The sequence below is a fragment of the Pseudonocardia sp. NPDC046786 genome (genome assembly GCF_040645415.1).
In the GTDB taxonomy this organism is placed as follows: domain Bacteria; phylum Actinomycetota; class Actinomycetes; order Mycobacteriales; family Pseudonocardiaceae; genus Pseudonocardia; species Pseudonocardia kongjuensis.
Map to the genome: position 1 here is coordinate 115,344 of NZ_JBEYYF010000002.1, position 57,671 is coordinate 173,014.

The 57,671-nt window shown below is 75.1% G+C and carries 35 protein-coding genes, 1 tRNA gene and 1 pseudogene (2 of these 37 cut by a window edge); 31 read left to right on the forward strand and 6 right to left on the reverse strand.

The window, feature by feature from the left end; all coding sequences use genetic code 11:
• The 3 genes in view from ABZ881_RS02590 to ABZ881_RS02600 are tightly spaced (each overlapping or abutting the next) and all read left to right on the forward strand, a layout consistent with a single transcriptional unit that may run on beyond the window.
• Nucleotides 1–1,345, forward strand: partial view of an amino acid adenylation domain-containing protein gene (locus tag ABZ881_RS02590; RefSeq protein WP_358481235.1) — the end only. It extends 19,289 nt beyond the left edge of the window; only the last 1,345 of its 20,634 coding nucleotides appear in the window; its start codon lies off the left edge, out of view; the stop codon is at nucleotides 1,343–1,345.
• The gene (locus tag ABZ881_RS02595; protein WP_358481237.1) at nucleotides 1,345–10,473 is read left to right on the forward strand and encodes an amino acid adenylation domain-containing protein; all 9,129 of its coding nucleotides are present in this window, start codon (nucleotides 1,345–1,347) and stop codon (nucleotides 10,471–10,473) included. Before ABZ881_RS02590 ends, ABZ881_RS02595 begins: the two co-directional genes overlap by 1 nt.
• Nucleotides 10,470–20,882 (forward strand): amino acid adenylation domain-containing protein, encoded by a 10,413-nt coding sequence (locus tag ABZ881_RS02600; RefSeq protein ID WP_358481238.1) that lies wholly within the window; start codon nucleotides 10,470–10,472, stop codon nucleotides 20,880–20,882. Before ABZ881_RS02595 ends, ABZ881_RS02600 begins: the two co-directional genes overlap by 4 nt.
• Nucleotides 20,883–20,943: 61 nt before the next feature.
• On the opposite strand, the gene ABZ881_RS02605 is transcribed toward ABZ881_RS02600, so the two are convergent.
• A complete protein-coding gene (locus ABZ881_RS02605; protein ID WP_358481240.1) occupies nucleotides 20,944–21,927 on the reverse strand; it encodes an ABC transporter substrate-binding protein in 984 nt (327 codons plus the stop codon).
• A 154-nt stretch (nucleotides 21,928–22,081) separates the two neighbouring features.
• On the opposite strand from ABZ881_RS02605, the gene panD reads away from it, so the two are divergent.
• Genes panD through ABZ881_RS02620 form a run of 3 tightly spaced genes read left to right on the forward strand, consistent with a single transcriptional unit; the run spans nucleotide 22,082 to nucleotide 24,276 of the window.
• On the forward strand, nucleotides 22,082–22,504 hold the full coding sequence (gene panD / locus ABZ881_RS02610; protein WP_344024390.1) for an aspartate 1-decarboxylase: 423 nt from the start codon (nucleotides 22,082–22,084) through the stop codon (nucleotides 22,502–22,504).
• A 6-nt stretch (nucleotides 22,505–22,510) separates the two neighbouring features.
• Nucleotides 22,511–23,365, forward strand: a complete 855-nt coding sequence (locus ABZ881_RS02615; protein ID WP_358481242.1) for an alpha/beta fold hydrolase — start codon at nucleotides 22,511–22,513, stop codon at nucleotides 23,363–23,365.
• Entirely contained in the window at nucleotides 23,338–24,276 is a 939-nt protein-coding gene (locus ABZ881_RS02620; protein WP_358481244.1) for a methionyl-tRNA formyltransferase, read from the forward strand. Before ABZ881_RS02615 ends, ABZ881_RS02620 begins: the two co-directional genes overlap by 28 nt.
• Here ABZ881_RS02620 and ABZ881_RS02625 read toward each other — a convergent pair.
• Nucleotides 24,264–25,691 (reverse strand): GNAT family N-acetyltransferase, encoded by a 1,428-nt coding sequence (locus ABZ881_RS02625; RefSeq protein ID WP_358481246.1) that lies wholly within the window; start codon nucleotides 25,689–25,691, stop codon nucleotides 24,264–24,266. The genes ABZ881_RS02620 and ABZ881_RS02625 overlap by 13 nt on opposite strands.
• A gap of 175 nt (nucleotides 25,692–25,866) precedes the next feature.
• Between ABZ881_RS02625 and ABZ881_RS02630 the strand changes: the two genes are divergently transcribed.
• On the forward strand, nucleotides 25,867–28,230 hold the full coding sequence (locus tag ABZ881_RS02630) for an FdhF/YdeP family oxidoreductase (protein WP_358481248.1): 2,364 nt from the start codon (nucleotides 25,867–25,869) through the stop codon (nucleotides 28,228–28,230).
• A gap of 208 nt (nucleotides 28,231–28,438) precedes the next feature.
• Here the strand turns inward: ABZ881_RS02630 and ABZ881_RS02635 are convergent.
• Nucleotides 28,439–28,510 (reverse strand) — tRNA-Arg (locus ABZ881_RS02635).
• A gap of 125 nt (nucleotides 28,511–28,635) precedes the next feature.
• Here ABZ881_RS02635 and argS point away from each other — a divergent pair.
• The 22 genes and pseudogenes from argS to ABZ881_RS02745 all read left to right on the forward strand — a co-directional run bounded on the left by argS (nucleotide 28,636) and on the right by ABZ881_RS02745 (nucleotide 53,498).
• The gene (gene argS / locus ABZ881_RS02640) at nucleotides 28,636–30,285 is read left to right on the forward strand and encodes an arginine--tRNA ligase (protein ID WP_358481250.1); all 1,650 of its coding nucleotides are present in this window, start codon (nucleotides 28,636–28,638) and stop codon (nucleotides 30,283–30,285) included.
• Between the two features lie 4 nt (nucleotides 30,286–30,289).
• On the forward strand, nucleotides 30,290–31,747 hold the full coding sequence (gene lysA, locus ABZ881_RS02645; RefSeq protein ID WP_358481251.1) for a diaminopimelate decarboxylase: 1,458 nt from the start codon (nucleotides 30,290–30,292) through the stop codon (nucleotides 31,745–31,747).
• Nucleotides 31,748–31,846: 99 nt separating this feature from the next.
• The gene (locus ABZ881_RS02650) at nucleotides 31,847–33,238 is read left to right on the forward strand and encodes a homoserine dehydrogenase (protein WP_358481253.1); all 1,392 of its coding nucleotides are present in this window, start codon (nucleotides 31,847–31,849) and stop codon (nucleotides 33,236–33,238) included.
• Between the two features lie 196 nt (nucleotides 33,239–33,434).
• Nucleotides 33,435–34,451, forward strand: a complete 1,017-nt coding sequence (gene thrC, locus ABZ881_RS02655; protein WP_344024512.1) for a threonine synthase — start codon at nucleotides 33,435–33,437, stop codon at nucleotides 34,449–34,451.
• Entirely contained in the window at nucleotides 34,451–35,368 is a 918-nt protein-coding gene (gene thrB, locus ABZ881_RS02660) for a homoserine kinase (protein WP_358481254.1), read from the forward strand. Before thrC ends, thrB begins: the two co-directional genes overlap by 1 nt.
• A 424-nt stretch (nucleotides 35,369–35,792) precedes the next feature.
• Entirely contained in the window at nucleotides 35,793–37,919 is a 2,127-nt protein-coding gene (rho, locus tag ABZ881_RS02665) for a transcription termination factor Rho (protein WP_358481573.1), read from the forward strand.
• Nucleotides 37,920–38,038: 119 nt separating this feature from the next.
• Nucleotides 38,039–38,260 carry a 50S ribosomal protein L31 gene (rpmE, locus tag ABZ881_RS02670; RefSeq protein ID WP_358481256.1) on the forward strand — a complete coding sequence of 74 codons (222 nt, stop codon included), beginning with the start codon at nucleotides 38,039–38,041 and terminating at the stop codon, nucleotides 38,258–38,260.
• Nucleotides 38,261–38,348: 88 nt separating this feature from the next.
• Nucleotides 38,349–39,449, forward strand: coding sequence for a peptide chain release factor 1 (gene prfA, locus ABZ881_RS02675; protein WP_358481258.1), 1,101 nt, complete (start codon nucleotides 38,349–38,351; stop codon nucleotides 39,447–39,449).
• Between the two features lie 97 nt (nucleotides 39,450–39,546).
• Nucleotides 39,547–40,419 carry a peptide chain release factor N(5)-glutamine methyltransferase gene (prmC, locus tag ABZ881_RS02680; protein WP_358481260.1) on the forward strand — a complete coding sequence of 291 codons (873 nt, stop codon included), beginning with the start codon at nucleotides 39,547–39,549 and terminating at the stop codon, nucleotides 40,417–40,419.
• Nucleotides 40,420–41,142: 723 nt separating this feature from the next.
• Nucleotides 41,143–41,820 (forward strand): L-threonylcarbamoyladenylate synthase, encoded by a 678-nt coding sequence (locus ABZ881_RS02685; RefSeq protein WP_358481262.1) that lies wholly within the window; start codon nucleotides 41,143–41,145, stop codon nucleotides 41,818–41,820.
• A gap of 53 nt (nucleotides 41,821–41,873) precedes the next feature.
• A complete protein-coding gene (glyA, locus tag ABZ881_RS02690) occupies nucleotides 41,874–43,157 on the forward strand; it encodes a serine hydroxymethyltransferase (protein WP_358481263.1) in 1,284 nt (427 codons plus the stop codon).
• Between the two features lie 43 nt (nucleotides 43,158–43,200).
• Nucleotides 43,201–44,355 (forward strand): annotated as a pseudogene (locus ABZ881_RS02695) (MraY family glycosyltransferase); the annotation flags it as partial.
• A 744-nt stretch (nucleotides 44,356–45,099) separates the two neighbouring features.
• Nucleotides 45,100–45,576: a hypothetical protein gene (locus tag ABZ881_RS02700; RefSeq protein ID WP_358481265.1), complete on the forward strand. Its 477-nt coding sequence runs from the start codon at nucleotides 45,100–45,102 to the stop codon at nucleotides 45,574–45,576.
• A gap of 351 nt (nucleotides 45,577–45,927) precedes the next feature.
• Nucleotides 45,928–46,701: a F0F1 ATP synthase subunit A gene (gene atpB / locus ABZ881_RS02705; RefSeq protein ID WP_358481267.1), complete on the forward strand. Its 774-nt coding sequence runs from the start codon at nucleotides 45,928–45,930 to the stop codon at nucleotides 46,699–46,701.
• A gap of 103 nt (nucleotides 46,702–46,804) precedes the next feature.
• A complete protein-coding gene (locus tag ABZ881_RS02710; protein WP_358481268.1) occupies nucleotides 46,805–47,053 on the forward strand; it encodes an ATP F0F1 synthase subunit C in 249 nt (82 codons plus the stop codon).
• Nucleotides 47,054–47,105: 52 nt separating this feature from the next.
• Nucleotides 47,106–47,654, forward strand: coding sequence for a F0F1 ATP synthase subunit B (locus ABZ881_RS02715; protein ID WP_358481269.1), 549 nt, complete (start codon nucleotides 47,106–47,108; stop codon nucleotides 47,652–47,654).
• Nucleotides 47,654–48,484, forward strand: a complete 831-nt coding sequence (locus tag ABZ881_RS02720; protein WP_358481271.1) for a F0F1 ATP synthase subunit delta — start codon at nucleotides 47,654–47,656, stop codon at nucleotides 48,482–48,484. The genes ABZ881_RS02715 and ABZ881_RS02720 overlap by 1 nt, the downstream gene beginning before the upstream one ends.
• A gap of 73 nt (nucleotides 48,485–48,557) precedes the next feature.
• Nucleotides 48,558–50,198 carry a F0F1 ATP synthase subunit alpha gene (atpA, locus tag ABZ881_RS02725; RefSeq protein ID WP_358481273.1) on the forward strand — a complete coding sequence of 547 codons (1,641 nt, stop codon included), beginning with the start codon at nucleotides 48,558–48,560 and terminating at the stop codon, nucleotides 50,196–50,198.
• 12 nt (nucleotides 50,199–50,210) lie between these two features.
• Complete coding sequence (locus ABZ881_RS02730; protein WP_358481275.1) at nucleotides 50,211–51,206, forward strand: F0F1 ATP synthase subunit gamma; 996 nt, start codon at nucleotides 50,211–50,213, stop codon at nucleotides 51,204–51,206.
• On the forward strand, nucleotides 51,206–52,645 hold the full coding sequence (gene atpD / locus ABZ881_RS02735) for a F0F1 ATP synthase subunit beta (protein WP_358481277.1): 1,440 nt from the start codon (nucleotides 51,206–51,208) through the stop codon (nucleotides 52,643–52,645). The genes ABZ881_RS02730 and atpD overlap by 1 nt, the downstream gene beginning before the upstream one ends.
• A gap of 15 nt (nucleotides 52,646–52,660) precedes the next feature.
• On the forward strand, nucleotides 52,661–53,029 hold the full coding sequence (locus tag ABZ881_RS02740; protein ID WP_358481575.1) for a F0F1 ATP synthase subunit epsilon: 369 nt from the start codon (nucleotides 52,661–52,663) through the stop codon (nucleotides 53,027–53,029).
• A 22-nt stretch (nucleotides 53,030–53,051) separates the two neighbouring features.
• Nucleotides 53,052–53,498 carry a DUF2550 domain-containing protein gene (locus tag ABZ881_RS02745; RefSeq protein ID WP_344024433.1) on the forward strand — a complete coding sequence of 149 codons (447 nt, stop codon included), beginning with the start codon at nucleotides 53,052–53,054 and terminating at the stop codon, nucleotides 53,496–53,498.
• Between the two features lie 18 nt (nucleotides 53,499–53,516).
• Here the strand turns inward: ABZ881_RS02745 and ABZ881_RS02750 are convergent, their stop codons facing one another.
• Nucleotides 53,517–54,104: a cob(I)yrinic acid a,c-diamide adenosyltransferase gene (locus tag ABZ881_RS02750; RefSeq protein WP_358481279.1), complete on the reverse strand. Its 588-nt coding sequence runs from the start codon at nucleotides 54,102–54,104 to the stop codon at nucleotides 53,517–53,519.
• 158 nt (nucleotides 54,105–54,262) lie between these two features.
• Here ABZ881_RS02750 and murA point away from each other — a divergent pair, with 158 nt between their 5' ends.
• Nucleotides 54,263–55,531, forward strand: coding sequence for a UDP-N-acetylglucosamine 1-carboxyvinyltransferase (murA, locus tag ABZ881_RS02755; protein ID WP_344024438.1), 1,269 nt, complete (start codon nucleotides 54,263–54,265; stop codon nucleotides 55,529–55,531).
• On the opposite strand, the gene ABZ881_RS02760 is transcribed toward murA, so the two are convergent.
• On the reverse strand, nucleotides 55,528–56,385 hold the full coding sequence (locus tag ABZ881_RS02760) for a hypothetical protein (RefSeq protein ID WP_358481281.1): 858 nt from the start codon (nucleotides 56,383–56,385) through the stop codon (nucleotides 55,528–55,530). The two genes, murA and ABZ881_RS02760, sit on opposite strands and share 4 nt — an antisense overlap.
• Nucleotides 56,385–56,795 carry a DUF3558 family protein gene (locus ABZ881_RS02765; protein WP_358481283.1) on the reverse strand — a complete coding sequence of 137 codons (411 nt, stop codon included), beginning with the start codon at nucleotides 56,793–56,795 and terminating at the stop codon, nucleotides 56,385–56,387. The genes ABZ881_RS02760 and ABZ881_RS02765 overlap by 1 nt, the downstream gene beginning before the upstream one ends.
• A gap of 209 nt (nucleotides 56,796–57,004) precedes the next feature.
• On the opposite strand from ABZ881_RS02765, the gene ABZ881_RS02770 reads away from it, so the two are divergent.
• Nucleotides 57,005–57,671 carry the 5' portion of a DUF1206 domain-containing protein gene (locus tag ABZ881_RS02770; protein ID WP_358481286.1) on the forward strand. It continues 173 nt past the right edge of the window, so 667 of the gene's 840 nt are visible here — the first part of the coding sequence; its start codon is at nucleotides 57,005–57,007; its stop codon lies off the right edge, out of view.

The window sequence follows — 57,671 nt, forward strand, 5'->3', positions numbered from 1 at the left end:
GGCGCTGGTCACGCGGCACGACATGCTGCGCGCCCGGCTCACCGGCGACGAGCTGGTCGTCGATCCGCCGGAGCGCGGCCTGCCGCCGGGCACGGTGTCCCGGGTGGACGTGTCCGGCTGGTCCGATGCGGACTGGCGGGACGGCTGGACCGGCCTGGTCGCTCCGGTGCTCGACGAGCTGGACCCGCGGGCCGGGCGGATGCTGCGGGCGGTCTGGTTCGACCGCGGCCCCGGCCGGGAGGGCCGGGTGTTCCTGGCCGTGCACCACCTGGCGGTGGACGGGGTGTCCTGGCGGGTGCTGGTGCCCGACCTGGCCGACGCGGTCGCCGCACTCGCCCGGGGCGCGACGCCCGCCCCGGAGCCGGTGCCGACCCCGTTCCGGCAGTGGGCCCGCGCCCTGGTCGCCGAGGCCGGGGCGGGCCGCAGGCTGGCCGAGCTGGCGCACTGGCGCGACGTCGTCGCCCGGCCCGGGCTGCGGCTGGCCCGCCGGGACCTGGATCCGGCCGTCGACCTGGCGGGTGCGGAGCGGTTGCAGCGCACCCGGATCCCGGCCGAGGTGACCGGGCCGCTGCTGACCGCGCTGCCGGCGCTCTATCACGCGGGCGCCGGGGACGTGCTGCTCGCCGGGCTGGCGCTGGCCGTCGCCGGGGCCCGCAAGGACGAGCCGGGCAGCACCGACGGCCTGGTCGTCGACCTGGAGGGGCACGGCCGGGAGGAGCAGCTGGTGCCGGGCGCGGACCTGTCGCGCACCGTCGGCTGGTTCACCACGCTGTTCCCGGTCCGGCTGGACCTGGCCGGGATCGACGTCGCCGACGCGCTGGCCGGCGGCCCGTCCGCCGGTGCCGCGGTGAAGCACGTCAAGGAGGTGCTGCGCACGGCACCCGACGGCGGGATCGGCTTCGGCCTGCTCCGCCACCTCAACCCGGCCACCGCGCCGGAGCTGCGCGACCGCGCGCCGGACCTGCTGTGGAACTACCTGGGCCGGTTCACCGCCGGTGAGGACGGCGGCGCCTGGAGCGGCGCACCGGAGGCCGGTGCGCTGGGCGGCGGCGTCGATCCGGCGATGGCGGCCGATCACGCGCTGCGGGTGACCGCGGTCGCGCAGGACACCCCGGCCGGCCCGGAGCTGGCCGTGGTGTGGGCCTGGCAGCCGGGCGCCGTCGACGAGGGCGAGATCGCCGACCTGTCCCGGGCGTTCGCCGACGCGCTGGCGGCGCTCGCCGCGCACGCCGCCGATCCGGCGGCGGGCGGGCACACCCCGTCCGACCTCACCGCCGGTGGGCTGTCGCAGGCGGAGCTGGACGAGTTCGAAGCAGAGTTCGGTTCGGGATCGGAGGACTGGTGATGGCGGCGCCGACGCGTGCGACCGGGCAGCGACCGGGGCGGGGTGGCCTGTCCGACGTGCTGCCGCTGTCCCCGCTGCAGGAGGGGCTGCTGTTCCTGGCGTCCTACGACGACCGCGCCGCGGACGTCTACACCGTGCAGATCGAGCTGACCGTGCGCGGCGCGCTCGACCCGGCCCGGCTGCGGGCCGCACTGGCCGCCGTGCTGGACCGGCACCCGAACCTGCGGGTGTGCCTGCGGCCGCGGCGCAGCGGGGAGTACGTGCAGCTGGTCCCGGAGCGGGCCGAGGTGCCGTGGACCGAGCACGACCTGCGCGACCGGCCCGATCCGGGCGCCGAGTGGGCGCTGCTGTGCGCGCGCGACCGCGGCATCCGCTTCGACCTGTCCCGGCCGCCGCTGCTGCGGGCGGCGCTGGCCCGCACCGCCGCCGACGAGCACCGCTTCCTGCTGACCGTGCACCATCTGCTGCTCGACGGCTGGTCGGTGCCGCTGCTCGGCCGCGAGCTGTTCGAGCACTACGCAGGCCGCACCCCGCCGCCGGTCCGGCCCTACCGCGACTACCTGCGCTGGGTCACCGCACAGGACACCGGCGCCGCCGCCGCGAGCTGGCGCGCCGCGCTGTCCGGTGTGGACGAGCCGACGCTGCTCGCCCCGGGCGCGCCGCCGGCCGCCGGGGACCCGGCCACCCTGCCGGTCCCGCTGCCGCCCGGCCTGGCCGACGGGGTCGCCGGGCTGGCCCGGTCCTGCGGCGTCACCGTGAACACCGTCGTGCAGGCGGCCTGGGCGCTGGTGCTGGCCCGCACCCTGGGCCGCGACGACGTCGTGTTCGGCACCACCGTCTCCGGCCGGGTGCCGGAGGTGACCGGCATCGAGTCGATGCTGGGCCTGTTCATCAACACGCTGCCGGTCCGGGTGGCGCTGCGCCCGGGGGAGCCGGTCGCCGGCTGGCTGTCCCGGATCCAGGCCGAGCAGGCCGCCGTGATGGACCACCAGTACCTCGGCCTGGCCCGGATCCAGCGGGAGACCGGCCTGGGCGAGCTGTTCGACTCGCTGGTCGTCGTGGAGAGCTACCCGGTGGACGCCGAGGCGCTGGCCGGCGCGGAGTCCGCGGCCGGGCTGCAGGTCACCGGCGGGCAGATCCGGGACGCCACTCACTACCCGGTGACGGTGCTGGCCGAGCAGGACCCGGATCTCACGGTGGTGCTGCGGTACCGGCCCGACGTCGTCGGCGACGGGCCCGCCCGCACGTTGGCCGATCGCGCGGTCGCCGCGCTGTCGGCGCTGGTCGCGGACCCGCAGGCGCCGGTCGGCCGGATCGGCCTCGACACCCCCGCCGACCGCGAGCGCATGGCCGCCGCGCTGGCCCCGCCGCCCGGGGCGACCGCCCCGGACCGGGCCCCGTCGACGATCCCGCAGGCCCGGGCCGCGCTGCTCGCCGCGCACGGCGCCGCGGTCGCGCAGCGGACCGCCGTCGTCGACGGCGACCGCCGGTTCAGCCACGCCGAGCTGGACCGCTGGGCCGCCCGGATCGCCGCCCCGCTGCTCGCCCGCGGCGCCGGGCCGGAGACCCGGATCGGGCTGTACCTGCCGCGCTCGGCGGAGCTGGTCGCGGCGGTACTCGGCGTGCTGCGCAGCGGCGCCGCCTACGTGCCGCTGGACCCGAACCACCCGGCCGAGCGGACCGCCGCGATCCTCGCCGACACCGCCCCGCTGCTCGTGCTGGCCGCCCCGGGCACCGATCCGGCCCGGTTCGCCGGGACCCCGGTCGTCACCCTGCCCGGGACCGCAGACCCGGACGGGCCGGACGGGACCGGCGCGCCGGACGTCCCCGAGGTGCCGGCCGGTCTGCACCCCGAGCACGCCGCCTACGTCATCCACACCTCCGGTTCCACCGGCCGTCCGAAGGGTGTGGTGGTCGGGCACGGCAACGTCACCCGGCTGCTCGACGCGACCGGCGGCTGGTTCGGCTTCGGCCCGGACGACGTGTGGACCCTGTTCCACTCCTACGCCTTCGACTTCTCGGTGTGGGAGCTGTTCGGCCCGCTGCTCACCGGCGGCACCGTGGTGGTCGTCGATCACGACACCGCCCGCTCCCCGGAGGAGCTGCACGCGCTGCTGCGCCGGGAACGGGTCACCGTGCTCAACCAGACGCCGTCGGCGTTCGCCGGGCTGGACGCCGCCGACGCCGCGAGCCCGGCCGGGCTGCCCGATCTGCGCACCGTCGTCTTCGGCGGGGAGGCGCTCGAACCGCGCACCCTGGCCGGCTGGTTCGGCAGGCACCCGGACCGGCCGCAGCTGGTGAACATGTACGGGATCACCGAGACCACCGTGCACGTCACCTACCGGCCGCTGGACCCGGCGTCCGCCGCGGCCGGCGGCAGCCCGATCGGCGGGCCCGTCCCCGACCTGCACCTGGAGCTGCTCGACGGCGGCCTGGCGCCGGTGCTGCCCGGCGCGACCGGCGAGCTGTACGTCGGCGGCGCCGGGGTCGCCCGCGGCTACCTGGGCCGGCCCGCGCTGACCGCCTCCCGGTTCGTCGCCGCGCCCGGTGGCGCGCGCCGCTACCGCAGCGGCGATCTCGGGCGGATCCGGCCGGACGGCGTCGTCGAGCACCTCGGCCGGGCCGACGACCAGGTGAAGGTGCGCGGGTTCCGGATCGAGCCGGGCGAGGTCGAGGTCGCGCTGGCCGGGCACCCGGACGTCGGGCGGGCCGCGGTCGTCGCCCGCGACGACGGCTCCGGCGCCCGGCTGGTCGGCTACCTGGTGCCGGCCGGCCCGGCACCGGTGGACCCGGCCGCGGTCCGGTCGCACGCCGCCGCGCTGCTGCCCGACCACATGGTGCCCGCGGTGCTGGTCGTGCTCGACGAGATCCCGCTGACCGGCAACGGCAAGATCGACCGGCGGGCGCTGCCCGATCCGGCGCCGGTGGCCGGATCCGGCCGGGCGCCCGCGACCCCGGTCGAGGCGGTGCTGGCCGACCTGGTCGGCGGGGTGCTCGGGACGGGCACGGTCGGCGCCGACGACGACTTCTTCACCCTCGGCGGGGACAGCATCAGCTCGATCGCGCTGGTCACCCGGGCCCGCGCGGCCGGGCTCACGCTGCGCCCGCGGGACGTGTTCGAGCACCGCACGGTCGCGGCGCTGGCCCGCGCCGCGCTCGCCGCCCCCGCCGGGGACGCGGCGCCCGCGCTGCGCGTCGCCGGCACCGGGCGGGTGCCGCTGCTGCCGGTCGCGCACGACCTGCTCACCGCGGGCGGCCCGATCCGCGCCACCAGCCAGGCGCGGCTGCTGCGCGCCCCGGCCGACCTGCGCACCGCCGACCTGGTCGCGGGCGTGCAGGCGCTGCTGGACACGCACGACCTGCTGCGCGCCCGGCTCGTCCCGGGCCCCGATCCGGTGCTGGACGTGCCCGAACCCGGCGGCCCGGCCGGCGGCACCGCAGCAGCCGGCGCCGTGGATGCCGCGATGCTGGTCGAGACGGTGCCCGCGGCACCCGGCGATCCGGCGGCCCGCGAGCACGGGCTCGGCGTCCCGGCCCGGCTCGATCCGGAGCGCGGGATCATGCTGCGCGTCGTGCACTACCCGGCCGGCCCCGGCATCGAGGGCCGGGTCCTGCTGGTCGTGCACCACCTGGCGGTCGACGGGGTGTCCTGGCGGATCCTCGTCGCCGACCTGGCCGCGGCGGTGGCGGCCGCCGCGGCCGGGTACCGGCCGTCCCCCGATCCGGTCGGCACCTCGTTCCGGGCCTGGGCGATCGCCGCCCGCGCCGCCGCCGACGGGCTGGACGGCGAGCTCGGCCACTGGCGGTCGGTGACCGACGGCGTGCGGCCGGGGCCGCTGCTCGATCCGCAGCGGGACACCGTCGCCACCGCCCACACCGTGCGCCGCACCGTCCCGGCCGATCGGACCGCGGTGCTGTTGCAGGTCGCGACCCGGTTCCGGGCCGGACCGGCGGAGCTGCTGCTCGCCGGGGTCGCGACCGCGCTGGACCGGACCGACGGCCGGGCGGTGCGCACCGCCGACGTCGAGGGGCACGGCCGCGAGGAGGACCTGGTCCCCGGCGCCGACCTGACCCGCACCGTGGGCTGGTTCACCTCGGTCAGTCCGGTCCGGCTGGAGCCGCAGCCGGACCCGGTCACCCGGCTCACGGCGGTCAAGGAGGCGCTGCGCGCCGCACCCCGTGGAGGCATCGGGCACGGACTGCTCGTCGCGGCCGGGCGGCTGCCCGCGCACCGCAGCGAGGTACTGGTCAACTACCTGGGCCGGTTCGACGCCGACGGTCCCGCCGGGGCCCCCTGGACCGGCGCCCCGGAGGCCGCGGCGCTCGGCGGATCGGCCGATCCGGGCCGCCCGGTGTCGCACGCGCTGGTCGTCAACGCGGTGCTCGACGGCGGCGAGCTCGTCCTGGACCTCACCGCCCCTGCCGCGCTGCGGCCCGGTGACGAGCTGGACCGGCTCGCCGACGCCGTCGTCGCCGGGATCGACGCCGGCTACCCGGCGGACGCCGGCGGGCGCACCCCGTCCGACCTGCTCGCCACCGGCCTCACCCAGGCCGAGGTGGCCGCGCTCGAGCGCGACCGGCCCGGCTTCGTCGACGCCTGGCCGCTGACCCCGCTGCAGCAGGGCATGGCCTTCCACACCGCGGCGATCGGCGACGGCCCGGACGTCTACACCGTCCAGTGGAGCTACGACCTCACCGGTGACCCGGGCCGGCTGCGGGCCGCCGCGGACGCGCTGCTGACCCGGCACGAGAACCTGCGGGTCGCGCTGCACCCGTCGGCCGCCGGTGGCTTCGTGCAGGTCGTCGCCGCGCCCGGGCTCACCGCCCCGTGGTGGGAGGTCGATCTCGCCGGCGCCGCCGACCCGGGCGCCGCCGCCGACGCGCTGGCCGCCGCCGACCGGTCGCGCCCGTTCGATCCCGGCACCGCCCCGCTGCTGCGGTTCACCCTGGTCCGGTTCGGACCGGACCGGCACCGGCTGCTGTTCACCAGCCATCATCTGCTGCTCGACGGCTGGTCCACCCCGCTGCTGGTCCGCGAGCTGCTGCAGCTCGCCGGCGGTGGTGACACCGGACCGGCCCCGGTGCCCTACCGGGAGCACCTGCGGCTGCTCGCCGCGCGGGACACCGCGGCCGCCGAGCGGGCCTGGGCGGCCGCACTCGCCGATCTCGACGGGCCGACTCTGCTCGGCCCGCCCGGCGGGGCGCCGGAGCCGGTGCTGCCGGACCGCGTCGATCTGCCGGTGGACGCGCAGCGGACCGCGGCGCTGGTCGCGCTCGGCCGCCGGACCGGGGTCACCGTGAACACCCTGGTGCAGGTGGCGTGGGGCCTGGCGCTGGCCCGCGGCCTGGGCCGCGACGACGTCGTGTTCGGCGCGGTGGTGTCCGGGCGCCCGGCCGACCTGCCCGGCGCCGAGGAGATGATCGGGCTGTTCGTGGAGACGGTCCCGGTGCGGGTCCGGCTGCGCCCCGGCGAGACCCTGGCCGCGCTGGCCCGGCGGGTGCAGGACGAGCAGGCCGCGCTGCTGGAGCACCAGCATCTCGGGCTCGCCGCGATCGGCCGGGCCGCCGGTAGCCGGGAGCTGTTCGACACGCTCACCGTCTTCGAGAGCTACCCGGTGGACACCGAGGCGCTGGCCAGGGCGCAGGCCGGCGCCGGGCTGACGGTGTCCGCGGTGCACGGCCGGGACGCCACCGAGCATCCGGTGACCGTCACCGCCGCGCTGCAGGACGGCCGGTTGCTGCTGTCCCTGGAGTACCGGCCCGACGTGGTCGGTCCGGCCGCCGCGCGGGAGTGGGGCGGCCGGCTGCTCGGCGCGCTGGCCGCGCTCACCGCCGATCCGCAGGCCGCGGTCGCGACCGTCGACCTGCTCGGCGCCGCCCGGGACCGGATCGTCGCCGCCGGTCGCGGGCCGGATCCGGCGCCGGTGCCGGAACGGCTGCTCGGGGACCTGCTGCCCGGGCTCGCCGCGACCGCAGCGGACCGGACGGCGCTGGTCACCGACGACGGCGCGCTCGGCACCGCGGAGCTCGCGGCGCGGGTGCACCGGCTGGCCCGGCTGCTCGCCACCGGCCCGGAACGGACCGTCGCGGTGCTGCTGGCCCGCACCGCCGACGCGGTGATCGCCCCGCTGGCCTGCTGGGCGGCCGGCGCGGTCTACCTGCCGGTCGATCCGGCGCTGCCCGACGAGCGGCTGCGGATGCTGCTCGACGAGTCCGGTGCCGCGCTCGTCGTCACCACCGCCGACCTCGCGCACCGGGTCCCGGCGGCGGTGCCCGCGCTGGTCCTGGACACACCACAGGTGCGCGCCCGGCTCGCCGCGGCCGATCCGGCACCGCTCACCGACGCCGACCGCAGCGCACCGCTGCACCCCGGCCACGCCGCGTACCTGATCTTCACCTCGGGTTCGACCGGCCGGCCGAAGGGCGTGCTGGTGGAGCACGCGTCGGTGCTCGGGCTGCTCGCCGCACACCGCGCCGGCCTGCACGCCGGGCGCGGACGGCTGCGCGTGCTGCACGGCGCCGCGTTCTCCTTCGACGCCGCGATCGATCCGCTGCTGTGGCTGCTCGACGGGCACGAGCTGCACCTGCGCGACGTGCTCGGCGACCCGGACGCGGTGGTCGCCACCGTCCGCCGGGACCGGATCGACCACGTCGACCTGCCGCCGTCGTTCCTGCGGGCCGCGCTGGACGCCGGCCTGCTCACCGGAGCGCACCGGCCGTCGCTGGTCGTGACCGGCGGGGAGGCGGTACCACCGGCGCTCTGGGACGATCTCGCCGCCGCCCCGGGCACCGACGCGGTCAACGTCTACGGCCCCACCGAGGCCACCGTGGACGCCGTCACCGCCCCGATCGGTCCGGGTGGGCCGGTGATCGGCACCCCGCTGGCCGGGACCGTCGCCGAGGTGCGCGGGCCCGGGCTGGAGCTGCTCGCCGACGGCGTCACCGGCGAGCTGTACCTGGGCGGGCCCGGGGTGGCCCGCGGCTACCGGGGCGATCCGGCGCGCACCGCGGAACGCTTCGTCGCCGCACCCGGCGGCACCCGCCGCTACCGGACCGGGGACCTGGTGCGCCGCCGCGCCGGCGGCGCGCTGGAGTTCGCCGGCCGCGCCGACGAGCAGGTGAAGATCCGCGGCTTCCGGATCGAGCCGGCCGAGGTCGCCGCGGCACTGACGGCACATCCGGACGTCGCGGAGGCCGCCGTGGTCGCCCGGGAGGACGTCCCGGGCGTGCGCCGGCTGGTCGGCTACCTCACCGCGGCACCCGATCGCGTCCCGGACCCGGCGGCCGTGCGCGAGGCGGTCCGCGCCACGCTGCCCGACCACCTGGTCCCGGCCGCGCTGGTGCTGCTCGACGCGCTGCCGCTGACCCGGCACGGGAAGCTCGACCGGGCCGCGCTGCCCGAACCGGAGATCACCGGCAGCGCCGGCCGGGCCGCCGGGCAGGGCCCGGAGGCGGTGCTCGCCGGGCTGTTCGCCGACCTGCTCGGCGTCGACCGGGTCGGCGCCGACGACGACTTCTTCGCACTCGGCGGGGACAGCATCGTCTCGCTCGGCCTGGTCGGCCGGGCCCGCGCGGCCGGCCTGGTGCTGTCCCCGCGCGACGTGTTCACCCGGCGCACCCCGGCCGAGCTGGCCCGGGCCGCCGCAGCGCACGCCGCCGACGCCCCGGCGCCGCGCCCGGCCGTCGATCCGGTCGGTCCGGTGCCGAACACCCCGATGCTGGCCGAGCTGCTCGCCGGGGACGCCGCGACCGCGCTCGCCCGGTACGCCCAGATCCGGGTGCTCGTCACCCCGGCCGGGCTGGATCCGGCCGTGCTGCGCGACGCGTTCGCCCGGCTGCTCGCCGTGCACCACGTGCTGCGCGCCCGGATCACCGGGACCGGCCCGGAGCGCGCGCTGCACATCGACCCGGCCCCCGGCACCGGCACCGGCACCGGCGGTGTCCTGCGGATCGCCGCGCCCGGACCCACCGGCACCGCGGAGCTGCGGGCCGCCGCGACCGCCGAGCTGGACGCGCTCGACCCGTTCACCGGGCCACTGCTGCGCGCGGTGCACCTGCCCGGCACCGGCGGCACCGGGCGGCTGCTGATGGTCGCCCACCACAGCTGCATCGACGCGGTGTCCTGGCGGGTGATCGCCGCCGACCTGGCCGCCGCCGTCGCCGGTACCGAGCCCGATCCGGAGCCGGTGACCTGGCGGGAGTGGGCCCTGATGCAGTCCGGCGCGGTCCCGGCCGCCCGGGCCGGGCTGCCCGGCTGGCTGGCCGTGCTCGGCGGCGAGGACCCGCCGCTGGGGACCCGCCGGGTCGATCCGGCCACCGACACGCTCGCCTCGGTGCGCGAGCTGACCGTCACCGTCGACGCCGCGACGACCGCCGCGCTGCTGGACCGGCTGCCGCTGCTCTACCGGTGCGGCCCGGACGAGGTGCTGCTCGCCGCCGTCGCGATCGCGGTCCGCCGCTGGCGGCGCGACGAGCTCGGCGAGGAGCACACCTCGGTGCTGGTCGACCTGGAGGGGCACGGCCGGGACGCCGCCGGGCTGGACCTGTCCCGCACGGTCGGCTGGTTCACCGCGCTGCGCCCGGTCCGGCTCGACACCGGCGATCTCGATCCGGCCGCGGTGGACGACGGCGGACCGGCCGCCGGCGCGCTGGTGAAGCAGGTGAAGGAGCAGCTGCGCACCGCCCCCGTCGACGGGTACGGGCTGCTCCGCCATCTCGATCCGGAGTCCGGCCCGGCGCTGGCCGGGCTGCCCGCACCGCAGCTGCTGGTCAACCACCTGGGCCGGCTCGACCCGCCCGGCGCCGCCGGTGCCGCCTGGTCCGGAGCGCCCGAGGCGTCCGCGCTCGGCGGGGCCGCGGACGCGGCGCTGCCGGCCCGGCACACCGTCACCGTGGACACCGCGGTCGGGCCGGACGGCGCGCTGCGGGCGAGCTGGGCGTACTGCGCGAGCGTGCTCACCGACGCCGAGGCCCGGTCGCTCGCCGACGCCTGGACCGGCGCGCTGCACGGGCTCGCCCGGCACGCCGACGCCGGTGACGCCGGCGGGCTCACCCCGTCCGACCTGCTCGTCCCCGGGCTCGACCAGGCCCAGATCGACCGTCTCGAGAACCTCTGGAGGGCTCCGTGAGCGCCACCCCGGCCGCACGCACCACCGGGCTGGCGGACATCCTGCCGCTGTCCCCGCTGCAGGAGGGACTGCTCGCCCTCGACGGGCTGGACGGCGACCGCGACGGCGTGGACGTCTACGTCGTGCAGCTGGCCGTCGATCTCGGCGGCGACGCCGATCCGGCGCTGCTGCGCCGCTCGCTGACCGCGCTGCTGGAACGGCACCCGAACCTGCGGGCCGGGTTCGTCACCGACGGGGTGGACCGGCCGGTACAGGTGGTGCCGCGCGCGGTGGAGCTGCCGTGGACCGAGCGGGACCTGGCCGCGGCCGCCGATCCGGAGGCCGAGTGGGCGGCGCTGCTGGCCGCCGACCGGGCGGAGCGCTTCGACCCGGCCCGGCCGCCGCTGCTGCGCTGCCTGCTGGCCCGGCTCGGGCCCGGCCGGTGGCGGCTGCTGGTCACCAACCACCATCTGCTGCTCGACGGCTGGTCCACCCCGCTGCTGGTCCGCGAGCTGCTGGAGACCTACGCCGCGGGCGGCGACACCGGCGGGCTGCCCCCGGTCCGCCCGTACCGGGACCATCTCGCGTACCTGGCCGCGAAGGACGGCGTCGCCGCCGGCCGGGCCTGGGCCGCCGCGCTGGACGGGCTGCCCGGCCCGACCCTGCTCGGCCCGCCCGGCGCCGCCCGGGTGGGCAGGCCCGGCCCGCGGGTGCCGCTGGCGCTCGGCCCGGACCGGGTGGCGGCGCTGCGCCGCCGGGCCCGCGGGTCCGCGGTCACCGTCAACACCCTGCTGCAGTGCGCGTGGGGGCTGGTGCTGGCCGCCGAGCTGGGCCGGACCGACGTGGTGTTCGGCGCCGTGGTGTCCGGGCGCCCGGCCGACCTGCCCGGCGCCGCGTCGATGATCGGGCTGTTCGTCAACACGGTGCCGGTGCGGGTCCGGATCCGGTCGACCGACACCCTCGACGCGCTGCTGCGCCGGGTGCAGGACGAGCAGGCGGCGCTGCTGGAGCACCAGCACCTCGGCCTCGCCGAGATCGCCCGCTCGGCGGCGATGCCGGGCACCGACCTGTTCGACACGCTCACCGTCGTCGAGACCTACCCGGTGGACCTGGACGCGGTCCGGGCCGCGGAGGCCCGCGCCGGGCTCCGGGTGACCGGTGTGTCCGGTGTGGACGACACCAACTACCCGGTCACGCTCACCGCGGAGGGCACCGGGGACACGCTGTCGGTGTGGCTGGACCATCGCGCCGACGCCGTCACCCCGGAGCGGGCGGCCCGGCTCGCCGCCCGCACCGAGCGGGCGCTGGCGGCGATCGCGGAGCGGCCGGACACCCCGGTCGCCGCACTCGACCTGCGCGGGCCGGGGGAGCGCGGCGCGCTGCACGCCGAGCCGGTGCCCGTCCCGGCGCGCACCCTCGGCGAGCTGCTGGCCCGCCAGGCCGCCCGCACCCCGGACGCGACCGCGCTGAGCGGCCCGGCCGGCGGGCACGGCGACCGGCTGGACTTCGCCGGGCTGCTGGCCGCCGCCGACGCGCTCGCCGCCCGGCTGGCCGCCGCGGGCGCCGGCCCCGAGCGGGCGGTGCTGGTGGCGCTGCCGCGCACGGTGGACGCCGTCGTCGCCTGGTGCGCGGTGTGGCGGGCCGGTGCGGTGCTGGTCCCGGCCGATCCGGGGTTCCCGGCGGCCCGGCTGGCCGGGCTACTGACCGCGGTCCGGCCGGTCGCGGTGCTGGCCGGTCCGGACGCGGCCGCGGTCGGCGAGGCGATCGGGATGCTCGGGCGCGACGTCCCCCGGCCCGCCGTGCTCGACCCGGCACCCGGTGCGCGGCCGGTCCCGGCCGCGGCGGTCTCGGCCGCGGCAGATCCGACAGCCACAGCCCTGGCTCCGGCTCCGGCTCCGGCTCCGGCTCCGGGGATGGTGCCGGACCTGCATCCCGGCAACGCCGCGTACACGATCTTCACCTCCGGCTCCACCGGCACGCCGAAGGGCGTGACGGTGCCGCACGCCGCGGTGCTCGCGCTGTGGGCGGCGCACCACGCCGACCGGATGCCCCCGGAGCCGGTGACCGTGCTGGCGTCCGCCCCGCTGGTGTTCGACGCCGCCCTCGAACCGGTGCTCTGGATGCTCGCCGGGCACCATTGCCTGCTGGCCGGCACCGAGACCGTCCGCGATCCGGCCGCGCTGGTCGCGCAGAGCCGCGCGTCCACCGCCGGGTACGTCGACGCCGCCCCCACCCTGCTGCGCGAGCTGCTCGACGCCGGACTGCTGGACCGGTCGGCCGGGCCGGTCCCGCAGCTGGTCGGCACCGGTGGCGAGGCGGTCGGCGGCGCGCTGTGGGACCGGCTCGCCGCCGAGCCGGGTACCACCGCGCTGAACTTCTACGGCCCGACCGAGACCACCGTCGACGCCACCGTCGCCCGCATCACCCCCGGCCCGCCGCACATCGGCGGCCCGGTCGCCGGGACGTCGGTGCAGGTGCTGGACCCGCTGCTGCGCCCGGCTGCGGACGGTGCGCCCGGCGAGCTGGTGATCGGCGGCGGCGGGCTGGCCCGCTGCTACCACGGCGATCCGGCGCGCACCGCGGAACGCTTCGTCGCCGGGCCCGGCGGCGCCCGTCGCTACCGGACCGGGGACCGGGTGCGGCTGGCGCAGCGTGCCGGGGCCGGCGGACCGGTGCTGGAGTTCCTCGGACGCACCGACGACCAGGCCCAGGTCCGTGGCATCCGGGTGGAACCGGCCGAGGTCGCCGCCGCGCTGGCCGCGCACCCGGCCGTCGCCCAGGCCGAGGCCGTCGTGACCAGCCCGCCGGTGGATCCCGCGCCCGGTCCGGCGCCCGGTCCGGCAGCCGATCCGGCCGGGCCCCGGCTGATCGGCTACGCCGTCGCCCGCCCCGGCACCACCCCGATCGGCGCCGAGCTGCGCGACCACCTGCGCCGGCTGCTGCCCGCGCACCTGGTCCCGGCCGCCGTCCTGGTACTCGACGAGCTGCCGGTCACCGGTACCGGCAAGGTCGACCGGTCCGCGCTGCCGCTCCCGGCGGCCGGCGCGGGCCGCGGCCCGCGCACCGCGACCGAGGAGACCCTGGCCGGCCTGGTCGCGGGCGTCCTCGGCGTCGACCGGGTGGGCACCGACGACGACTTCTTCGCGCTCGGCGGGCACTCGCTGCTCGCGGTGCGGCTGGCGTCGCGGGCCCGCGAGGCACTCGGCGTCGAGCTGGCCGTGCGGGACGTGTTCGACGCGCCGACGGTCGCCGGACTGGCCCGGCTGGCCGCCGGGCGCTCCGGGGCGCCGCGGCGTCCCGCGCTGCGCCGCCGTCCGCGGCCGGAGCGGCTGCCGCTGTCCCCGGCCCAGGAGCGGCTGTGGTTCCTGCACCGGATGCAGGGCGCCTCGGCGACCGACAACGTCCCGTTCGTCGCCCGGCTCACCGGCCCGGTCGACGCGGACGCGCTGCGCGCCGCGCTGGCCGATCTCACCGCGCGGCACGAGGTGCTGCGCACCGTCTACGCCGAGCACGACGGCGAGCCGTACCAGGTCGTGCTGCCCGCCGACCGGGGCCGGCCGGAGCTGGTGGAGCGCACCGTCGGCCGGTCCGGGGCGGACGGTGCGGCGGCCGGCGGCAGCGGGATCGAGGCCGCCGTGCAGGACGCCGTCGGGTACGCCTTCGACCTGGCCCGGGAGATCCCGGTCCGGGCGGCGCTGCTGCGCACCGGCGCGGACTCCTCGGTGCTGGTGCTGCTGGTGCACCACGTCGCCGCCGACGAGTGGTCCACCGAGCCGCTGCTGCGCGACCTGGGCGCCGCCTACGCCGCCCGGTGCGCGGGGCGGGCGCCCCGGTGGGCGCCGCTACCGGTGCAGTACGCGGACTACGCGCTCTGGCTGCGCGAGCAGCCGGCCGCTGACGATCTCGGGTACTGGCGGGCCGCGCTCGCCGGCCTCCCGGACGAGCTGGACCTGCCGCGGGACCGGCCGCGCGGGCGGACCGCCTCGCAGCGCGGCGACGAGGTGCGGTTCACGCTCGACCGGCGCACCGCGCGCCGGTTGCGTGCGGTCGCCACCGAGCACCGGGTCACGCTGTTCATGCTGGTGCACGCGGCCGTCGCGGTGCTGCTGACGCGGTCCGGCGCCGGCACCGACGTCGTCGTCGGCTCCCCGGTCGCCGGCCGTCCGGACAGCGGCCTGGACGAGCTCGTCGGCTGCTTCGTCAACACCCTGGTGCTGCGCACCGACACCGCGGGCGATCCCACGTTCGGCGAGCTGCTGGACCGGGTGCGCCGGGCCGACCTGGACGCGTTCGCGCACGCCGAGGTGCCGTTCGAGCAGCTGGTGTCGGAGCTGAACCCGCCGCGCTCGGCGGCCCGGCACCCGCTGTTCCAGGTGATGGTCACGGTCGCGGCGGCGGCCGGCGAGGACCTCGGGCTGCCCGGGACCCGCACCGAACCGCATCCGGTGCCCACCACGACGTCGAAGTACGACCTGTCCTTCACCGTCGGCGAGGCCGCACCCGGCGGCCCGCTGGACGGTCTGCTGGAGTACGCCACCGACCTGTTCGACGCCGGCACGGCGCAGGCGCTGGTGGAGCGGTTGCAGCGGGTGCTGGCCACGGTCGCGGCCGATCCGGGCACCCGGATCGGCGCCGTCGACGTGCTCGGTCCCGGCGAGCGCGAACGGGTGCTGCACACCTGGAACGACACCGCCGCACCGGTCGTGTCGGAGACCCTGCTGCAGCTGCTCGACGACGGCGCCGCCGTCGCCCCGGACGGGATCGCCTTGGTCGACGGCGACCGCCGGTTCACCCGCCGCGAGCTCGACGCGCACGTCGCCGCGCTCGCGCACCGGCTGGTCGCGGCCGGTGTCGGCCCGGAACGGGTGGTCGGCATCGGGATGCCCCGCTCCGCGGAGATGGTGGTCGGGCTGCTCGCGGTGCTGCGGGCCGGTGGCGCGTTCGTGCCGGTCGACCCGGGCTGGCCCGCCGCCCGCCGGGCCGCGGTGCTCGCCGACGCCCGCGCGGTCGCCACCCTGGTCACCGAGCCGTGGCCGGACGACTGCGGCGTCGCCCAGCTCGTGACCCGGATCGGCACCGGCCCGGACGCACCGTCGCCGGACCTCGCCCCGCCGGCATCCGATGTGGACCCGGCCGGGCTCGCCTACGTGATCTTCACGTCCGGTTCGACCGGCGCGCCGAAGGGCGCGATGATCCGGCACGAGGCGATCAGCGCCCGGCTGCGCTGGCAGGCAGGGCTGCTCGGGTTCGGCGGCCCGTCGGACGCGTCGCTGTTCAAGGCCCCGCTGGCCTTCGACATCTCGATCAACGAGATCCTGCTGCCGCTGGTCACCGGCGGCCGACTGGTGCTCGCCGCCGCGGGCGACGAGCGCGAGCCGCATCGGCTGCTGGGGCTGATCGCCCGCGAGCGGGTCACCTTCGTCTACCTGGTGTCGTCCATGTTGGACGCCCTGCTGGAGCTGGACCGGGCCGGCGGCGACGGCCTGCTCACCGGGCTGCGGCACGTGTGGTGCGGCGGCGAGGTGCTCACCCCGGACCTGTTCGACCGGTTCCGGGCTCACCTGCGCACCACGCTGTACCACGGCTACGGCCCGGCGGAGGCGACCATCGGCGTCTCGCACGTCGTCTACACCGACGGCGCCGACCGGATCGCCACCTCGATCGGGCGGCCGAACCCGAACACCCGGCTCTACGTCCTCGACGACCGGCTGCGGCCGGTCCCGCCCGGCGTGACCGGTGAGCTGTACGCGGCCGGGTTCCTGCTCGGCCGCGGCTACCTGCGGGCGCCCGGGGTGACCGCGGCCCGGTTCGTCGCCGACCCGTTCGGGCCGCCCGGGGAACGGCTCTACCGCACCGGCGACCTGGCACGCTGGGCACCCGACGGCAGCCTGGACTTCGTCGGCCGGGCCGACCACCAGGTCAAGATCCGCGGCATGCGGGTCGCCCCGGAGGAGGTCGAGGCGGAGCTGGCCGGGCATCCCGCGGTGCGTCGGGTCGCGGTGACCCTGCGCCGCACCCCGGCCGGCTCGACGGCACTGGTCGCGCACGTCGTGCGGCACGAGCCCGGCGGCGGACCGGCCGGTCCGGACCCGGTCGATGCGGCCGGGCTGCGGGCCTGGGCCGCGCAGCGGCTGCCCGAGCACCTGGTGCCGGCCGCCGTCGTCCTGCTGGAAGTCCTGCCGGTCACCGCGAACGGCAAGGTCGATCGGGCCGCGCTGCCCGAACCGGCCTGGGACGGCCGCACCGGCCGGGCGCCCCGCGGTGCCCGGGAGACGGCGCTGGCCGCGGTGTTCGCCGACGTGCTCGGCCTCGACGAGATCGGCGCGGACGACGACTTCTTCGCGCTCGGCGGGCACTCGCTGCTCGCCACCCGGCTGGTGTCCCGGATCCGGGCGACCCTGGACACCGAGCTGTCGGTGCGCGACGTGTTCACCGCACCGACCGTCGCCGGACTGGCCGCGCTGCTGGACGGCGCCGCGTCGGCCCGCCCGGCGCTGCGGCCGCGGGCCCGCCCGGCCGCGGTGCCGCTGTCGTTCGCCCAGGAACGGCTGTGGTTCCTGGACCGGCTGGAGGAGGGCGCGGCCGCGGCGTACACGATCCCGCTGACCGCGCGGATCCGCGGCGATCTCGACGCGGACGCGCTGGCCGCCGCGGTCGGCGACCTCACCGACCGGCACGAGATCCTGCGCACCGTGCTGCCGCTGGACGGGCCGCGGCCGGTGCAGCGGATCCTCCCGGCCGGCACGCCCGCCCCGTTCGCGGTGCTCGACGTCGCACCGGAGCGGGTCGACGCGGTCGCCGCCGAGCAGGCCGCGCACCGGTTCGACCTGGCGGCCGAGCAGCCGCTGCGGGTCCGGCTGGTCCGCGCCACCGGCGGTGGATCGGCGGTGCTGGTCACCCTGCTGCACCACGTCGCGGCCGATGAGTGGTCCACCGGGCCGCTGCTGCGCGACCTGGCCACGGCGTACGCGGCCCGGCTCGACGGCCGTGCCCCGGACCGGGCGCCGCTGCCGGTGCAGTACGCCGACTACGCGCTCTGGCAGCGCGAGCTGTTCGCCGGGCCGGAGGCGGAGCAGCAGGTCCGGTACTGGCGGGACCGGCTCGCCGGGCTGCCCGACGAACTGGAGCTGCCCCGGGACCGGCCGCGCCCGGCGGTGGCGTCCGGCCGCGGCGGCGAGGTGCGCTTCACCGTCGGCGCGGACACCGCGCGGCGGTTGGCGGAGCTCGCCGCCGGGTCCGGCGCGACCGGGTTCATGGTGGTGCACGCAGCCCTCACCGCACTGCTCACCCGGCTCGGGGCGGGCACTGACGTGGTCGTCGGGTCGCCGATCGCCGGGCGGACCGACGCCGCGCTCGACGAGCTCGTCGGCTTCTTCGTCAACACCCTGGTGCTGCGCACCGACACTGCGGGCGACCCGACGTTCCGGGAGCTGCTGGGCCGGGTGCGGGCCGGTGACCTGGACGCCTACGCGCACGCCGACATCGGCTTCGAGCGGCTGGTCGAGGAGCTGAACCCGGCCCGCTCGGCGGCCCGGCACCCGCTGTTCCAGACGATGCTCGTCCATCAGAACGCCCGCGACACCGGCGCCGGCGGCCTGCCCGGTGTCGAGCTCGAGGCGCACGACGTCGAGGTGACCGCGGTCAAGTTCGATCTCACCGTGACGGTGTCCGAGATGGGTCCCGGCGCCGGGCTGGCCGGATCGGTGGAGTACGCCGCCGACCTGTTCGACGAGGAGACGGCCGAGCGGATCGGCGACCGGCTGGCCCGGCTGCTCGACGCCGTCGCCGCCGATCCGGACACCAGGATCGGCGCGGTCGAGCTGCGCACCCCGGCCGAGATCGCGCTCGCCGACCGGGCGGGTACCGGCCCGGACGCCGATCCCGGCCCGCCGTTCCCGGTGCGGTTCGCCGCGACCGCGGCGGCCCGGCCGGACGCGCTCGCCGTGACCGGCCCGGACGGCGTCCTTGGCTACGGCGAGCTGCTGCGCGCGGTCGCCGGGTTCGCCGCCGCACTGCGCGCCAGGGGCATCGGGCCGGGCGAGCAGCTCGTCGCGCTCGCCCTGCCCCGCGATCTGCGGATGGTGGTCGCACTGCTCGGCGTGCTGCACGCCGGCGCCGGGTACGTCCCGCTCGATCCGGACCTCCCGGCCGCCCGGCTGGAGCTGGTGCTGGCCGACGCCGACCCGGTGCTCACCGTGACCGCCGGCGCCGCCGCGCAGCGGCTGCCCGCCGGCACCGGTCCGGTGCTGCACTGGGAGCGGGAGTGGCCGGCCGGGCTGCCCGACGCCGACCCGGACGACCCGGCGCCGGTGCACCCGCTGCAGGCCGCCTACGTGGTGCACACCTCCGGCTCCACCGGCCGGCCCAAGGGCGTGGTGATCGCGCACCGCTCGCTGGCGAGCTACCTCGACGCGGCCGTCCGGGATCTCGGCATCGGCCCGGACGACCGGGTGCTGGCACACACCACGCTGTCGTTCGACCCGTCGATCCTGGAGATCCTCGCCCCGCTCACCCGCGGCGCGTCGGTGCACCTGGCCGACCGCGACGACGTGCGCGACCCGCACCGGTTCGCCGCCCGGATCACTGCGATCGCACCGACCGTGCTGCAGGCGACGCCGACCGTGTGGCAGTCCCTGCTGGAGCACACCGGACTGACCCTGCCCGGCACGACGGCGCTGGTCGGCGGGGAGGCGCTGAGCGCCCCGCTGGCCGCCGAGCTGGTCGCCCGCACCGGCCGGCTGCACAACCTCTACGGCCCGACCGAGAGCACCGTCTGGTCGACCTCCGGCCCGGTCGACGCGCCGGTCACCGGCCCGCCGCCGGTCGGGGCGCCGCTCGCCGGGGTCCGGCTGCACCTGCTCGACGACCGGCTCCGGCCGGTCCCGCCGGGCGTCGCCGGGGAGCTCTACGTCGGCGGTGAGGGGGTGCGCCGCGGCTACCACGGACGGCCCGGGCTCACCGCCGAACGGTTCGTCGCCGGCGACCCGGAGGCCCCCGGCGGGCGGCTCTACCGCACCGGCGACCTGTTCCGGATGACCCGCGACGGCGAGCTGGAGTTTCTCGGCCGGGCCGACCACCAGGTCAAGATCCGCGGCGTGCGGATCGAGCTCGGCGAGCTCGAGTCGGTGCTCGGCGGGCACCCGGCGGTCGGCCGCGCCGTGGTGCTCGCCGTGCCCGGTGACACCGGCCCGCGGCTGGTCGGCTACCTCACCGCGGCCGATCCGGCCGCCCCGCCGGACCCCGGCGAGGTCCGCGCGCACGCGGCGGCCCGGCTGCCCGCGACCGTCGTCCCGTCGGTGCTGATGGTGCTCGACCGGTTCCCGCAGACCGCGACCCGCAAGATCGACCGGGGCGCGCTGCCGCTGCCCGACGAGCCGGCGGGCGGCCCCGGCCGGGCCCCGGCCGGGCCGGTCGAGCAGGCACTCGCCGAGGCGGTCGGCGAGGTGCTCGGCCGTGGCCCGGTCGGCGCCGACGACGACTTCTTCGCGCTCGGCGGGCACTCGATGCTGCTGGTCGCGCTCGCCGGGAAGATCGCCGAGCGGCTGGGCGTCCGGCCCGGCGTGGCGGACCTGTTCGCCGCACCCACCCCGGCCGCGATGGCCCGCCTGCTGGCCCGCGGCGCGTCCGGCGCCGGATCGGCGCTGGCCCCGCTGATCGAGCTGCGGCCCGGGACGTCCGGCCCGCCGCTGGTGTGCGTGCACCCGGCGGGCGGCTCGGCCTGGCCGTACCGGGCGCTGGAGCGCTACCTGCCCGCCGGGACCGGCCTGCTCGGCCTGCAGTCCCCGCTGCTCGCCGATCCCGCGGCGACCGGGCCCGACGACCTGGGGGCGCTCGCCGCCGGCTACCTGGCCACGCTGCGGGAGCGCCGGCCGCACGGCCCGTACCGGCTGCTGGGCTGGTCGTTCGGCGGGAACGTCGCACACCGGATGGCCGAGCTGCTGGAGGCGGCGGGGGAGCGGGTGGAGCTGCTGGTGCTGCTCGACGCCCGGGTGCGCTACCCCGGAGCGTCGTCCCGGCCCGAGGGCCCGGCGGCGCTCGCCGAGCTGCTCACCGACCTGGGCCGGCCGACCGCACCGGAGGAGGTGCCGACAGTGGCCCGGGCGGCGGTGCTGCTGCGCGAGGCCGGTGGCGACCCGGCCGGCCTGGGCGCCGACGGTGTGACGGCGATGCTGCGCAGCCACCTGCTCGCCGGCCGGCTGCTGGCCGGCGCCGACTACGGCGTCGTCGGTGCGCCGGCGCTGTGTGTGGACGCGACCGTGCCGGAGCCGGACCTGCCCGCACCGTCCGGTCCCGCCTCGGCGGACTGGGCCGGGCACCTGACCGGCGCGGTGCAGGTGCACCCGGTGGACTGCCGGCACGGCGGTGTGCTGTCCGGCGCCGCGCTGGACACCGTGGGCCGCCTGCTGGCCCAGCGGCTCGCGGCGGGCTGATCCCGGGCACGCGGAAGGGACCCCGCCCGGCGGGCGGGGTCCCTTCATGCGGTGCCGGGTGTTACAGCTGCGGCAGGATCTGCGCCAGCTGCTGCAGGACGCTCTCCGCCTGGCCGTAGGTCACGACGTTGTACGTGCCCGGGTAGACCTTCCCGGCCTGCGCGGCCGGCAGCCCGGAGAACAGCGGGTCCGCCTGCAGGGTCGCGGCGGCGCCCTCGGTGGTGACCGGCGGGCCCAGGTCGTCGAACAGGATCACCTGTGCCGACTGCAGCGCGTCGAGCTGCTCGAGGGTGCGGGTGAAGGTGTTCGGGTCGGCCCTGACCTCCTCGGCGACCGGGGCGAGCGTCGCGCCGAGATCGGTGAGGACGGTGTTCGGGCCGGTGTCCGAGCCGTAGACGTACCAGCTCGCGCCGTCGTAGGTGCCGGCAACGGCCCAGGCGCCGGACGCGCCGATCGCGTCGCCGAACTCGCCGCGCAGCCGCTCCACCTCGGTCTGGTAGGCCTGCTCGCGGCTCTGCACGTCGGCGGTCTTGCCGGCGATCTCGGCGACCGTGTTCACGGTCGCCTTCCAGTCGGTGCCGCCGTCGCTGAACAGCACCGTCGGCGCGATCTGCGCGAGCTGGTCGTAGGCGGCCTCGTTCTCGATCTCGTTGCCGATGATCACGTCCGGGTCCAGCCCGGCGAGCTGCTCGAAGTTCAGCTCCCCGGAGTCGTTGCCGACGGCCGTGATCGTGGAGTACTTCTCGCCGTCGGCGCCCGAGGACAGGTCGAGCGCGCCGACCAGCGGGGCCTCCAGGTCGAACAGGATCTCCGGCGAGATGTAGTCGACGGCGACGATGCGCTGCGGGGTCTCGGGGATCTCGACCGGGCCACGGGCGGACTGCACCGTCCGGGTGCCGTCACCGGCGGCGGGCTCGGCGGGCGCGTCGGTCTGGGCGCTGCCGCAGGCGGAGACGAGCAGGAGGGCCGCCGACGTCAGGACGGCGGCGGCGATCCCCCGGCCGGTCGCGCGCGACCGGCGGGGGGAGTCGGGGAGGGGAGTCATGGGACACCTCGGTCTGGGCGGCGCTGGCCGCTGGATGAAGTAAGCCTTACTTTAGGGTTGGCGAGGCTGAAGCCACAACGGACCCGAGCTTTCGACATTGTCCCGCCGCCGCCGACAACTTAGGTTAGGCACGCCTAAAAGAATGGAGACGGGTGTGCGCCGCACGATGCTGAACGGCAAGATCCACCGGGCCACGGTGACCCAGGCCGACCTGCACTACGTCGGGTCGATCACGATAGACGCGGACCTGATGGCCGCGGCCGACCTGCGCGAGGGTGAGCTCGTGCAGGTCGTGGACATCACCAACGGGGCCCGCCTGGAGACCTACGCGATCACCGGCGAGGCCGGCAGCGGGGTGATCGGCATCAACGGCGCGGCGGCGCACCTGGTGCACCCCGGCGACCTGGTCATCCTGATGAGTTACGTCGCGCTGGAGGCCGACGAGCTGGCGGCGCACCGGCCGTCGGTGGTGCATGTGGACGAGCGGAACCGGCAGGTCCATCTCGGATCGGACCCGGCGGCACCGGTGCCCGGCGCACCCGGCCAGCAGTCCGGCCGCTCGCTGGCGCAGGCCTGAGCCGCGGTGCCGACCGCTGAGCTGCCCGGCGCCGCGCTGCCCTACGAGATCACCGGCCCGCCGGACGGTGAACCGCTCGTCATGGTCATGGGCACCGGCGCCTCCGGCCGGGCCTGGCACCTGCACCAGGTCCCCGCGCTGGTCGCGGCCGGGTTCCGGACGATCACGTTCGACGCCCGCGGGGTCGCCGCCACGGCACCCTGCCCCGGCGGGATCACGATCGAGGAGATGGTCGGCGACGTCGCCGGCCTGATCGGGATCCTCGGCACCGGACCGGCGCACGTGGTCGGCACCTCGCTCGGCGCCCGGGTCACCCAGGAGCTGGCCCTGACCCGCCCGGAACTGGTCCGCTCCGCGGTCGCACTGGCCGCGCACGCCCGGCTCGACCCGGTGCAGCGCGCCCACACCGAGGGCGAGATCGCGCTGATCGACTCCGGCGTCGAGCTGCCCGCCCGGTACCGGGCCGCGATCGACGCGGTGCTGAACCTGGCACCGGCCACGCTGGCCGACACCCGGACCGCGAACGACTGGCTCGACGTCCTGGAGTTCGCGGCCGGGCGCTCCGGGCCGGGGCTGCGCGCCCAGCTCGCGGTGTCCGGGGCGCTGGGCGACCGCCGCGACGCCTACCGGGACATCCGGGTGCCGCTGCTGGTGGTCGGGTTCGCGCAGGACCGGGTGATCCCGCCCGCGCTCAGCCGGGAGGTCGCCGACGCCGTCCCGGGCGCGGACTACGCCGAGATCGCCGACGCGGGGCACTACGGCTACCTGGAACGGCCCGAGCAGGTGAACCGGCTGATCGTGGACTTCCTGCTGTCCAACCGGAGGAGAGTGCAGTGCGCGTCGTCGCGTTCGGATACATGACCTGGGGGCGCCGGACGATCGAGGCGGTGCTCGACGCCGGTCACGAGATCCCGCTGATCGTCACCCACCCGGACCGGGACAACCCGTACGAGAAGATCTTCAACGAGTCGGTGGCCGAGCTCGCCACGGAACGCGGGATCCCGCTGCTCGTCCGGCACCGCGCCGACGACGACGAGATCCGGGAGGCCGTCCGGGCCGCCGAACCGGACGTCGCCGTCGTCTCGAACTGGCGGACCCGGCTGGCCCCGGAGCTGTTCACGATCCCGCGGCTCGGCACGCTCAACGTGCACGACGCGCTGCTGCCCGCCTACGCCGGTTTCGCGCCGCTCAACTGGGCGCTGATCAACGACGAGGCCGAGGTCGGCGTCACCGCGCACCTGATGGACGCCGACTTCGACGCCGGCGACGTCGTGCTCAGCAGGTCCACCCCGATCACCGACGACGACACCGTCGTCGACCTGTTCGACCGCACCCTGGCGATGTTCGGCCCGATCACCGTCGAGGCACTGGAGCAGCTGCGGACCGGGACCGCGCGCCCGGTGCCGCAGGACCGGTCCGCGGCGTCGTACTTCCACCGGCGCACCGACCGCGAGAACCGGCTGGACTGGACCTGGCCGGCGCGCGACCTGTTCAACCTGGTGCGGGCCCAGGTCGATCCGTACCCGAACGCCTGGTTCGAGCACGAGGGCAGCCGGATCCGGGTGCTGCGGGCCCGGGTCACCGACACCGCCTACGGCGGGACCCCCGGCCGGCTCACCCTGCACGAGGGGGCCGGCGTGGTCGTCGTGACCGGCCCGGACGCCCGCCGCGGCCGCAATCCCGGACTCTGCCTGGAGCTGCTGCGCACCGCGGACGGCCGGGAGCTGACCGGCCGCGACCTGTTCCCGGTTGCCACCGGCTACCTGGACTGATCCCGCACCAGCAGCACCGCGTCCTTGTGCGGCAGCGCGATCTGCTCGACCGGCCGGAATCCGGCCCGCCGGAACGCCCGCTGCGCCGCGGCGTTGCGGGCGTCCGGCTCGGCCAGCACCCGCGCACCCGGGCCGGCGGCGGCGAGCAGCGCCCCGGCGACCGCGGCGAGCAGCGCGGCGCCGACCCCCCGGCCGTGCTCGCCGGGGGCGACCGCCAGGTGCACGCCGACGTCGCCCGGCGCGGCCGGGAACGAGCGCGCCAGCGGATGCCGCGCGGGGCGGTACAGCTCCAGGTAGCCGACCGGCCCGGCACCCGGGTCGCCGGTGCGCCCGGCGAGCAGTGCCACGGTCCCGCTCCCCGGGCCGTGCCCGGCCAGCTCGCGGGCCCACCGCTCGTCCGGCCACGGCTGGCCGAAGAACCGGGACACCGACGGCGTGCGCATCCATCCGGCGACCAGCCGGACGTCGTCGGGCCGGGGCAGCGCCGGGCGCAGCGTGAACTCCCCACAGCGGACCGGCACCGGCGGATCGGCGGGCGCTGCGCCGACGGCGGGTGCCAGCGGGTTCGGGATCCGGTGCCAGGGCATCGGGTGCAGCTCCGGGCGTCGCCACAGGTGCGGCTCGGTGAGCCAGCGGTCCAGCAGGTCGCGGACCGGGCCGCCGGGCTCGCGGTCCCGCGCGGCCGTGAGCCCGCGGACCAGCCCGGCCAGGCCGTCCGGCCCGGCCCCGGTGTGCCGCCCCGGCCCGGCTCCGGTGGCCCGTCCCGGCCCGTTCCCGGCGGCCGGGAGCAGCTCACGGACCAGCACCGCATCGGTGAGGACGGCGTCCGGCACCGCACCGGCCGCGCCGCGCAACCGGGCCACCGCCGCGTCGACCGCGCCGCGAGGTCCTCCGTCCAGCCCGGCCGCGGTCCCTGCCGAGGCACCGCGCGCCCCGGCGCCGCCGGACACCCGGGCGCTACCGGCGCTGCCGCACACCCCGGCGCTACCGGCGCTGCCGCACACCCCGGCGCTACCGGCGCTACCGCACACCCCGGCGCCAGCGGCCCCGTCGGACTCCCGGGCGCTGCCGGCCCCGCCGGACCCCCGGGCGTCGCGCCCGCCCGCCGTCGCACATCCGTCGGGTGCCGCGCCGCCCACCACCCCACCCGCCCAGCGGTCGGTCAGCTCGGCACGCAGCACCGCCGCCAGCTCGGCCGGATCGGGCGCGCGGTCCAGGTGCCCCATCGTGTCGCCGAGCGCGATCCGCACCGGCCGGCCGAGCCCGGCGGGCGACACCTCCGTCACCTCGCACAGCAGCGACAGCCCCACCGCGGGCAGCGGGACCAGCAGCGGCCCCGGCTCCGGCCGGGCGCCGGTGTCCAGCAGCAGCGCGCTGACCAGCCGGTGCCGCTCCCGGTCGACCGGATCGCTCATGTCCGGGCCGGTCCACCGGAGATCCTGCACGCCACCAGGTGAGGTTAGCCCACCCTATGTCCGGATCCGATCGTCGCGGCCGCAGGATTCGGATCCCGTCTGGCGGGTAGGGCATCTCCGACCGCCACGACGAACCGCCCGGCCGTGCCCCCGGCCCGGGCCCGGAGGTGCACCGATGACGAAGCGGACCGACGAGTTCACCGAGGATGATCTCGATCGCCGGCCCGCCGAGGACACGGCGGGCGGACCGACCGCGGTAGCCGTGTCCATGCGGCGCTCGCTGGAGCACATGGGCCCGGTCCGGACCGCCCGGACCCTGCTCGACCTGAACCAGGCCGACGGGTTCGACTGCATGAGCTGCGCCTGGCCCGATCCTGACCCGGGGGAGCGGGCGACCGCCGAGTTCTGCGAGAACGGCGCCAAGGCCGTCGCCGAGGAGGCCACCAAGGCCCGCGCGACCCCGGAGTTCTTCGCCGGGCACAGCGTCGCCGAGCTCGACGCGCACTCCGAGTGGTGGCTCGGCCGGCAGGGCCGGATCACCCACCCGATGGTCCGCCGTCCGGACGCCACCCACTACGAGCCGATCGAGTGGGACGAGGCGTTCCGGCTGATCGCGAGCGAGCTCGACGGCCTGGAGTCGCCGGACGACGCGACGTTCTACACCTCCGGCCGCGCCTCGAACGAGGCCGCGTTCGCCTACCAGCTCTTCGTCCGGGCGTTCGGCACGAACAACCTCCCCGACTGCTCGAACATGTGCCACGAGTCGACGTCGATCGCGTTGCAGGAGTCCATCGGCATCGGCAAGGCCAGCGTCACGCTGCCCGACCTCGTCGGCGCCGAGCTCATCGTGATCGCCGGCCAGAACCCGGGCACGAACCACCCGCGGATGCTCACCCAGCTCGAGCACGCGAAGCAGAACGGCGCGACGATCCTCACGATCAACCCGCTGCGCGAGGCGGGCCTGAACCGCTTCAAGAACCCGCAGACGCCGCGCGGGGTCGTCGGCAACGGCACCCAGCTCTCCGACATGCACCTGCCGATCCGGGTGAACGGCGACATCGCCCTGTTCCAGGCGATCGGCTCGCTGCTCGTCGAGTGGGACGCGCTGGACCACCCCTTCCTGGAGCGGTACACGCACGGCTTCGAGCAGTGGCGCGAGCACGTCGCCGACCTCGACTGGGACGTCGTCACCGACGCGACCGGGCTGACCCGCGCGCAGATCACCGACGCCGCCGCGCTGCTGCGGGACTCCCGCAAGACGGTCTTCTGCTGGGCGATGGGCCTGACCCAGCACCGCAACGGCGTCGCCACTATCAAGGAGCTCGTCAACCTGGCGCTGGCCCAGGGCAACATCGGCAAGCCGGGTGCGGGCCTGTTCCCGGTGCGCGGCCACTCCAACGTGCAGGGCGACCGCACGATGGGAATCTGGGAGCGCGTCCCGCAGAGCTTCCTGGACTCGTTGGAGCGCGAGTTCGGCTTCGACCCACCCCGCGAGCACGGCTTCGACACCGTCGACAGCATCCGCGCGATGCGCGACGGCAAGGTGCAGGTCTTCGTCGGCCTCGGCGGGAACTTCCTGCAGGCCGCGCCGGACACCGACGTCACCGCCGCCGCCCTGCGCAACACCCTGCTCAGCGTGCAGATCTCGACCAAGCTCAATCGCTCGCACCTGGTCGGCGGGCGCACCGCGCTGATCCTGCCCACCCTCGGGCGGACCGAGAAGGACGTCCAGGAGTCCGGGGCCCAGTTCGTCACCGTCGAGGACTCCACCTGCTCGGTGCACGGATCCCGCGGCCCGCTCAAGCCGGCGAGCCCGCACCTGCGGTCCGAGGTCGCGATCATCACCGGGATCGCCGAGGCCACCCTCGGCGACCGCTACGGCATCGACTGGGCCGGCATGCGCGCCGATTACCGGCGCATCCGCGACCACATCTCCCGGGTCGTCCCCGGCTGCGAGAGCTATGAGGTCAACGCCCGCCGCCCCGGCGGCTTCATCCTGCCGCACCCGCCGCGCGACTCCCGCACCTTCGACACCGCCTCGGGCCGCGGCGAGTTCGAGGTGTCGCCGATCGACGTCGTGCAGGCACCCGACGGGCACCTGCTGCTGCAGACGCTGCGCAGCCACGACCAGTTCAACACCACCATCTACGGCTACTCGGACCGCTACCGCGGCATCGAGGGCGGCCGGCACGTGGTGTTCGCCCACCGCGAGGACATCGCGAACCTCGGCTTCTCCGACGGCGACCGGGTCGATCTGGTCACCCGCTGGGAGGGCGACGAGCACGTCCGCTGCGCGCGGGGCTTCCGGCTGGTCGCCTACGACGTGCCGCGGGGCACCGCCGCCGCCTACTACCCGGAGACGAACCCGCTGGTCCCGCTGGACGCGACCGCGCGCAAGAGCAACCAACCGGCGTCGAAGTCGGTGGTGGTCCGGCCGACCGTCGCCGGTGAGGTCGACTGCGACCCGTCGGGCGCGCAGGGCGCCGTCGGCGGGGACTGGCTGCACAAGTCCGATCCCGAGCCGACGCACCTGTCCTGATCGGGCGGGTGCGCATCCCGTCGCCCCGGTACGCACCCGCCGCAGCAGGTGCGCACCGCGGACACGGGGTGCGCACCGCGGCGGCGGCCCTTCGGCACCGTCGCGTGGCCGGTGCGTCGCCCGCGCAGCGCCGCAAACGGGCACCAACGAGATCGGCCCCACCCTGCTTCAGCAGGTGAGGGGCCGATTGTCGCTGTGGGCACCGGGGTGCCCCCGGCAGGATTCGAACCTGCGCTCCCGCCTCCGGAGGGCGGTGCTCTATCCCCTGAGCTACGGGGGCCGTGCAACGTGCAGAACACTACCCCACCCCCCGGACGCCCGGCCGCGGGGGTGCCCGCCGGGCCGGGGCCCGGGGACCGCCTGCCCACCGGAGGCCACGCGCGGTCACCTCCTAGAATCGTGCCGGTGAATCCCGACGTGCTCGCCGACCTGGTCCGTGACGTCGCGCGGGACGTGCTGACCCGACGTGGCCTGGACGTCTCGGCGCTGCCCGCCGACGGGGGTGTCGAGCGGCCCCGCAATCCCGAGCACGGCGACTACGCCACCAACATCGCGCTGCGCACCGCGAAGAAGGCCGGCGTGAACCCGCGCGAGCTCGCCGGCTGGCTGGCCGAGGAGCTGACCACCCGGGACGGCATCGCGAGCGCCGAGATCGCCGGGCCCGGGTTCATCAACCTGCGGCTCGCCGCCGACGCGCAGGGCGCGATCGTCGGTGAGGTGCTCGCCGCGGGCCCGGCGTACGGCACCGGCGACGAGCTCGCCGGCCGCAACGTGAACCTGGAGTTCGTGTCCGCCAACCCGACCGGTCCGCTGCACCTGGGCGGCGCCCGGTGGGCGGCGGTCGGCGACGCACTCGGCCGGGTGCTGTCCGCGCGCGGCGCAAAGGTCACCCGGGAGTACTACTTCAACGACGCCGGGGCGCAGATCGACCGGTTCGTCGCCTCCCTGGTCGCCGCGGCGCAGGGCGAGCCGGCCCCGGAGAACGGCTACGGCGGCGCCTACGTCGGGGAGATCGCGCAGCGGGTCCTCGCCGCCGAGCCGGGCGTGCTGGAGCTGGAGCCGCAGCGCCGGGACGAGACGTTCCGCCGGGTCGGCGTGGGGTTCATGTTCACCGAGATCAAGGAACGGCTGGCCGACTTCGGCACCGAGTTCGACGTCTGGTTCCACGAGCAGTCGCTGCACGAGTCCGGGGCCGTCGAGGCCGCGGTGGCCGCGCTCAAGGAGAACGGCTCGCTCTACGAGGCCGACGGCGCCTGGTGGCTGCGTTCCACCGACCAGGGCGACGACAAGGACCGGGTGGTGATCAAGTCCGACGGCCGCCCCGCCTACATCGCGGGCGACATCGCCTACCTGCGGGACAAACGGGCCCGCGGCTTCGACCTGTGCATCTACATGCTCGGCGCGGACCACCACGGCTACGTGGCCCGGCTCAAGGCGGCCGCGGCCGCCTTCGGCGACGACCCGGCCGTGGTCGAGGTGCTGATCGGGCAGCTGGTGAACCTGGTCAGGGACGGCAAGCCGGTCCGGATGAGCAAGCGCGCCGGCACCGTCGTCACGATGGACGACCTGGTCGACGCGGTCGGTGTCGACGCGGCCCGGTACTCGCTGATCCGTTCGTCGGTGGACTCGGCGCTGGACATCGATCTCGACCTGCTGGCCAGCCGCACCAACGAGAACCCGGTCTTCTACGTGCAGTACGCGCACGCCCGGCTGGCGTCGCTGGCCCGCGGCGCCGCCGATCTCGGCATCGACCAGGGCGACGGCTTCGGCCTGCTCGAGCACCCCCGCGAGGGCGACCTGATCCGCACCCTCGGCGAGTTCGGTGAGGTCGTCCGTTCCGCCGCGGAGCTGCGCGAGCCGCACCGGGTCGCCCGCTACCTCGAGCAGCTGGCCGGGGCGTACCACAAGTTCTACGACTCCTGCCGCGTCCTGCCCCAGGGCGACGAGGACGTCACCGACCTGCACCGGGCCCGGCTGGCGCTGTGCGCCGCCACCCGCCAGGTGCTCGCCGCCGGCCTCGGCCTGCTCGGCGTGAGCGCGCCGGAACGGATGTAGTGCGATGAGAGCCCACCCCGCAGGCCCGATGCACGCCGGCCTCACCCCCGCGCCCGAGTCCGCCGGGCCGCGTCCCGGGTCGGCCGCGGAGCTGGACCACCTGGCCCCCGCCGTCTGGCCGCGCAACGCCGAGCGTGGCGCGGACGGCGCGCTGACCGTCGCCGGTGCCGACGTCCGCGATCTCGCCCGGGAGCACGGCACCCCGCTGTTCGTGCTCGACGAGGACGACTTCCGGTCCCGCTGCGCCGAGTTCGCCGCCGCGTTCGGGGCCGGGTCGGTGCACTACGCCGCCAAGGCGTTTCTGTGCACCGAGGTCGCCCGCTGGGTCGCGCAGGAGGGCCTGTCGCTGGACGTCTGCTCCGGCGGCGAGCTCGCCGTGGCCCTGCGCGCGGAGTTCCCGCCGGAGCGGATCGCGTTGCACGGCAACAACAAGTCCACCGACGAGCTGATCGCGGCCGTCGACGCCGGGGTCGGCGGGATCGTGCTGGACAGCTTCGACGAGATCGCCCGGCTGGCCGCCGTCGCCGCCGAGCGGGGCCGCACCGCCCGGGTGCTGATCCGGCTCACCGTCGGCGTCGAGGCGCACACCCACGAGTACATCGCGACCGCGCACGAGGACCAGAAGTTCGGCTTCTCCATCGCCGGTGGCGCCGGTTCCGACGGGAAGGACTCCGCCGCGCTGGAGGCTGCCCGCCGGGTGATCGGCTCCCGGCACCTGGAGCTGGTCGGGCTGCACTCGCACATCGGCAGTCAGATCTTCGAGACCGAGGGCTTCGAGGCGGCCGCCCGCCGGGTCGTGAAGGTTCTCGCCGACCTGCACACCGAGCACGGCGCGGACAACCTCGCCGCGCTGCGCACGCTGGACCTGGGCGGCGGCATCGGCATCGCCTACCGCCCGGCCGACACGCCGCTGTCGATGCCCGCGCTGGCCGAGGAGCTGCGCTCGATCGTCAAGCGGGAGTGCGCCGCCGCCGGGCTGGACGTCCCGGGCATCGCCGTCGAGCCCGGCCGGGCGATCGCCGGGCCCGGCACCGTCACCCTCTACGAGGTCGGGACGATCAAGGACGTGCCGCTCGGCGGCTACACCCGCCGCTACGTCAGCGTCGACGGCGGGATGAGCGACAACATCCGCACCGCGCTCTACGACGCCGAGTACGACGTCCGGCTGGTGTCCCGCTCGTCGGAGCGCGACAGCATCCCCGACGGCGACGAGCCGGTGCTGTCGCGGGTGGTCGGCAAGCACTGCGAATCCGGCGACATCGTCGTCCGCGACTGCTGGCTGCCCGCCGATCTCGCGCCGGGCGACCTGCTGGCCGTCGCCGCGACCGGCGCGTACTGCTACACCATGGCGTCCGGGTACAACCGGCTGCCGCGGCCCGCCGTCGTCGCGGTGCGCGAGGGCGCCGACCGGACACTGCTGCGCCGCGAGACACTGGAGGACCAGTTCCGGTTCGAGGTGTGAGCACCCGGGCGTGAGAACGGCCACCCGGCGTGTCCGGGACCGGCCTGACCAGGAATGATCGGCGCCCGCTGGAGCGGGTGCGGTACGCGAGGAGGGTTTGTGGCGAGGGGTGAGAGCGGGGCCGTCCGGGTCGCGTTGCTGGGCTGCGGCACCGTCGGCACCGAGGTGGTCCGGCTGATCACCGACCAGGCCGCTGACCTGACCGCGCGGGTCGGGACCCCGGTCGAGCTGGTCGGCGTCGCCGTCCGCAGGCCGCACCGGCACCCGTGGCTGGCCGAGAACTTCGGTCACCTGGTCACGACCGACGCGGGCGCCCTCGTCGCGCGCGACGACGTCGACGTCGTCGTCGAGGTGATCGGCGGCATCGAGCCGGTCCGCGGCTGGCTGCTGGAGGCGCTGAAGGCGGGCAAGTCGGTGGTCACCGCGAACAAGGCGCTGCTCGCCGAGGACGGCCCGACGCTGGCCGAGGCGGCCGACGCGTCCGGCGCCGATCTCTACTTCGAGGCCGCCGTCGCCGGGGCGATCCCGCTGCTGCGCCCGCTGCGCGAATCGCTGGCCGGGGACCGGATCACCCGGGTCGCCGGGATCGTCAACGGCACCTCGAACTTCATCCTGTCCGCGATGGCCTCCGGCGGCACCTCCTACGGCGACGCGCTGGAGGAGGCCACCCGGCTCGGCTACGCCGAGGCCGACCCGAGCGCCGACGTCGACGGCTACGACGCCGCGTCCAAGGCCGCGATCCTGGCGACGCTCGCCTTCCACACCCGGATCACCGCCTCCGACGTGCACCGCGAGGGGATGCGCGGGGTCAGCTCCGCCGACGTCGCCGCGGCGCGCCGGCTCGGCTGCACGATCAAGCTGCTGGCCATCTGCGAGCGGGTCGTCGACGAGGCCGGGACGGAGTCCGTCTCCGCCCGCGTCTACCCGGCGATGGTGCCCGACTCGCACCCGCTGGCCCGGGTCGACGGTGCGTTCAACGCGGTGTTCGTCGAGGCCGAGGCGGCCGGCCAGCTGATGTTCTACGGCCAGGGCGCCGGCGGCGCGCCGACCGCGTCGGCGGTGCTCGGCGACCTGGTCGCGGTGGCCCGCAACCGGGTCGGCGGCGGCCGCGGCCCGCGCGAGTCCGCGTACGCCAGCCTGCCGGTGCGGGCGATCGGCGAGGTCCCGACCCGCTACCACGTCGATCTCGAGGTCGCCGACCGCGAGGGCGTGCTGGCCGCGATCGCCGGAGAGTTCGCCCGCCAGGGCGTCTCGATCGCCGCGGTGCGCCAGACCGGCGGGATCAACGGCTCGATCGACAGCACCGCGCGCGCCGACGACGCCGGGCCCGGGCCGGCCCGGCTGACCGTCGTCACGCACTCGGCGCGCGAGGCGGCACTGTCCGCGACGGTCGCCGCGCTCGCCGATCTCGACCACGTGATCGGCGTGGTCGGGGTGCTCCGGGTGGAGGGCCTGGGCCGCGCGGTCAGCGCGCTGGGCATGGGCGAGTGACGGTGCGGACCCAGAACACGGTGCGATCCGGCTGTTGCCGGCCGAACAGGGGAGGCGACCGGCGATGACCGGCAGCGTGCACAACGTCCGGGGCCCGGCCGCCGGCGGCCCGACCCCGGCGGTCCAGGCGACCGGCGCGGTGGCGCCCCCGCCGCCCGGGCACTGGCCCGGCGTCGTCGAGGCGTACCGGGACCGGATGCCGGTGCAGCCGGACTGGACCGTCGTCACCCTCGGCGAGGGCGGGACGCCGCTGCTGCCCGCCCCGCGGCTGTCCGAGCGGACCGGCTGCCAGGTGTTCCTCAAGGTCGACGGCGCCAACCCGACCGGCTCGTTCAAGGACCGCGGGATGACGATGGCGGTCACCGCAGCGCTCGCCGACGGCAAACAGAGCGTGCTCTGCGCCTCCACCGGCAACACCTCGGCGTCGGCTGCCGCGTACGCGACCCGGGCCGGGATGACCTGCGCGGTGCTGGTCCCGCGCGGCAAGATCGCGCTCGGCAAGCTGGCCCAGGCGGTCGCGCACGGCGCCCGGATCCTGCAGATCGACGGCAACTTCGACGACTGCCTGGAGCTGGCCCGCAAGACGACGGCCGATTACCCGGCGATCGCGCTGGTCAACTCGGTGAACCCGACCCGGATCGCCGGCCAGGCGTCCGCCGCCTACGAGATCTGCGACCAGCTCGGGCAGGCCCCGGACATCCACTGCCTGCCGGTCGGCAACGCTGGCAACATCACCGCGTACTGGAAGGGCTACCGCGGCTACCACTCCGACGGGCTGATCTCGGAGCTGCCGCGGATGTTCGGCTACCAGGCGGCCGGCGCCGCGCCGCTGGTGCACGGCGCCCCGGTGAAGGAGCCGGAGACGGTGGCGACCGCGATCCGGATCGGCGCGCCGGCGTCCTGGCGCGGCGCGACCACCGCCCGCGACGAGTCGAACGGCCGGTTCGCCGCCGTCACCGACGACGAGATCCTGGCCGCCTACCGGCTGCTGTCCGCCGAGGAGGCGGTGTTCGTCGAGCCGGCATCCGCGGCGAGCGTCGCCGGCCTGCTGCAGTCCAGCGCGGACGGCACGCTGCCGAAGGGGTCGCTGGTGGTCTGCACGGTGACCGGGCACGGCCTGAAGGACCCGGACTCGGCGCTGCTCACCGCGCCCGATCCGGAGATCGTGCCGATCGACCCGGGGGCGGTCGCCGCAGCCCTTGAGCTGGCCTGATGGGTCGCCCGACACGGGTCAGGGTCCGGGTGCCGGGATCGACCGCGAACCTCGGGCCCGGCTTCGACTCGCTCGGGATGGCGCTCGGGCTCTACGACGAGATCGAGGTCGAGACGTTCGACACGCCCGGCCTGTTCGTCGACGTCGCGGGGGAGGGCTCCCGGCACGTCCCGCGGGACGAGCGGCATCTGGTCCTGCGCGCGATGCGCCAGGCGTTCGACCTGTTCGGCGGGTCCGACCCGGCAGCGGCCCCGGCCGGCCTGCGGCTGCGCTGCACGAACGCGATCCCGCACTCGCGCGGGCTGGGCAGCTCGGCGGCCGCCGCGGTCGCCGGCGTCACCGCCGCGGCCGTGCTCTGCGGGCGGGACGCGGCGCTGGAGCGCGACGCGCTGCTGCAGCTCTCGGCCGGGATGGAGGGCCACGCGGACAACGCGGCGGCCAGCCTGATGGGTGGTTTCGTCGTCGCCTGGGAGTCCTCCGGCGCGGCCCGCCGGTTCCACGCCGAGAAGCTGGACGTGCACCCGGACGTGCACCCGGTCGCGTTCGTCGCGGGCACCGAGTCGTCCACGAAGACCACCCGCGGCCTGCTGCCGGAGACCGTCCCGCTGGCCGACGCGGCGTTCACCGGCAGCCGGTGCGCGCTCGCGGTGCTGGCGATGACCCGGCGCCCCGATCTGCTGCTGGACGCGACCGAGGACCGGCTGCACCAGCCCTATCGGCGGGCCGCGTACCCGGCGTCGTTGCAGCTGGTCGAGGACCTGCGCCGGCACGGCGTGCCGGCGGCGATCTCCGGGGCCGGGCCGACGGTGCTGGCGCTGACCTCGGACGGATCGGTGCCCGACGCCGTCGCCACCGGCGGTTTCGCGGTGCTGCCGCTGCCGGTCGACACCGTCGGGGTCCGGGTCGACGTCTCCTGAGCAGCGGGAATGCGCCGGCCGCCCGGCTCGTTGAGACAGGTGGCGTGACGTACACGACCGCGATCGGCGGACTCGCCGGGTGGGGGTTGTTGCCGCCCGCGAGCGATACGTCTAGTCTCGGCGCTGTACGGCGATCCACGCGACATCCGCGTAGTCTGCAGCCGGGCCCGCTCGCCCGATCTCCTTTCTGACTGGACTCGGAATCCCGAACGGGCGGCCTGACACCCGCGACGTCGTCGTGGTGCTCCATTTTGTGAATGCTGCCGGTGCGGCTCACCCGCGCCGGTCAAGCGCGTGACATCCCCTGACCTGGACAGGACAACCGGGTCGGTCAGGAAGGAACTCTGTGAGCGAGACCGATCTCGCCGGAACCGGGACCGCATCGAACGAGGCGGCGCCCCGCCGTCGCGGCGGCCTGTCCGGCATGGTGCTGGCGGAACTGCGTCAGCTGGCCACCGAGCTGAACGTCCCGGACATCTCCGGCATGCGTAAGGGCGACCTGATCGCGGCCATCAAGGAGCGTCAGGGCGGTGCCGCGACCCCGGCCCGGAAGTCGAAGGCCAAGCCTGCGGCGACCGGGTCCGACGGTGCCGACGCCCCCCAGCTCCCCCTGGGCGACACCGCGGCGGCCCCCGAGCCGGCCGCTAAGGCCGCCGCCGAGGCCGACGCCGCGCCTGCGGCCGAGCCCGCTGCGGGGCCCGCCTCGAACGGTGCCGCCGAGCAGGCCGAGGCACCCGCGCCGCGTACCCGCCGCCGTCGCGCGGCGACCCGGCCGGCCGGTGCCCCGGAGTCGGCCGCCGAGCCGGCCGCCGCGGAGCAGGCCGGCACCCCGGCCGCGGCCGCGGAGTCGCCCGCCGCGGCGGCGGTCGCGGAGCTGACCCCGGCCGCCCCGGCCGAGGCCCCCGCGAAGCCGGAGCCGTCCGGGGAGGACCGCAAGGCCGACCGCAACGACGACGGGCAGGAGGGCGGCGGCCGCCGGTCCCGCACCCGTCGTCGCGGTGGCCAGGGCGACGACGCACCCGCCCAACGCGACGCAGGTCAGAAGGACGCCCAGCCGGACTCCGGCGACGACTCCCGCGACGGCGGCCGGGGTGGCCGCAACCGGGACAACGACGGCGGCGGCCGCGGCGGGCGCAACAACCGCAACGCCGACAACCGCGGTGACGGCCGGAACGAGGACGGGGGCCGCGGCGGCCGGAACAACCCGGGCCGCAACGGCGGCGGCAACTCCCAGAACCTGGGCAACGCCGCCAACGCCGGGAATGCGGCGAACGCCGGCGGCTACGACGACGACGATGACGACGGTGACGGCCGCGGCCGCCGCGGCCGCCGGTTCCGGGACCGCAGGCGCGGCCGGGACCGCGAGCGGGGGGGCGGTGGCGGCAACGTCGACACCGAGATCCGCGACGACGACGTGCTGCTGCCGGTCGCCGGGATCGTCGACATCCTCGACAATTACGCGTTCGTCCGGACTACCGGCTACCTGTCCGGCCCGACCGACGTGTACGTGTCGATGTCGATGGTGCGCAAGAACGGCCTGCGCCGCGGCGACGCGATCACCGGCGCCGTCCGCCAGCCCCGCGAGGGCGAGCAGCAGCGGCAGAAGTTCAACCCGCTGGTGCGGGTGGACACGATCAACGGCCGGGATCCGGAGTCCGCCCGCAACCGGCCCGAGTTCACCAAGCTGACCCCGCTCTACCCGAACGAGCGGCTCCGCCTGGAGACCGACCCGACCCAGCTGACCACCCGGGTCATCGACCTGGTCATGCCGGTCGGCAAGGGGCAGCGCGCGCTGATCGTCTCCCCGCCGAAGGCCGGCAAGACCACGGTCATGCAGGCCATCGCGAACGCGATCACCACGAACAACCCCGAGTGCCACCTCATGGTCGTCCTGGTCGACGAGCGGCCGGAGGAGGTCACCGACATGCAGCGGTCGGTGAAGGGCGAGGTCATCGCCTCCACCTTCGACCGCCCGCCGTCGGACCACACCACGGTCGCGGAGCTCTCGATCGAGCGCGCCAAGCGCCTCGTCGAGATGGGCCACGACGTGGTCGTCCTGCTGGACAACATCACCCGCCTCGGCCGTGCCTACAACCTGGCCGCGCCGGCGTCCGGCCGGATCCTCTCCGGCGGTGTCGACTCGACCGCGCTGTACCCGCCGAAGCGGTTCCTCGGCGCGGCCCGCAACATCGAGGACGGCGGCTCGCTGACGATCTTCGCCACGGCGCTGGTGGAGACCGGGTCCACGATGGACACGGTGATCTTCGAGGAGTTCAAGGGCACCGGCAACGCCGAGCTCAAGCTCGACCGCAAGATCGCCGACAAGCGCGTCTTCCCGGCGATCGACGTGGGCGACAGCAGCACCCGCAAGGAAGAGCTGCTGATGTCGCCGGACGAGCACGCCGTCATGGTGAAGCTCCGCCGCGTCCTCGCCGCGCTGGACGACCAGCAGGCGATCGACCTGGTGCTCGACCGGCTGAAGAAGACCAAGACCAACATCGAGTTCCTGATGCAGGTCGCCAAGAACACCCCCGGCAAGGACGACGACTGACGCCCTCGGGCCCCGGTGGGAATTCCGCCGGGGCCCGGGTGGTTGAATGGCACGTCAGCTTCCCGGCTCCGGTTCACCCTGCGGAAGCAGGGACCCGGCGGCCACCGAGAGGAGATCCCATGCGCGAGGGCGTTCACCCTCAGTACGTCGACACCCAGGTCACCTGTGGTTGCGGCAACCAGTTCACCACCCGCAGCACGAAGCCGAACGGTGCGATCACCGTCGAGGTCTGCTCGGCCTGCCACCCGTTCTACACGGGCAAGCAGAAGATCCTGGACTCCGGCGGCCGCGTGGCCCGCTTCGAGGCCCGTTACGGGAAGCGTCAGCGCGCCAACCAGTAGCCACCGTCACGGCGCCCGTCCCTTCGCCCCGCGCGAGGAGGCGGGCGCCGTTTCGCGTTCCCAGCCCGCTCCCGCGACGGAGGACCTGATGACCAGCCAGTCGGTCGACGCGCTGCTCGACGAGCACGCCGAGCTGGAGCAGCGCCTCGCCGACCCCGGCGTGCTCGCCGACCAGGCCCAGGCGCGCAAGCTCGGCCGCCGCTACGCCCAGCTCGGCCCGATCGTGACCACCGCGAACGAGCTGGCGCGGATCCGGGCCGACCGGGACGCCGCCCGCGAGCTCGCCGCCGAGGACCGGACGTTCGCCGCCGAGGCGGACACCCTCGACACCCGCGTCGTCGAGCTGGAGACGGCGCTGACCGAGCTGCTCGTGCCGCGCGACCCGCACGACTCCGACGACGTCCTGATGGAGGTCAAGTCCGGCGAGGGCGGCGAGGAGTCCGCGCTGTTCGCCGGGGATCTGGTCCGGATGTACACCCGGTACGCCGAATCCCGCGGCTGGAAGGTCGAGCTGCTCGGCGCCACGCCGTCGGACCTGGGCGGGTTCAAGGACGTGACGCTGTCGGTGCGCGGCCGGGACCCTGCCGACGGGGTCTGGGCGTCGCTGAAGTTCGAGGGCGGCGTGCACCGCGTGCAGCGGGTCCCGGTCACCGAGTCGCAGGGCCGCATCCACACCTCCGCGGCCGGTGTCCTGGTGTTCCCCGACACCGACGAGACGCCGGACGTCGAGATCGACGAGAAGGACATCCGGGTCGACGTGTACCGCGCCTCCGGGCACGGCGGGCAGAGCGTCAACACCACCGACTCCGCCGTCCGGATCACCCACCTGCCCACCGGCATCGTCGTGACCTGCCAGAACGAGCGTTCCCAGCTGCAGAACAAGGCGCGCGCGATGGACGTGCTGCGGGTCCGGCTGCAGGCGAAGGCGGAGGCGGAGGCGGCGGCCGCCGCCTCCGAGTCGAGGCGCTCGCAGGTCCGTACCGTCGACCGGTCGGAGCGGATCCGCACCTACAACTTCCCGGAGAACCGGATCTCCGACCACCGGGTCGGGTTCAAGGCGCACAACCTGTCCTCGGTCCTCGACGGGAACCTGGCCGACGTCGTCGCCGCCCTGGTGGCCGCGGAGCGCGCCGAGGCGATGGCCGGCGCCGCCGCCGGCGCCGGCCAGGGGGGAGACGGCGCGGCGTGATCGGTCCGGTCGTCCCCCGCCCGTGTGATCCCGCCGTCGCGTCGCGCCCCGGGCACGGCCACGACCCGGAGAATGGCACCGTGACCAGGGGACTCCGGTGAGCAGGCAGCCGCTGCGGGTGGCGATCGCGGAGGCCGAGCGGACACTGGCCGCCGCCGGGATCGCGTCCCCGCGGGTCGACGCCGAGCTGCTCGCCGCGCACGTCCTCGGCGCGCAGCGCTCGACGCTGCCGATGATCCCGCTGGTGGACCCGGACGTGGTGGCGGACCTGCAGGCCCTCGCGACCCGCCGCGCCACCCGGGAACCGTTGCAGCACATCCTCGGCACCGCCGTGCTCGGACCGGTCGAGGTGGCCGTCGGGCCGGGGGTGTTCACCCCGCGCCCGGAGACCGAGCTGCTCCTGGAGTGGGGCCTCGGGGCGCTGCGGGACGTGCGGCGCCCGGTGGTGCTCGACCTGTGCACCGGCTCCGGCGCGCTCGCGCTGGCCTTCGCGGTGTCCCGCCCGGACGCCGAGGTGCACGCGCTGGAGGCCGATCCGGCCGCGCTGTCCTGGACCCGGCGCAACCTCGACGCGCACGTCCGCGCCGGTGGGCGCCCGGTGACCCTGCACGTCGCCGACGTCCGCTGGCCGGACCTGCTGATCGAGCTCGAGGCCGGGGTGGACCTGGTCGTCTGCAACCCGCCCTACGTCCCCGACGGCACGCCGGTGCCGCCGGAGGTCGAGCGCTGGGACCCGCCCGGGGCGGTGTTCGGCGGGCCGGACGGCACCGAGATCATCCAGGCCGTGGTGCGCGGGGCCACCGGCTGGCTGCGGCACGGCGGGGCGCTGGCGATCGAGCACGACGACACCCACGCGGAGTCGGTGCCCGCGCTGCTGCGCCGGCGGCGGACCCTCGCCGACGTCACCGAGCACCACGACCTGAACGACCGGCCACGCTTCGTGACCGCCCGGCGCGTCCCGAGCCACTGAGCCGCCCGCCGCGCCCGCTCTGCCCCGCCCCGCTCTGCCGCCCCGCGCCCGCTCCGTTGCCCGGCCCCTCCGCGTCCGCGCTTGCCCTGCCCCGCCGCGCCCAGCCGGCCCCGCTGCGCCGGGCTCTGCCGCGCCGCGCCGCCTCACTCCGCCCCGCGGGTGAGGGCCCCGCTCCGAGTCGGAGCCTGTCACTCGTCGAGATGCGTATCAGCGCGATTTGTGGATCTTTCCGGCGCGCTGAGCTGCATCTCGGCGAGCAAGCGGGGCAGCCCGCCCCGCCTCGCCCCGCCCGGCCTGTTCTGCGGCGCTGCTCCGGTGCGCTCCCCGCATCGCCGCGCCGCGTCCTACGCCGCTCCGCGCCTTGCCCTTCGGCGCGGTGCCTCCTACCGCGCTGCGCTCTGCCCACCTGCGCCGCGTCCCCTGCCGCGCCGCTTCCCCACCGCGCCGCGCTCTCTCCTGCCCGCGCCCCGCCCGCCCGGCGGCGCCGCGCTTCGCCGCCCGCACTGCGCTCCGCCAGTCGCGCCGCGCCCCGCCCGACCGCGCCGCGCCGCGTACCGCCCGCCCGCCCGCACTCCGCAAGTCCCGCCCAGCCCAGCCCCACACCCGCCGAGATGCAGACCACAGGGAGTTGTCGATCTCCCCAGCCCCCTGAGCTGCATCTCGATGCACCGGGAGCGAGCCCGGCCCCGCCCCGCAACGGGGGCGGTCGTATTGTCGCGAACCGTGAGCGCACCCCAGACCCAGCCGCTGTTCGACTGCAGCGACCCGAGTGAGCGCCGCCGTGGATTGGCCGCTGCCGCCCGGGCCGTCCGTGCCGGGGAGCTGGTCGTGATGCCGACCGACACGGTGTACGGCATCGGGTGTGACGCGTTCAACGGCACCGGTGTGCGGAGCCTGCTCGCCGCGAAGCGGCGCGGCCCGGACATGCCGGTCGGCGTGCTCGTCGGGTCCTGGACGACGATCGACGGCCTGGTCACCAGTGTTCCGCAGGCCGCGCGTGCGCTGATCGAGGCGTTCTGGCCGGGCGAGGTGTCACTGGTGCTGGAGCACGCGCCGTCGTTGGCCTGGGACCTCGGCAGCACCCGCGGCACGGTGATGCTGCGGATGCCACTGCACCCGGTCGCGCTCGAGCTGCTGCGCGAGGTCGGCCCGATGGCGGTGTCGAGCGCGAACACCTCGGGCAACCCGCCGGCGTCGAACGTGACGGAGGCGATCACTCAGCTCGCCGGGAACGTCCAGGTGTACCTGGACGGCGGTCCGTCCGGCGATCCGGTCGCCTCGACGATCGTCGACCTGACCGGCGCCCGCCCGCGGATGCTGCGCGAGGGCGGGGTCTCGGCCGAACAGGTCGAGGAGGTCGTCGGCCAGGAGATCGACCGGATCCGAGCAGCGGAGGTGTGATCGCCCCGTCAGGGGCGCAGCCAGGGACGACGGGTACCGGTAGCGTGCCCGGGGTGAGTGAGCAGACCTTCTGGGGCCCGGACTTCACCGCACTGCAACAGCAGGATCCCGAGATCGCCGGGGTCGTGCTGGACGAGCTGGACCGCCTACGCGGCGGACTCCAGCTCATCGCGAGCGAGAACCTGACCAGCCCTGCGGTGCTGGCCGCACTCGGGTCGACGTTGTCCAACAAGTACGCCGAGGGTTACCCCGGCCGCCGGTACTACGGCGGCTGCGGTGTGGTGGACCAGGCGGAGAACATCGGCAACGCGCGCGCCAAGGAGCTGTTCGGCGCCGAGCACGCCAACCTGCAGCCGCACTCCGGCGCGAGCGCGAACCTCGCCGCCTACGCCGCGTTCGCCAAGCCCGGTGACACCGTGCTGGCGATGGACCTCAAGCAGGGCGGCCACCTGACGCACGGCAGCAAGGTCAACTTCTCCGGCCTCTGGTTCAACGCGGTGTCCTACCTGGTCCGTGAGGACACCGAGATCATCGACTACGACCAGGTCCGCGACCTGGCGAAGCAGCACCAGCCGAAAATCATCATCGCCGGTGCCACGGCGTACCCGCGGCTGATCGACTTCAAGATCTTCCGCGAGATCGCCGACGAGGTCGGCGCCAAGCTCATGGTCGACGCCGCGCACTTCATCGGCCTCGTCGCCGGGCAGGCGATCCCGTCCCCGGTGCCCTACGCCGACGTCGTCACCGCCACCACGCACAAGGTGCTGCGCGGCCCGCGCGGCGGCATGGTGCTCTGCCGCGAGGAGCACGCCAAGGCGATCGACAAGGCGGTGTTCCCGTTCTCCCAGGGCGGGCCGCTGATGCACGCCGTCGCCGCGAAGGCCGTCGCGATGAAGGAGGCCGCGCAGCCGGAGTACCAGGCGTACGCGCGGCAGGTCATCGCGAACGCCCAGGCGCTCGCCAAGAGCCTGGAGGCCGAGGGCATGCGGGCCGTCTCCGGCGGCACCGACAACCACCTCGCGCTGCTCGACCTGCGGCCGATCGGCGTCACCGGCGGGGAGGCTGAGACCCGCTGCGACCGGGCCGGGATCACCCTGAACAAGAACGCGATCCCGTACGACCCGGCGCCGCCGATGAAGCCCTCGGGCATCCGGGTGGGCTCGCCGAGCGTCACCACCCAGGGTATGACCGAGGCCGACATGGCCGAGGTCGGCAGCCTGCTGGCGCGCGCGGTGAAGGCCGAGCACGACACCCCGGCCGGCGACGCCGAGCTGCGCGACGTCGCCGAGGCGGTCACCGCGCTCGTCTCCCGGGCACCGGCCTACCCTCGGGGGTGACCCGAGCCCCGAGGCGGACCGGAGAGGCGTACCCGACGTGCCGGTGGACCAGCTGAGCTACGGACTCCCGATCCGCGAGTTCCTGCTCGTCGGCCTGGTCTCCGCCGTCGTCACGCTGCTGCTGACCGGCCCGGTCCGGATGCTGGCCCTCAAGGCCGGCGCGGTCGCCTGGCCGCGGGGACGGGACGTGCACGTCACCCCGACCCCGCGGTGGGGCGGCCTCGCGATGTTCGGCGGGGTGCTCGCCGGGCTGCTGCTGGCGCTCTCCCTGCCCGCGTTGCGGCTCGCCTACTTCGAGGGCAGCTCCGAGGTGATGGGCGTCGTCGTCGCGACCGGGCTGCTGGTCGGGGTCGGGCTGCTGGACGACCGCTTCGATCTCGACGCGATCACCAAGTTCGCCGCCCAGGTGACCGCGGGCGGGCTGCTGGTGCTCTACGGCGTGCAGTGGACGACGCTGTGGATCCCGCTCGGCGGCGGCGGTACCGGGATCTCCGGCTCGACGCTGATCCTCGGCCAGGGGCAGTCGGTGCTGCTGACGGTGCTGCTCACCGTCGCGCTGGTGAACGCGATGAACTTCGTCGACGGTCTGGACGGGCTCGCCGGCGGGATCGGGCTGATCACCACGCTGGCCACCGCGGTGTTCTGCGTCGGGCTGATCAGCGAGAACGGCAACGCGCCTGCGGCGTTCGGGCCGGCGCTGATCGCCGTCGTACTGGCCGGGGCCTGCCTGGGCTTCCTGCCGCACAACTTCCATCCGGCCCGGATCTTCATGGGCGACACCGGCTCGATGATGGTCGGGGTGATGCTGTCCGCGGCGATCACCGCCGCCTCCGGCCGGGTCGTCCCGGACGAGGAGACCTCCGCGAGCGACTTCCTCGCGCTGGTCGCCCCGCTGATCGTGCTCGTCGGGATCGTCTTCATCCCGGTGCTCGACCTGCTGATGGCGGTGATCCGCCGGACCCGTGCCGGGACCAGCCCGTTCAGCCCGGACAAGATGCACCTGCACCACCGGCTGCTGCAGCTCGGGCACAGCCACCGCCGCGCGGTGCTGCTGGTCTATCTGTGGGTCACGGTGCTGGCGTTCGGGGCCGTCGCGCTCGCCCTGGTCGACCAGACCGGGCTGGTGCTGGCCGCCATCGGTGTCGCGTTGATCATCGCGTTCGTCGCGTCCGCGGTGCCGCACCTGTCCCGGACGCGGACGGCCGCTGCGGGCACCGCCCCCGTCCGCTCCGTCGACGCCCCGGATCCGGGCGGACCGGCGCCGGACGGCGGGTCCGGGGACGGCGGTGCCCGGCGTGATCCGGCGGGCCGCGGCGGAGCCGTGGGGCCCACCGCGGGGAACGGCGTCCGGCCGGGCCGGGGCGCCCCTCCGGCGGGCAGGGTGAACGGGGCGCCCCGGGCAGAGGCCCCGCCGACCGCGACCCCGCCGCCTACGGCCCAGCCGTCCGCGATCCGGCCGCCTGCGACCCCGCCGACGGTGGGCCGACCGACCGGGGCGCCCGCGACGAGCACCCCGCCCGGCCCTGGCCCCCGTCGGCCCGCGCCGGGGAACCACTCCGCACCGGGGCAGGGCCCCGGTGCACCACCGAGGTGGGAGAGCGGTCCGTGGCTCGAGCGGCCGGTGACCGCGCCGCAGCACCGACGCCCCCCGCAGCCCCCGCCGCACGACGCCCGGGGCAGGACGGACACCGGAGCGACCGGGGCACCCCGGGACGGCCGCGACCCGGGGGCGTCCCGCGAGGACCGGGGCAGCGAGCAGCCGACCACCCCCACCCGGGCCCAACCCCCGGCCCGGGAGCACTGACCCGCCGAGCCGCGTCGCGGGAGGCCCCCGCCGGTCCGGTGCCGTGGAGGGCTGCGGAGACCGGACGGGCGGACGCCGGATACCGTGGTGGGAGGCGTCCCGACGGGACGTGCGGCGATCCGGAGGGCGGGCCGAACCGTGTGGCGATGGGACCGGTGGGGAACGGTCGACTACGACGGACCCGCCGTCGGGCAGGCCCAGGTGGTGCGCAGGTTGTCCGGCTCGATGGCCCGCGGTGCCGCGCTGACCGGGACCGTGGCGTCGCTGGTCTGCCTGGTGGTGGCGACCGTCGCGGTGGGCCTCCCCGGGACCTACGGTGCGGGTCTGGCCGGCCTGCTCGCCACCGGGTCCGCGCTGCTCACACCCGTGCTGATGCTCCGCACCACGCACCTCGACCCCGGGGCTGTGATGATGGCCTCATTCGTGGGCCTCGCCACCAAGGCGCTGGTGCTGCTGCTCGCCCTGTTCACCGTGGGCAGCGCACCGGGCCTGCACCGGATGTCGCTGGCGATCACGCTGCTCGTCGTGTTCGTCGTGACGACGGCGGCCGAGGCGTGGGCGGGCAGCAGGCTCCGGATCCTGATCGGGGCCGAGCCGGGACCTCCCAGCGCGTGACCAGGCGATCTTCGACCGGTTTGCCGGATTCTGAACCGGTCATGACGGCGCGGCCGGCGAGCGTCCGCACGCGGCGCCCCGGAGCGCCCCCGCCGGCGTCCGGTCGGTCCACCCGTACGGGGGGCCGCATCCGTCGTCCAAGATCGTTTCGTGCTGTGAAGCCCCTGGTGAGGTGGCTGACAGCCCCCGACGCGTTGTAGAAGTACGGCTGATAGCATCCGCGACGTAGGCGATGTGGGTGACTTCCGGTGTTTCGACCCGGGCGCCTGAAAGTCATCGCACCGCGAGGCACCTTGCAGGCGATCCCCCGTTTCGCGCGGACGCGGGACGGGAGCACCGGAAGGACCCCCATTGGGCACGTTCGTACTGGCGGCCGAAGAGTTCACGCCACCCGGCGCCGGCCTCTTCGAGTACCCGCCCATCTTCGGCGCTGTCACGAAGCCGATGGTGCTGGCCGTCCTGTCGCTCATCATCGTCGCCGCGGTGTTCACGCTCGGCACGCGCAAGCTCGCCATCGTGCCCGGCAAGTTCCAGTTCGGCCTCGAGTCGTTCTACAACATCCCGCGCAACACGATGGCCCGCGACCAGATCGGCTCCGACGAGTTCAAGCGCTACATCCCGCTGATCCTGGGTCTGTTCAGCTTCATCCTGGTCAACAACATCTTCGCGATCATCCCCTTCATCCAGTTCCCGACGATGTCGAGGATCGGATTCCCGATCGCGCTGGCGCTGTTCGTCTACGTCTTCTACCACTACGCCGGGTTCAAGAAGCACGGGTTCGCCGGCTACATCAAGCACGCCGCGCTCCCGCCCGGCGTCCCGGTCTTCATCGCGCCGCTGATCATCGTGATCGAGCTGGTGCAGAAGTTCCTGGTGCAGCCGCTCTCGCTGGCACTGCGTGTGTTCGCCGCCATGTTCGCCGGACACCTCATCCTGGCGCTCACCGCTGTCGGCGCCTTCTTCCTGTTCTCCGCGGGCGGTGCCCTGATCGTGGCCTCGCCGGTGGTGTTCGTCGGCGGTATCGCCTTCACCTTCCTGGAAGCCCTGATCCAGGTCATCCAGGCCTACGTCTTCGCGCTGCTCGCCGCCGTCTTCATCGGCGCGGCGATCTCAGAAGACCACTGAGACACACCAGCCCGGCGCGGCAGCGCCGACCCGATCCGCCGGCTCGTCCGGCACCCCCCACCGAACGACCCGCACCCCGCGGACCCGACGGAAGGAAAGCGACATGAGCGCCACCCAGGTTCTCGCCCAGCAGGCGGTCGACATCAACCCCGGCCTCGCGGCCATCGGCTTCGGCGCCAGCGCCATCGGCGCCGGCATCGGCGTCGGCCTGATCTGGTCGGCTGTCATCAGCGGCACCGCCCGCCAGCCGGAGGCCCGCGGCCAGCTGATGGGTATCGGCTGGACCACCTTCGTGCTCGCCGAGCTGGTCATGCTGATCGGCCTGGTGCTGTTCTTCATCGCCGGCGGCTGATCACATCCATGCCGGTCCCCGCACCGGCGGCCACGTCAGGGAAGGACACACGGTGGAACTGATTCTCGCCGCCGAGGAACCGCTTCCGATTCTCCCGCACCTCGATGAGCTCGTGCTCGGCCTGGTCGCGTTCGGGATCCTGCTCTTCGTGCTCTGGAAGTTCGCGGTGCCGCGCTTCGAGAAGCTCTACGAGGAGCGGACCGACGCGATCGAGGGCGGTCTGAAGCGTGCTCAGGAGACCCAGGAGCAGGCGGACCGGCTGAAGAAGGAGTACGAGGAGCAGCTGGCCGGCCTCCGGGCCGAGGCGGCGCGCATCCGCGACGACGCCCGCGCCGAGGGCCAGCAGATCAAGGCCGAGCTGCGGGCCGAGGCCGAGCAGGAGGCCGCGCGGATCAAGGCCCGCGGCGAGGAGCAGATCGTCGCCGCCCGCGACGCCGCCCAGCGCTCGCTCCGCAACGAGGTCGGCGGCCTGTCCGTCCAGCTCGCCGAGCGCCTGCTGCGCGAGCAGCTCGCCGACGACTCGCGTCGCTCCGCGACGATCGACTCGTTCCTCGGTGAGCTCGACCAGCAGGGCGCTGCCCAGGGGAGCGGGGCGAACTGATGGCGACGGTGCTGCAGCCCGCCTCCCGGGAGGCGCTCGCCGCGCTGACCGAGCGGCTGGACGCCCACGCCGACGGCGCCTCCGCCCGGGACCTGACCACGACCGCGGACGAGCTGTTCGCGGTGGCCCGGTTCCTGGACGGCGAGCGCGCGATCCAGCGACTGCTGGCCGACGCGTCCTCCCCGGAGGAGACACGCGTCGACCTGGTGAACCGGCTCCTCGGCAACCAGCTCTCGCAGCCGACGGTCGAGCTGGTCTCCGAGCTGGCGCGCAAGCGCTGGTCGAAGACCAGCGACGTCGTCACCGCCGCGGAGACGCTGGCCCGGCTGGCCGCCGTCGCCGTCGCCGAGAAGACGTCCTCGCTGGACGAGGTGGAGGACCAGCTCTTCCGCTTCGGCCGGATCCTCGGCCGTGAGCCCCAGCTCAACAGCCTGCTCGCCGACACGACGAAGCCGGTCGAGGGCCGCCTGCGGCTGCTCGACGAGGTGCTGGGTGACCGGGTCTACCCGGTCACCGCGACGCTGCTGCGGGAGGCCGTGCGGCTGCCCCGGGGCAGGCACCTCGATGTCGTCGCCGAGCAGCTCGCCGAGCTCGCGGCCGCCCGCCGGAACCGCTCGGTGGCGAAGGTGCGCACGCCCGTGGAGCTGACCTCCGAGCAGGAGGCGAAGCTCGAAGACACACTCGGCCGGATCTACGGCCGGAAGATCTCCCTGCAGGTCGAGCTCGACCGGAACCTCCTCGGAGGACTGGTCGTGCAGGTCGGCGGCGAGGTCATCGACGGAAGCGTGGCCGGCCGGCTGGCCGCCGCGCGCCGGTCCCTGCCCAGCTGACCTGCTGAGTGAGCGCGCCGGTCCGCCGGCGGCACGATCTCAGACCCCGTTCGAGAGAAGGAACGACGCAGCCATGACAGAGCTGACGATCTCCTCCGAGGAGATCCGGAGTGCGATCTCCAGCTACGTCTCGTCGCTGGAGAGCGACACGTCCCGGCGCGAGGTCGGGACCGTGTCCGACACCGGTGACGGCATTGCGCACATCGAGGGCCTGCCCTCGGCCATGACCAACGAGCTCCTCGAGTTCGAGGGCGGCGTCCGTGGCGTCGCGCTGAACCTCGAGCCGACCGAGATCGGCGCCGTCGTCCTCGGTGACTACACCGGGATCGAGGAGGGCCAGCAGGTCACTCGCACCGGCGAGGTCCTCTCGGTCCCGGTCGGCGAGGGCTACCTCGGTCGGGTCGTCGACCCGCTGGGCAACGCGATCGACGGCCTCGGTGACATCGAGACCGACTCGCGGCGCGTGCTGGAGCTCCAGGCGGCCGGCGTGATGGACCGCCAGGAGGTCCGCGAGCCGCTGCAGACCGGCATCAAGGCGATCGACGCCATGACGCCGATCGGCCGTGGCCAGCGCCAGCTGGTGATCGGCGACCGCAAGACCGGCAAGACCGCGGTCTGCGTCGACACGATCATCAACCAGAAGGAGAACTGGGACTCCGGGGACCCGGCGAAGCAGGTCCGCTGCATCTACGTCGCGGTCGGCCAGAAGGGCTCCACGATCGCCGGTGTCCGGCAGTCGCTGGAGGACGCGGGCGCGCTGGAGTACACGACGATCGTCGCGGCTCCCGCCTCCGACCCGGCCGGCTACAAGTGGCTCGCGCCCTACACCGGCTCGGCCATCGGTCAGCACTGGATGTACCAGGGCAAGCACGTCCTGATCATCTTCGACGACCTCTCCAAGCAGGCCGAGGCGTACCGCGCCATCTCGCTGCTGCTGCGCCGCCCGCCGGGCCGCGAGGCCTACCCGGGCGACGTCTTCTACCTGCACTCGCGGCTGCTCGAGCGTTGCGCCAAGCTCTCCGACGGCCTCGGCGCCGGCTCGATGACCGGCCTGCCGATCATCGAGACCAAGGCCAACGACGTGTCGGCCTACATCCCGACCAACGTCATCTCGATCACCGACGGCCAGGTCTTCCTGGAGTCCGACCTGTTCAACCAGGGCGTCCGCCCGGCGATCAACGTCGGTATCTCGGTCTCCCGGGTCGGTGGCTCCGCGCAGGTCAAGGCGATGCGGAAGGTGTCCGGCTCGCTGCGTCTGGACCTGTCGCAGTACCGCGAGCTGGAGGCGTTCGCCGCCTTCGGTTCCGACCTCGACGCCGCCTCGGCCGCCGCGCTGGGCCGCGGTGAGCGCCTGGTCGAGCTGCTCAAGCAGGCCCAGTACGCGCCGGTCGCGGTGCAGGACCAGGTCGTGTCGATCTGGCTGGGCACCTCGGGCAAGCTCGACTCGGTGCCGGTCGCCGACGTGCAGCGTTTCGAGTCCGAGTTCCGCGAGTACTCCCGGCGGCACGCCTCGGGCGCGCTCGACGAGATCACCGGGACCGGGCAGCTCTCCGACGACGCGGTCGAGACCCTGACCACGGCGGTCGACGAGTTCAAGCGCAACGAATTCACCGCGTCCGACGGTTCCTCGGTCGTCCCCAAGGAGCAGGCCGCAGAGGCGCTCGACGAGGACGACGTCGAGCAGGAGACCGTCACGGTCAACAAGAAGGCCTGAGGCTGATACCCGATGGCGGCACAGATCCGGGTGTTGCGCCGGCGTATCCGGTCGACGCAGTCCATCAAGAAGATCACCCGTTCCCAGGAGCTGATCGCGACCTCACGGATCGCGAAGGCCCGGGCGCGGGTGCAGGAGGCCCGTCCCTACGCCGAGCTGATGACGAGCACGCTCTCCGAGCTCGCGTCCAACTCGGCGCTGGACCACCCCCTGCTGGTCGAGCGCGAGGAGCCGAAGAAGGCCGCGGTGCTGGTCGTGACCAGCGACCGCGGCCAGTGCGGCGGCTACAACGCGAACGTGCTCAAGGAGGCCGAGCAGCTCCAGTCGCTGCTGCGTGAGCAGGGCAAGGAGCCGGTGCTCTACGTGATCGGCCGCAAGGGCGTCTCGTACTACCGGTTCCGCAAGCGGGAGATCGAGGAGTCCTGGACCGGCTTCTCCGAGCAGCCCGGTTACGAGCACGCGGCCGCGGCGGCGAAGACGCTGGTCGACGCCTTCATGGCCGGTGCAGGTGACGCGGATGTGCCCGAGGGCATCCAGGCGGTGGACGAGCTGCACCTCGTCTACACCAGCTTCAAGAACATGATCACGCAGGTCCCGCAGGCCCGCCGGATGGCGCCGCTGGAGGTCACCTACGCGGCCGACACCGCCTCGGCGAAGCCGGTCGACGAGATCGACTCCGACGCGGACACGGCGCAGAGCCAGTCCGAGCACCCGGAGCGCAAGGCGCTGCAGTCGCTGTACGAGTTCGAGCCGGACCCGGACACACTGTTCGACGCGCTGCTCCCGAAGTACATCGGGGCCCGCCTCTACGCGGCGTTGCTGGAGTCGGCCGCGTCGGAGTCGGCGAACCGGCAGCGGGCCATGAAGGCGGCGACCGACAACGCCAACGAATTGATCCGTAGTCTGACCCTGGAAGCCAACCAGGCCCGTCAGGCTCAGATCACCCAGGAGATCAGCGAGATCGTCGGTGGTGTCGACGCCCTCGCGAGCGCAGGAAGTGAGAGCTGATGACCGCAACCGCCGAGACCGGCACCACCGGGACGATCACCGGGCGCGTCGTCCGGGTGGCCGGCCCGGTCGTCGACGTCGAGTTCCCGCGCGACCAGGTGCCCGACCTGTACAACGCGCTGACGCTGGACGTCGACCTGTCCGGTGACCGTCGCACGCTGACCCTGGAGATCGCCCAGCACCTGGGCGACAACCTGGTCCGCACCATCTCGATGCAGCCGACCGACGGCGTGGTCCGCGGCCAGGAGGTCAGCGACCTCGGCCGCCCGATCTCGGTGCCGGTGGGCGACCAGGTCAAGGGGCACGTGTTCAACGCCCTGGGCGACTGCCTGGACGACCCGAACATCCAGTTCACCGGCGACCTGCGGTCCATCCACCAGAAGGCGCCGCGGTTCGACCAGCTCGAGGGCAAGACCGAGATGCTGGAGACCGGCATCAAGGTCCTCGACCTCATGACGCCGTACGTGGTCGGCGGCAAGATCGGCCTGTTCGGCGGCGCGGGCGTCGGCAAGACCGTGCTGATCCAGGAGATGATCCAGCGCGTCGCGCTGAACTTCGGCGGCACCTCGGTGTTCGCCGGCGTCGGCGAGCGCACCCGTGAGGGCAACGACCTCATCACGGAGATGACCGAGTCGGGCGTCATGAAGAACACCGCCCTGGTGTTCGGCCAGATGGACGAGCCGCCGGGCACCCGTATGCGGGTCGCGCTGTCCGCGCTGACCATGGCGGAGTACTTCCGCGACGCGCAGGACCAGGACGTCCTGCTCTTCATCGACAACATCTTCCGGTTCACCCAGGCCGGCCAGGAGGTCTCCACCCTGCTGGGCCGGATGCCGTCCGCGGTGGGGTACCAGCCCACCCTGGCCGACGAGATGGGCGAGCTGCAGGAGCGGATCACCTCGACCCGCGGCCGGTCGATCACCTCGATGCAGGCGATCTACGTCCCCGCGGACGACTACACCGACCCGGCCCCGGCGACCACGTTCGCGCACCTGGACGCCACCACCGAGCTCTCCCGGCCGATCTCCCAGAAGGGGATCTACCCGGCGGTGGACCCGCTGACCTCGACCTCGCGGATCCTGGACCCGCAGTTCGTCGGCGACGAGCACTTCCGCGTCGCCAACGAGGTCAAGCGGATCCTGCAGAAGTACAACGACCTGCAGGACATCATCGCCATCCTCGGTATCGACGAGCTGTCCGAGGAGGACAAGCAGCTGGTCGGCCGGGCGCGCCGGATCGAGCGCTTCCTGTCGCAGAACCTGCTGGTCGCCGAGCAGTTCACCGGCCAGAAGGGCTCGACGGTCCCGCTGAAGGAGACCATCGAGGCGTTCGACAAGATCGCCAAGGGCGAGTTCGACGACGTCCCGGAGCAGGCGTTCTTCCTCTGCGGTGGTCTGGACGACCTGGAGAAGAACCGCAAGAAGCTCGAGCAGGGCTGATTCATGCCTGCTGAGATGACCGTGGAGCTGGTCTCCGTCGAGCGGCGGCTGTGGTCGGGCGGCGCGCGGTTCGTGCTCGCCCGCACCACCGTCGGCGAGGTGGGCATCCTGCCCGGCCACCAGCCGATGCTGGCGCAGCTGGAGGAGGCGGGCATCGTCCGGATCGACACCAGCGACGGTGTGAAGCGCACCATCGCGGTGCACGGCGGGTTCCTGTCGGTGTCGGCCGAGCGGGTGTCGATCCTGGCGGAGTTCGCCGAGCAGTCCGACGAGATCGACGTCGAGCGGGCCCGGAGGGCACTGGACCGGGCGGACGACTCCGACGAGGGAACGGCCGCCAAGGCCCGCGCGGAGGTCCGTCTCCGCGCAGCCGAGGCCAACTAGGGGCCGGGGGAGACACACGCACGTGGAGCTCATCGCGGCGATCGTCGGAGTTCTGCTGCTGTGTCTGGTCGTCCCCCTGGTCTGGCTCGCCGTACGGCGGGTGCGACTCATGCGGAACGGCGGCGTGGACCTGTGTCTGCGCCGCCGTTTCGCTGTCACGGACTGGCATTTCGGGGTGGGCCGCTACGAGGGCGAGCGGTTCGCCTGGTACCGGCTCACCAGCTTCCGGATCGGCCCGACGGTCGTCGTCGAGCGGGGTGAGCTGGAGATCGTCGACCGGCGCCCGCCGCACCGCTCCGAGGAGTTCGCGATCCCGATGGCGGTCGAGGTGCTGCGCTGCCGCGGCCGGGACGCCGGCGGCCGCGAGATCGACGTCGAGCTCGCGATGTCGTCCGACGTGCGGACCGGCTTCATGGCGTGGCTGGAGTCGACGCCGCCGGGCCACAACCACTACCGCGAGGCGTCGTAGCGGCGGACCCGGCCCGCGTCAGGACCGGGGAGCGCCGTGCGGTCCGCCCGGCCGCCACAGCACGTCGCCGTCCGGGTTCGCGACCCGGCCGAGGATGAACAGCAGGTCCGACAGCCGGTTCAGGTACTGCGCGGTCAGCGGGTTGGTGCGCTCCGCGTCGTCCTCCAGCAGTGCCCACACCGACCGCTCGGCGCGCCGGGTGACGGTCCGGGCGACGTGCAGGTACGCCCCGCCGGGGGTGCCGCCGGGCAGGATGAACGAGCTGAGCTTCGGCAGCTCCGGGTTGAACTCGTCGCACCAGCCCTCGAGCCGGGTGACGTAGCCCTCGGTGACCCGCAGCGGCGGGTACTCGGGGTCCTCGACGATCGGCGCGCACAGGTCCGCGCCGACGTCGAACAGGTCGTTCTGGATCTGCCGCAGCGGATCGGCGACCCGCTCGGCGAGCCCGCCGAGGGTGACCGCGACGCCGATCGCGGCGTTCGCCTCGTCGGTGTCGGCGTAGGCGGCCAGCCGCGGGTCCGTCTTGCGGACCCGGCTGAAGTCGCCGAGGGCCGTCGTGCCGTCGTCGCCGGTCTTGGTGTAGATCCGAGTGAGGTGTACAGCCACACCGACAGGCTATGCGGCGCGGCGACACGCGGACCAGACCGGACCGGCCGTCCCGCCCCACGACAACCGTTCGGTGTGTTGCGCCGGACGGTGCAACCTCTCCCCGACACGTCGGGGTGTGCCCGGGGGCCGGTGGCCGTCCCGTTACCGTTCCAGGCGTGGTGGAGCATTTCGCGGTCCGTGGCGGGGCCCGGCTGAGCGGGTCCGTCGACGTCGTCGGGGCGAAGAACAGCGTGCTCAAGCTGATGGCGGCGGCACTGCTCGCCGAGGGCCGGACGACGCTGGAGAACTGTCCGGAGATCCTGGACGTGCCGCTGATGGCCGACGTCCTGCGCAGCCTGGGCTGCACGGTGACGATCGAGGGCCCGACGGTGCACATCGACGTCCCGGCCGATCCCGGCGCCGAGGCCGACTACCGGTCGGTGTCGAAGCTGCGGGCGTCGGTCTGCGTGCTCGGGCCGCTGGTGGCGCGCTGCCGGCGGGCGGTCGTCCCGCTGCCCGGGGGCGACGCGATCGGCTCCCGGCCGCTGGACATGCACCAGAACGGGCTGCGCAAGCTCGGGGCGACGACCGACATCGTGCACGGCAGCGTCACCGCCTCCGCCGGGGACCTGCACGGCGCGCAGATCTGGCTGGACTTCCCCAGCGTCGGCGCCACCGAGAACATCCTGATGGCCGCCGTGCTCGCCGAGGGCACCACGGTCATCGACAACGCCGCCCGCGAGCCGGAGATCGTCGATCTCTGCGTGATGCTGCAGCAGATGGGCGCGAAGCTGGAGGGCGTCGGCTCGTCCACCCTGACCGTGCACGGCGTGACCGGGCTGCAGCCGACCACGCACCGGGTGATCGGGGACCGGATCGTCGGTGCGACCTGGGCGTTCGCCGCCGCGATGACGCGCGGCGAGGTGACCGTGCGCGGCGTCGACCCGCACCACATCGACCTGGTGCTGGACAAGCTGCGCAGCGCGGGCGCCGAGATCACCGTCGGCGACCACCAGTTCACCGTCGCCCAGGCGGAGCGCCCGCAGGCGGTGGACTTCGTGACGCTGCCCTACCCGGGCTTCGCGACCGACCTGCAGCCGATGGCGATCGCCCTGTCCGCGGTCGCCGACGGCACCTCGATGATCACCGAGAACGTGTTCGAGGCCCGGTTCCGGTTCGTCGACGAGATGGTGCGGCTCGGCGCCGACGCCCGCACCGACGGCCATCACGCCGTCGTCCGTGGGCGGCCGGAGCTGTCCAGCGCGCCGGTGTGGGCCAGTGACATCCGGGCCGGCGCCGGGCTGGTGCTGGCCGGGCTCTGCGCGCGCGGCTCGACCGAGGTGTGGGACGTCGCGCACATCGACCGCGGTTACCCCCGGTTCGTGGAGAACCTCAGCGCGCTCGGCGCGGACATCGCCCGGGTCGCCGGCGAGCCGGAGCGCTAGGAGCTAACCGGCGGGCGTCCGGTGGGGCGGGCGAACGACGAGTAGGCGCGCAGCCGGTGCACCGAGCCCGGCAGGTAGACCGCCGAGCGCAGTGACGGGCCGCGCTCCAGGGCGGTCCGGGTCCCGGCCACGACGTGGTCGCGCACGGCCCGGTCGAGCACCGGCTTCAGCGTGGCCAGCAGGTCGTCGGTCAGCGCCGGCCCGAAGTCCCGGTCGGCGGGCTGCTCGATCCCGTCGCCGCCCGCGAGCACCCGGGTGGCGTGCCGGGCCTCGGCGTCCAGGGCCAGGCCCTGTTCGGCGGACCGGAGCACCGCCGGGAGCCCGGGATCGACGGCTCCGGCCGGCCGGGCTCGTTCCGGGGCGACCGAGACCCGCAGGTCGACGCCGTGCCGGTCGGTCACCAGCGCGGCCGCGCAGCGGTCCAGCAGCGGGAGCAGCCCGGCACCGGCGTCGCGGTCGACGTCGGCGAGCACGGTCAGCACGATCCGCAGGTGCGACGCGGCGTCCGGTGTGGCCGGCCGGCCGCGGTCCGACCAGGAGATCTCGATGACGCCGCCGATCCAGGCACCGCACGGTCCCGCGTCCAGTTCGCGCAGCACCGCGGCGCGGGCCGACGCGTCGTCGGCGCGGTCGGCGATCCGGCGCAGGCAGTCCGGGTCGCAACCCGGGTCGATCCCGAAGCGCAGGACGGCGTCCGGGTCGTCGACGAGGCCGGCCAGCGCGATCGGCGGGGCCGTACTCCTGGGCGGCGCCGGTCGGAGGTTGCGCAGCGCCTGTGAGGCCAGGAGCGTTGTGTGGCCGCAGACCTCGTCGAAGTCGACGGGCGAGCCGTCGTCGGCCGAGCGGGTGGCCATCACCGCACGCGGAGGCCGTACGCATCGGAGGCATCGATGTAGAAGGAGCACAACGGTGCCGAGTCGCCGAAGGCGGCGGTCTGCACGACGCCGTATCCGTCCACGACGTGCACGGCGGAGTCCGGGGTGCCGACGACGACCGCCGCGGGCAGCGGGAGGGTCTGGACGGAGTAGTTGTAGCCGTCGTCGAAGTTGCTCCAGCCGCAGATGCGGGTCGGGCCGTCGCCCAGGTCGCCGGTGCCGGGCTCCCCGGGGTCGACTCCTCGGTCGGCCTGTTCGGCGGGGGTGAGGGCGGCGCAGGGATCGATGCCGGTGACGTCGATGTCGGCCGGCCGGGGTGGGAACGGGGAGTCCGGGGCTGCCTCGGCGCACCCGGTGAGCAGCGTGGTCGCGGCGAGGGCGATGAGCACGGAGCGGATGCGGCATGCCGCCGGTCGGGCCACGGACGCCCTCCGGACGGGTGAAGAGGCGCTCAGGCTAGCGGTCGGTGCCCGCCGCCCGGGACGGAACCGGCGACCCCACGGAGGGCTCGGCCGTGCCGGTGGGGTGGCCGTCCCCGTGCGCTGCGGCCGTGACCCGATCGTGGCAGTCTTCGCGTCACACTGACGAGGAGGTCGCCATGGTGCGCACGCCCGACACCGCCGACGTGGCCAGGGCCGGCCGCGGAGCGCGGGACGTGGCCCACTCCGCCCCGGTCCGGATCGCGGCCCGGGTCGGGATCGCCGCCAACGGCGTCCTGCACCTGCTGATCGGCTGGCTGGCCGTGCAGGTCGCGCTCGGCTCCGGCGGGCAGGCCGACCAGAACGGCGCGCTCGGCGCCATCGCCGCGGAGCCGCTCGGCCGGGCGTTCCTGTGGGTGCTCGTCGTCGGGTTCGCGGCCGTCGTGCTGTGGCGCTCGGTGTCGGCGGTGTGGGGGTTCGGCTACCTCGGTGACCGGAAGAAGCAGCTCGCGAAGCGGCTGGTCTCCGCCGGGCTGGCGGTGGTCTACCTGGTCCTGGCGATCGCGGCGGCGACCACCGCGATCCGCGGCCGGGCGTCGTCGGGCAGCGGCGGCCAGGCCACCGCCGGGCTGCTCGGGCTGCCGGGTGGGCAGATCATCACCGCGCTCGTCGGCCTCGGCGTCGTCATCGGCGGTGGCGTCATGATCTGGAACGGTTGGACGAAGCGGTTCATGGAGGACCAGGACCTCGCCGGCGCAGACACCCGGGCCCGGCGGCTCAACGCCCGCACCGGCCAGGCCGGGTTCATCGCCAAGGGCATCGCGTTCGGGGTGCTCGGGATCCTGC

Excerpts from the sequence above, each read along its gene's own strand:
- ABZ881_RS02595 (WP_358481237.1), top strand. The coding sequence starts at position 1,345 with ATGGCGGCGCCGACGCGTGCGACCGGGCAGCGACCGGGGCGGGGTGGC.
- ABZ881_RS02605 (WP_358481240.1), bottom strand. The coding sequence starts at position 21,927 with ATGACTCCCCTCCCCGACTCCCCCCGCCGGTCGCGCGCGACCGGCCGG.
- ABZ881_RS02625 (WP_358481246.1), bottom strand. The coding sequence starts at position 25,691 with ATGAGCGATCCGGTCGACCGGGAGCGGCACCGGCTGGTCAGCGCGCTG.
- ABZ881_RS02630 (WP_358481248.1), top strand. The coding sequence starts at position 25,867 with ATGACGAAGCGGACCGACGAGTTCACCGAGGATGATCTCGATCGCCGG.
- lysA (WP_358481251.1), top strand. The coding sequence starts at position 30,290 with ATGAGAGCCCACCCCGCAGGCCCGATGCACGCCGGCCTCACCCCCGCG.
- thrC (WP_344024512.1), top strand. The coding sequence starts at position 33,435 with ATGCCGGTGCAGCCGGACTGGACCGTCGTCACCCTCGGCGAGGGCGGG.
- thrB (WP_358481254.1), top strand. The coding sequence starts at position 34,451 with ATGGGTCGCCCGACACGGGTCAGGGTCCGGGTGCCGGGATCGACCGCG.
- rho (WP_358481573.1), top strand. The coding sequence starts at position 35,793 with ATGGTGCTGGCGGAACTGCGTCAGCTGGCCACCGAGCTGAACGTCCCG.
- rpmE (WP_358481256.1), top strand. The coding sequence starts at position 38,039 with ATGCGCGAGGGCGTTCACCCTCAGTACGTCGACACCCAGGTCACCTGT.
- prfA (WP_358481258.1), top strand. The coding sequence starts at position 38,349 with ATGACCAGCCAGTCGGTCGACGCGCTGCTCGACGAGCACGCCGAGCTG.
- ABZ881_RS02710 (WP_358481268.1), top strand. The coding sequence starts at position 46,805 with ATGAGCGCCACCCAGGTTCTCGCCCAGCAGGCGGTCGACATCAACCCC.
- ABZ881_RS02720 (WP_358481271.1), top strand. The coding sequence starts at position 47,654 with ATGGCGACGGTGCTGCAGCCCGCCTCCCGGGAGGCGCTCGCCGCGCTG.
- atpA (WP_358481273.1), top strand. The coding sequence starts at position 48,558 with ATGACAGAGCTGACGATCTCCTCCGAGGAGATCCGGAGTGCGATCTCC.
- ABZ881_RS02730 (WP_358481275.1), top strand. The coding sequence starts at position 50,211 with ATGGCGGCACAGATCCGGGTGTTGCGCCGGCGTATCCGGTCGACGCAG.
- atpD (WP_358481277.1), top strand. The coding sequence starts at position 51,206 with ATGACCGCAACCGCCGAGACCGGCACCACCGGGACGATCACCGGGCGC.
- ABZ881_RS02740 (WP_358481575.1), top strand. The coding sequence starts at position 52,661 with ATGACCGTGGAGCTGGTCTCCGTCGAGCGGCGGCTGTGGTCGGGCGGC.
- ABZ881_RS02760 (WP_358481281.1), bottom strand. The coding sequence starts at position 56,385 with ATGGCCACCCGCTCGGCCGACGACGGCTCGCCCGTCGACTTCGACGAG.